This is a genomic window from Anoxybacillus sp. J5B_2022, from assembly GCF_026847645.1.
In the GTDB taxonomy this organism is placed as follows: Bacteria; Bacillota; Bacilli; order Bacillales; family Anoxybacillaceae; genus Anoxybacteroides.
Map to the genome: position 1 here is coordinate 1 of NZ_JAPSMC010000020.1, position 51,917 is coordinate 51,917.

The window sequence follows — 51,917 nt, forward strand, 5'->3', positions numbered from 1 at the left end:
AATCAAACAAGTTATTTTACGGCATTTGCAGATGGAATTAAAGTCTCCGTTTGCTACAAGTTTTGGGGCGTTTACGACAAAAGAATTTATTTTAGTGGAAGCGATTGATGAAGACGGCGTGTCAGGTTGGGGCGAGTCGGTGGCGTTTCATTCTCCGTGGTACAACGAAGAAACAGTCAAAACGAACTGGCATATGTTAGAAGATTTTTTATTACCGCTTGTATTTCAAACGCCGATCGAACATCCTGATGAGCTGCGCCAACGTTTTTCATCGATTCGAAAAAACAATATGGCGAAATCAGCGATTGAAGGAGCGATATGGGACCTTTTTGCGAAGAAAAAGAATATGCCGTTAAGCGAAGCGCTCGATGGAACAAAGAAAGAAATCGAAGTCGGGATTAGCATCGGCATTCAAAAAAGCGTGGATGATTTATTGCGCGTTGTGGAGCGATATGTAAGCGAAGGATATCGTCGGATCAAACTGAAAATTAAACCGGGCTGGGACGTTGATGTCGTTCGCGAAGTTCGCCGCCGTTTTCCGGATGTGCCGTTAATGGCGGACGCGAACTCGGCTTATTCGTTACAAGATGTAGAGCGTCTAAAGGCGCTTGATGAATTTCAGCTCATGATGATTGAGCAACCGCTCGCCGCCGATGATATCGTTGATCATGCAGCATTGCAGTCGCAGCTAAGCACGCCGATTTGCTTAGATGAAAGCATCCATTCGTATGAAGATGCAAGGAAGGCGATCGAGCTCGGAAGCTGCCGCATCATCAACATTAAAATTGGCCGTGTTGGCGGCTTGACGGAAGCAAAGCGCATCCATGACTTCTGCCAAGCGCATCGTATTCCCGTTTGGTGTGGCGGCATGCTCGAATCAGGAGTGGGGCGAGCGCACAACATTGCTATCACCACATTAGAAAATTTCGTCATGCCAGGTGATACCGCTGCTTCCTCGTATTATTGGGAACGAGATATTATTGATCCGGAAGTCACGGTGCATAATGGAACGATCGCGGTGCCTGAGAAACCGGGGATCGGTTATGAAGTCAATCGTCGGCAAGTAGAGCACTATACAACGTTTGCGAAAACTTATCGCCCGTAATTCGAAAACAGACCCGCTTTAACAGGTCGGTTTTGCGTTTTTATGTCGAAGGTGAGGGAGTATTTTTTGCGGAAAAAGCAACAATATAAATAAACAGTTGTTTTTTTCGATTAGAAAAAAGAAAAAAATCATTGAATTTATCTGTTTTATGCGTTAAAGTATAAAACGGCAAAAGTGTTTTTATCATAAAAATTTTTGCAATTTTCAACAAGAAAGAACAAGGAGAGACAGCACATGAATTTGTTGAGAAAGAAATCGGTGGAGGCCTTGCTGCAAGAGGCCGGAAAAAAAGGGGCATCGCTAAAAAAAGAATTAGGTGCCTTTGATTTAACGATGCTCGGAATCGGAGCGATTATCGGGACCGGAATTTTCGTGTTAACAGGGGTGGCAGCTGCGGAACATGCTGGCCCTGCACTCGTACTTTCGTTTATTCTTTCTGGTCTTGCCTGCGTGTTTGCTGCACTTTGTTATGCGGAATTTGCTTCGACCGTTCCGGTATCGGGAAGTGCGTATACGTACAGCTATGCGACATTTGGTGAGTTAATCGCTTGGATTTTAGGTTGGGATTTAATTTTAGAGTACGGGGTCGCTTCCTCAGCGGTTGCGGCGGGCTGGTCCGGTTATTTCCAAGGGTTGTTAGCTGGGTTTGGCATTGAGCTTCCGAAAGCATTAACGAGTGCATATGATCCAGCGAAAGGAACATATATTGACGTGCCTGCTATTTTGATTGTGCTTGTGATTGCGTTTTTATTAACAGGTGGAGTAAGAAAATCAGCCCGGTTTAATTCGATCATGGTCATTATTAAAGTAGCGGTTGTTTTATTGTTCCTCGCTGTTGGCGTATGGTACGTGAAGCCAGATAACTGGACACCGTTTATGCCGTTTGGGTTCTCAGGCGTAGCGACAGGGGCAGCGACAGTATTCTTTGCGTATATCGGTTTCGATGCGGTGTCAACGGCCGCGGAAGAAGTGAAAAACCCACAACGTAACATGCCGATCGGTATTATTGCTTCGTTATTAATTTGTACGATTTTGTATATTGCCGTTTCACTCGTATTAACAGGCATCGTTCCATACGATCAATTGAATGTGAAAAACCCTGTGGCGTTTGCGTTAAACTACATCCACCAAGATTGGGTCGCAGGCTTTATTTCGTTAGGGGCGATTGCGGGGATTACGACCGTATTGCTCGTTATGTTATATGGTCAAACACGTTTATTCTATGCGATCAGCCGTGACGGCTTATTACCGAAAGTATTCTCACGCGTTAGCCCTGTAAGACAAGTTCCATTTGTGAATACATGGTTAACAGGTGTGTTAGTGGCGTTCTTTGCAGGAGTTGTACCGTTAAACAAATTGGCGGAATTAACAAACATCGGAACGTTATTTGCGTTCATCGTTGTTTCTGCCGGTGTGCTTGTTTTACGAAAAACACAGCCAGATTTAAAACGTGCGTTTAAAACGCCGTTAGTTCCGCTTGTTCCATTGTTGGCTGTCGTGTTCTGCGGCTATTTAGTACTTCAATTGCCAGCGATGACATGGATCGGTTTCGTATCGTGGCTATTGATTGGTCTTGTCATCTATTTCGTCTACGGACGTCGGCATAGTACATTAAATGGACAAGCTCGTGTGAATGAAAAGGTCAGCTAACAAACAGCCTCGCCCCATTAGTGGGCGAGGCTTGATTTTAGTTCGTTAGCTCTTTAATGCCTGTATTCGCTTTCACGAGAATTTCATCAAATTTCTTCTCATCTGCTTTTTTCGATGAGAGGAGTGTACCGACAATAGCGGCGATAAAACCTAACGGAATGGACACGATTCCTGGGTTAGCGAGTTTAAAAATCGGTTCGCCAACGAGGATGGCAACACCAGGTTGCGGTGCCCAAACGTTCGGGCTAAGCGCCACAAGCAAGAGTGAGCTAAATAATCCGACAAGCATGCCAGTAATCGCCCCAGTTGTATTAAAGCGCTTCCAAAAGATCGTTAGTAAAATGATTGGCAAATTCGCGCTCGCTGCAACCGCAAAAGCTAGTGCAACAAGGAATGCAACGTTCATTTTTTGCGCGAACAATGCTAATAGGATGGATAAAACCGCGACGCCGATCGATGCCCAGCGCGCTGCTAGCATTTGTTCTTTTTCTGTTGCTTGGCCATGGCGAATAATATGGCTGTAAAAATCATGGGCAAACGCGGATGCCGCAGACAGTACAAGCCCAGCTACAACTGCTAAAATCGTGGCGAAAGCAACGGCAGAAACGAACGCGAATAAGAACTCGCCACCTAATGCTTCCGCTAATAACGGAGCAGCCATATTTCCAGCCGGATTTGCTGCAACAATTTTATCATAGCCGACGAACGCTGCAGCACCGAAACCTAAGAAAATCGTCATCACATAGAACAAACCGATGATCCACGTAGCGTATACAACAGATTTTCGAGCAGTTGGTGCGTCTTTTACTGTGAAAAAGCGAATAAGAATGTGTGGAAGTCCAGCTGTACCTAAGATGAGAGCTAAGTTGAGCGAAATAGTGTCAAGTGGGTTTTTGAATTTGTTTCCAGGATTTAAAAATGCTTCACCTAATGGAGTTGCTGTTTTAACTTCATTAAACATTTTCACAAAATTGAAGTCAAACTTTGCAAATACCATAATGGAAATAATAAACGTCCCAGCCATAAGTAAAACCGCTTTGACAATTTGGACCCAGCTCGTTGCGGTCATACCGCCAAATACAACGTAAATCGTCATCAACGTGCCGACGATTAAAACAGAATAGACATAATCAATGCCTAATAAAAGTTTAATAAGTCCGCCTGCACCGACAAGCTGTGCAATCATATAAAAGATAGAAATGGAAATCGTATTTAATGCAGCGACGCCGCGAACCTTTTTATCATCGAATCTTGCCGCGATCATGTCTGCCATCGTATATTTTCCTAAGTTGCGAAGCGGCTCAGCGACGATGTAAAGAACGACGAGGTAAGCGACAAGGAAGCCGATGCTGTAGAAAAATCCGTCAAATCCAACTAAAGCAATCATGCCGGCAATCCCTAAAAACGAGGCAGCAGACATATAATCCCCGGCGATTGCGAGTCCGTTTTGCCAGCCGGTTAACGTGCTATCTGCTGTGTAAAAATCGCTCGTTGTTTTTGTTCGTTTCGAAGCAAAGTAGGTGATGACGAGTGTTAGTGCGACAATAGCTAAAAATAGAGAAAACGCCAATCCGTTCATTATACATTGCCTCCTTTTACTTCCTGCCTAATTTTTTCAACCATCTTATCAAATCGTGCCGCGCGTTTAGAATATAGCATGCAAAGTGTCCACGTCATAATAAATTGAGCGAAAGCAAACACCCAAGCCCAGCTGATGGAACCAAACGCCGGAGTGTTCAACACGGTTGAATAGGACGTTAAAATTGGCAGAGTGAAATAAAACGCTAAAAAGAATACCGAAAATGGTAAAATAAATCCACGTTTTTCCCGCATTAATTGTTGAAAAGAAGCGGATTGAACTACTTGGCTATAATCAATCGTTGTATGTTGTTGCTGTTGTGAAGAGAATTCTTTAACAGCCATCACTTAACCCCTCCTCAAATTTTTATTTTTTTATTTCGGAAAGAAAACGAATGAAACAATGGCCCTCCTTTCTTTATTAGATGTTCATCAATTTGTCACAAATTCATTATACATTTATCAGAAAACTTTGTAAATTACGAATTTAAAAAAAGTAATTATTATTCAGTTATATTTTTATTAGAAAAATGAAATGAAATATTTTAAAATAACGATAATAAGATATATTGTTCTGAAAAATAAATAAAATTTTAATATTTAAAAAACTAATCACCTGAAAGAGAAAAGTAATTTCTAGTTTTCTTTATTTTTCAACTTTACAAAAATTATCGAATAGTATACAATCTTAACGGTATAAACTTCTGCAATATTCTAGAGAAAACGACAAGGGGAGACAGCGGATGAATTTATTTAGAAAAAAACCGATTGATGTCCTTTTGAAAGAAGCAGGGGGGAAAGGTGCATCGTTAAAAAAAGAATTAGGTGCCTTTGATTTAACGATGCTTGGAATCGGTGCGATCATCGGTACGGGGATTTTCGTATTGACTGGAGTGGCAGCTGCGGAACATGCAGGCCCTGCACTCGTACTTTCGTTTATTCTTTCCGGTCTTGCTTGCGTGTTTGCTGCGCTTTGTTATGCGGAATTCGCCTCGACCGTTCCGGTATCGGGAAGTGCGTATACGTATAGCTATGCGGCTTTTGGGGAATTAATCGCATGGATTTTAGGTTGGGACTTAATCCTTGAATATGGTGTGGCCTCTTCAGCCGTCGCTGTAGGATGGTCCGGCTATTTTCAAGGATTGCTAGCGGGGTTTGGGATCGAGCTTCCGAAAGCGCTCACCAACGCTTATGATCCAGCAAAAGGAACGATTATTGACTTACCAGCCATTGCGATTGTTTTACTCATTACGTTCTTATTAACACGCGGAGTGAAGAAATCTGCTCGTTTTAATGCAATCATGGTCATTATTAAAGTAGCGGTTGTTTTATTGTTCCTCGCTGTTGGCGTATGGTACGTGAAGCCAGATAACTGGACACCGTTTATGCCGTTTGGGTTTTCAGGCGTAGCAACAGGGGCAGCGACAGTATTCTTTGCGTATATCGGTTTCGATGCGGTGTCAACGGCCGCGGAAGAAGTGAAAAACCCACAACGTAACATGCCGATCGGTATTATTGCTTCGTTATTAATTTGTACGATTTTGTATATTGCCGTTTCACTCGTATTAACAGGCATCGTTCCATACGATCAATTGAATGTGAAAAACCCTGTGGCGTTTGCGTTAAACTACATCCACCAAGATTGGGTCGCAGGCTTTATTTCGTTAGGGGCGATTGCGGGGATTACGACCGTATTGCTCGTTATGTTATATGGTCAAACACGTTTATTCTATGCGATCAGCCGTGACGGCTTATTACCGAAAGTATTCTCACGCGTTAGCCCTGTAAGACAAGTTCCATTTGTGAATACATGGTTAACAGGTGTGTTAGTGGCGTTCTTTGCAGGAGTTGTACCGTTAAACAAATTGGCGGAATTAACAAACATCGGAACGTTATTTGCGTTCATCGTTGTTTCTGCCGGTGTGCTTGTTTTACGAAAAACACAGCCAGATTTAAAACGTGCGTTTAAAACGCCGTTAGTTCCGCTTGTTCCATTGTTGGCTGTCGCGTTCTGTGGCTATTTAGTGCTTCAATTGCCAGCGATGACATGGATCGGTTTCGTATCGTGGCTATTGATTGGTCTTGTCATCTACTTCGTCTATGGACGCAGACATAGTACACTTAATGAACAAGCTCAAGTAAATGAAAAAGTAAGTTAATGAAGAAAGGTCTTTGCCGTCACGAGCAAAGACCTTTTTGGCTAATTCGTCTTTTTTGGTATAATAGGCATGTGATTAGTATACAGAGGTGAGGATAGTGATTAGTGAAAAGTTGTTGCAAGGCTTGAACGAACAAATGAACTTTGAATTTTTTTCCGCCCATGCGTATATGGCGATGGCTGCGTATTGTTCAGCGGAAAGTTTGGATGGATTTGCAAACTTTTTTTTAGTGCAGGCGGAAGAAGAACGGTTTCATGCGATGAAGTTTTACAATTTTATTAATGCGTTAGGGGAGCGGGCGATCATTACTGGGTTTGATTCGCCGAACAATGACTTTACGTCTGTATTGGACTGTTTTGAAAAAGCGCTCGTTCAAGAAAAGGAAGTGACGAAGCGGATTTACCAGTTATCGGATATTGCGTGGGACGAGCGGGAACATGCGACGATCAACTTTTTAAAATGGTTTATTGATGAGCAAGTTGAAGAAGAAGCGATGTTTGATAGCATTATTCAAAAATTACGGCGCATTCAAAATGATAATAATGCTCTCTTTATGCTCGATAGCGAGTTTGCGAAACGGACATTTACGCCGGAAGCGCAAGCATAAGGGGAGGCTGTTCCGAACAAGGACAGCCTCTCGATCCATGTTATTCAGTTGGTTGGAACGAGCCGGCAAGCTGGCTTTGCGCTTGTGCAATCAACCGTTTTGTAATTTCACCGCCGACAGAACCGTTGGCGCGCGAAGCCGTATCAGAGCCTAACTGTACGCCAAATTCTTGAGCAATTTCGTATTTTATTTGGTCAAGGGCTTGTTCAATTCCCGGTACAAGTAATTTGTTGCTGTTTCTTGCCATGTTGTTCTCCTCCTGTTTTTTTATTGCCTTGCAATGTTAGTATGCGGCAGGGCAGAGGATTTATAATGGCAAGTTTTTGACAGTTAGTGTTTAAAGCACAAACCGAGTAACGGATTGCTTTAGCTGGTTCGCGGTGCTAGACAATTCGTGTGAGGATGCGAGTAATTCTTGCATCGTGGCGTTTTGTTCTTCCGTGGTAGCTACGACTTGCTCAATGTTGGTCGCTGTCATTGTTGAAACACGAATAATTCCTTCCGCTGAATATGCCATTTCTTCCATTTTTGCGTTCATTGCTAAAATAGCGTTGCGCACCATTTGAAATTCGGTTTTTACGTGCCAGATCGAATCGGATATATGATTAAAAATGGCTTCAAGCTGTATAATCATGTCTCCACCGTGTTTGACGGCATCGTCACTTTCGCCCTTTCTTTAAACCGTTTCGTTTGTTGATCGTACTGTTGTAAGGTTTCAGAGCGAGGATTTGTCATGTAGTCGGTAATCAAAATGTATTTTTGCCTGAATAGCGACGCAATTTCTGTAATTAAAATCGCTTGGTCGCTCTTCTCTTCTGTTTGTTGAACCACATTTGTCATGTGATAGACGAGAAAAGCGGTAAAAATGAAAACGCTAACAAAAAGAAGTGTGGAAAAACTGAAAACGATTCCATATTTTTTGCCAATGGTCATGACGAGTTGCTCCTCCTTTGCCTTTTAGTAAATTATAGCACTGGTGCTGTGAAGTGGCGATAGTCAATTTTTTTAAAAATTTTTTCTCTCTTGGTTGAGAGGGAAACGAGGTACGAAAAAATTTGTCACAAATTTTTTGTTGCAATCGGTTTCAAATTGCTTTAAAATTCAAATCAAAAAGGGATCCGAAACGTTTTGGAGGAAAAAAGTAGTGACGACGATTAAAGATATTGCTAAAGCTGCTGGTGTTTCAATTACGACCGTTTCCCGCGCTTTGAACGGTTACTCGGACGTAAATGAAAAGACAAGGCAGAAAATTATCGAGATTGCCAAACAGTTAAATTATAGCCCGAATACGTTAGCGCGCGGTCTTGTGATGAACAAATCCAAAGCGATCGGCTTACTTGTTTCGGGATTGACGCGAGAAAGTACGAAAGATAACTTTACGTTTGAAGTGCTTGCGGGCGTGAATCAGTATGTCAGTGAAGTAGATTACGATATGGTACTATTTAGTACCACTTCAACGAAACAGCGAGAAAAGACGTACACACAGCTTTGCCGTGAACGTCGTGTAGATGGCGCTATTTTACAAGGAATTCGCGTCGATGACCCGTATTTGCAGGAAGTAGTGGAAAGCGATATTCCGTGCGTATTGATCGACATTCCAATTGAATCAGAAACGGTCGGATATGTGACAACAGATAATGTATTGGGGGCAAAAAAAGCAGTACAACATCTCATTTCGCTCGGTCACCGACAGATTGCAATGATGAACGGCTACGAGTTTGCGTTCGTCAGCGAACAACGGTTGAAAGGATTTCAAGAGGCGTTATTTGAAGCGGGCTTGCCTTTTCATGAGCATTTGGTGGCCAATGGCGCGTTTAAAGAAGAACGGGCTGAGCAAGAAGCAGTAAGGCTGTTGACGCAGCACCCAGAAATTACCGCGTTTTTTTGTGCGAGCGACTTAATGGCGCTCGGGGTGATGAAAGCAGCGAAAACGTTAGGAAAGCGAATCCCAGAAGAAATTGCGATCATCGGCTATGATGACATTATTTTAGCCTCGTACACCACTCCGCCGTTATCTACCATTGCTCAAAATAAGTTCGCGATGGGGTACGAAGCGGCTAAATTATTGATCGAAATGTTGGAAGGAAAGGCGCAGTCTCGCGTGCGAGTGCTTGAAACTGAATTGAAAATACGTGAATCGACGGTAAAAAACCACGGATAGTGGTTTTTTACTAACTACCGGATTCAAAACGTTTTGGAACTATTTTTTAAACAAAATCCGAAACGTTTTGGATTTCATATCATCATCATCCGAAACGTTTTGGAATGCACAGGAGGTATCCTTGAATGGAGTATCGAGTCATTAAAGAAAACGATCTATTTTTTCTGACAGATGAAAAAGGAAATATTCCTAAAAACCATCCATACGGGCTTGGACTATACACGAAAGATACCCGTTTTTTAAGCAAGTTACATTTGCGCATTAATGGGCAAGAGCCTGTCTTATTATCTTCGGATGCCGGAGAAAATTATGTGGCAACGATCTTATTAACAAATCCTCATATGGAAAAGGATGGGGAAATATTATTGTGGCGCGAATCGGTTGAAATCGAAAGAAAGCGTTTTATATACGAAGGTGTGCTTTATGAAAGAATCAACCTAAAAAATTACTATCCAAAGCCGGTGCAATTCGAACTGAGTATACAGGTGGATGTTGATTTTGCGGATATGTTTATCGTCCGTGGCTTTCAAACAGGGAAAGTTGGCAAACGTACGGGTCAAACGATTGGCAATCGTTCGCTCACTTTTCATTACGAAGGAGCCGATCAACTGAAACGCGCAACAACAATCACATGGGATCGGCAAGAGAAAGCGGTGGAGGAACATGGAGAAATTGTTTTTGATTTTGCGTTGAACCATGCCGAGGAGCAAACCGTTACATTGATCATCCAACCACAAATCGGCGAAGAAGCACAGAGAAATATCGTTTCTCCGATAGAGGCACTAGACCGTTTGAAAGCGTCTTACCGTCAATGGGAGAGCAACATTACGAAAATGACAACCGATTATGAGCCGCTTACCCGTTTAGTCAGCCGCGGGATTGGCGATTTGCGAGTATTGTTAACCGATTTAGGGTACGGTCCATTTCCAGTCGCAGGGTTACCATGGTTTGGGGTGCCGTTTGGTCGAGATAGCTTAATTGCTGCGCTGCAAACGCTTCCTTTTCAACCGGAAATCGCAAAAGGGACGCTCCTTACAATGGCAAAATATCAAGGAAAACGTCTTGACCCTTGGCGCGACGAACAACCTGGAAAAGTGATGCACGAAATACGTTTTGGTGAATTGGCAAATACAAATCAAATCCCGTTTACGCCATATTACGGGACGATTGATGCGACCCCGTTGTTCCTTGTCCTGTTGACAGAGTATGTGAAATGGACAGGTGATCTCGAGCTTGTTCGTCAACTAAAAAACAATATTGATGACGCACTTATGTGGATTGATCAATACGGGGATCGCGATGGCGATTTGTTTGTTGAATATCACCAAGAATCAGCGAAGGGGATTGCCAATCAAGGCTGGAAAGATTCCGGCGATTCTATCGTCCATCGCAACGGTAAATATGCTGAGTCTCCGATTGCGCTTGTGGAAGTGCAAGGCTATGTGTATCAAGCAAAAATGGGATTGGCGGATATTTTTGAACAGCTAAAGGAGTCGGAACGCGCGGCGCGGCTTCGTCAGCAGGCAAAAGCGTTAAAAGCAAAATTCGATGCGCATTTTTGGATGGAAGACGTACAGTTTTATGCGATTGCATTAGACGGAAATAAACGGCAAGTTGGGACGATCACATCCAATCCAGGGCATGTGCTGTTTGCAGAGATGCTTGATTCGGAACGAGCCGAGGCTACGATTCGTACGCTGTTGTCGCCAAAAATGTTTTCAGGTTATGGGATTCGCACGATGGGAGAAGGGGAAGCAGGATACAATCCAATGAGCTACCATGATGGCAGCGTCTGGCCTCATGATAATAGCATCATTTTGCTTGGATTAAGCAAATTAGGAAAGCGTGAGGAAGCAAACACGATCATAAGGGGTCTTATTGAAGCGGCTGCACATTTTGAATACGACCGTCTGCCGGAATTATTTTGTGGATACAGCAAACAATTCGGCAAGCCTGTGAAGTACCCAGTCGCTTGCTCACCGCAAGCGTGGGCGGCAGGAACCCCTCTCGTTTTTATTCAAGCACTGCTTGGATTGTTCCCGAATAGCCTAAAAAAAGAAATTCGCTTGTCGCCAACATTGCTCGAGCCGATGAATGTCTTAAAAGTCGAGAATATCGCGATCGGCAACGGCCGATTATCGGTTACCGTTACACGTAAAAATGGTGAAACAAACGTTCATATTGATCAAAACACAACAGGGTATGAGGTTACGATCGTTTCTTAACAAGGAAGATTTTTTCTTCCTTGTTATATATAAATTATTCCATTAAAGGGGAGATAGGAAGATGAAAAAATGGTTGGCAATTGGTATGTCGACAATGCTGTTTGGAAGCGCTTTAGCAGGCTGCAGTAGCGGCAATGAAAAAACAGCAGGAAAAGAAACAGGGGGGACAAAAGACGAAAAAGTGGAAGTAACGCTTGCTGGCTGGGGCGGAAACCCGACAGAACAAAAGTTGTTACAGCAAACATTAGACGAGTTTCAAAAGAAGTACCCAAATATTAAAGTAAAATATGAAGTCATTTCTGATCAGTATATGGATGTCATTAAAACGCGATTGGTTGGCGGCGAAGGGCCAGATGTTTTTTATCTTGATGCATTTGAAGCCCCAGCGTTAATTAAAACAGGAGCATTGGAGTCGCTTGATCAATATGTAACCGATGATTTTGACATCAATGATTTTGAAAAGCCATTGCTTGATGCCTTTAAGGGAGAAGACGGGAAAATTTACGGATTCCCGAAAGACTATTCGACACTCGCGCTCTTTTATAACAAAAAAATGTTTCAAGAAGCAGGGGTAGAAGTACCGAAAACGTGGGATGAATTGCGAGAAGTAGCGAAAAAATTAACGAAAGGCACACAAGTGTACGGTTTCGGAGTGGCGCCAGAATTGGCACGCTTATACTACATTGCGGAATCAAAAGGTGGAAAAGTAGTCACGGACAATAAAGCAAGTTTTGCTGATCCGAAAGTGGTTGAAGCGCTTCAACCGATCGTTGATATGCATTTGAAAGATAAATCAGCTGCCCAACCGAACGAAGTAGGCGCAAACTGGGGCGGTGAAATGTTTGGCCAAGGAAAAGCAGCGATGGTCATTGAAGGAAACTGGGCGATTCCGTTCTTAAAAGATACGTTCCCGAACTTAGAGTACGGAACAGCAGAAGTTCCAACAATCAATGGCAAGAAAGCAACAATGGCGTATACTGTTGCGTATGTCATGAATAAAAACTCGAAGAAGAAAGAAGCTGCTTGGAAATTGCTTTCGTTCTTAACTGGTAAAGAAGGAATGAAAATTTGGACGAGCAAAGGATTGGCGTTACCGACACGCAAATCGGTAGCAGCTGAATTAGGATTTGACAAAGATCCGTTGCGTGCTCCGATCGTCGCTGGCGCTTCCTATGCGACTGTATGGCAAAATGGAACGAACTTGCCAATTATTACGAATAACTTCAACAACCAATTTGTCAGCGCCTTTTTAGGACAGCGCCCATTAGCAGATGCGTTAAAAGAAGCACAAGAAACAGCGAACAAAGAAATTGAAGGGAATAAATAATGACAGCGCTGATAGAAGGGTTCTCCTTCTATCAGCCATTTTTCGCATTGAGCGGTTCCCTCCTTTCTAGTAGACGGGACGCTAGCAAGAGGGGAACAGCTTAATGGAATCTCTTATGAGGAGAGGAATGATTATGAGAAAAAAAGCATGGTGCGAAGCAGGAACAGGGTACTTATTATTATCTCCAACGTTATTTGTATTACTTTTGTTTATTATTGGTCCAATCTTATTTGCCATTTTTTTAGCTTTCCATAAAGTACAACTGCTTGGCACGACTACGTTTGAATTTGTTGGATTCGATAATTTTAAGCGGATGACAGGAGATTTGCGAGCGAAAATTGCCTTATGGAATACGGTAAAATATGTCGTCATCGTTGTTCCGTGCCAAACGATGCTGGCGCTTGTGTTAGCGGCGACGCTAAATGCGGGATTGAAAGGGCAAAAATTTTTCCGAATCGTCTATTTTTTGCCAACGCTTACGTCTTCAGCTGTACTAACGTTAATTTTTATGTGGATGTATAACCAAAATGGGCTCATTAACGATTTGCTGCAAGCCGTTGGATTACCGACGTATAACTGGCTTGGCGATCCAAAAGTAGCTCTGAACGCGATTATGGTGATGAACATTTGGTCGACCGCGCCGTTTTTCATGGTCATTTATTTAGCGGCATTGCAAGATATTCCTGATTCGCTTTATGAAGCAGCTGAGTTAGATGGAGCAAACGCCATTCAAAAATTTTGGTATGTCACTGTTCCTTATTTGCGACCGGTGACATCGTTTGTTGTCATTATGGGATTGATTGGGACGTTTCAGCTATTTGACCAGTCTTATATCTTCTCTGCCGGCTCTGGAGGTCCGAATAACTCGACATTAACAGTTGTTCTCCTCATTTATCAATATGCGTTTAAAACGCTAGGGACGATGGGATATGCCGCGGCATTAGCGTTTGCATTAGCGATTATTATTTTAATCGCGACATTAGTGCAACGGAGATTTTCGAAAGAAGAGTCTCTTTATTAAGGAGATGAAAATGGATGAAGAAAAAACTAGGTATTGGCAAGGCGTTTTTGTATGTTATTCTCGTTCTTTATGCGATCGTAACGATGATTCCATTTTTATGGGCGTTGTCTTCTTCTTTTAAAACGCTTGAAGAAATTGTGAGTGGCACGATTTCGTTTATTCCAAAGCATTTTACGTTCGATAATTATAAACAAATTTTCATCGAGCAGCAGCTGTTTCCACGCTGGTTGTTCAATAGTGTCATTATCGCAGTAACCGTAACGTTGCTTAACTTATTGTTTAATTCGATGGCTGGCTATGCGCTTGCACGCTTGCAGTTTCCAGGAAAAAAACCGTTATTTATTATTATTTTGGCCGTGCTCATGATACCGGCACAAGTGACGATGATTCCGAACTATTTAATTTTAAAGCAGCTAGGGTGGCTCAATTCGTATCAAGGGATGATTGTCCCGACAATGATTAATGCAACATTTATTTTTATGATGCGACAATTTTTTATCAACTTTCCAAAAGAATTGGAAGAAGCCGCCGCATTGGACGGGTTGAGCCGTATCGGCACGTTTTTTCGGATTGTATTGCCGCTGGCTCGTCCGGCATTAGCAGCACAAGCGATTTTTGTTTTCATGGGTTCGTGGAACGACTTTATGCGGCCACTTATTATTCTTTCTGATCCAGAGTTATTTACATTACCGCTTGGCTTAAATAGTTTTAAAGGGCAATATATTAGCTACTGGAACTATATTATGGCGGCGTCGATGGTATTTACGTTGCCGGTGCTTGTCATTTATATCTTTTTCAACCGCTATTTCATTAAAGGAATTTCGTTCACAGGGGGAAAATAGTTAAAATCCCCCTGTTCGTTTGATTTCTTGCCACTCGCTATATTCCCCGATAAACAAGGTGATATACCCAATGATAATAATTCCAATCCCGAACACTTTGATTGCTTGAATCCACTCGTTATTCACTACCGACGCCCCATGGAAAAGATTCTCTTCCTCAACGTATGATAGTTGGCCTGTTTTTGTTAATCTTGCCCGTAGCTGACATCTTTGTCTGGATGCATAAACGGGGCGGCGTTCGGCCGTTTTTTCGCTTCTAATAGCTCGCGGTTTTCCGCCGTATTCCAGCCGATATCGTTTGTCGGATGCACCCATTCTTCTCCGGCCATCACGCTTGGGTTCGTGTCTTCGCTCCATTGATTAAGCGGAGAATTTGGAGAATTGTATTTGCTGTCGCCAATGACGACACCATGTTTGTTCACAAACGGCGGTTGCATGCGCATCCCTGTTCCTTTAAACGACGGAGCATGAATTTGGTGCGGTTGTGTTTCGTCGAAAATCGGCGACTGTATGTTTTGTTCTTTTTTCATCTGTCTCACCTCACCAATAGTTTGAGCGGAAAAATCAATGAATAAACTACCTAATTTTTTCGGAAAATAAGAAAAACGATTTAGGGGGGATTACCTTGACAACTAACGCATTTCCAGTGGCAACCCTTCGCGAGCAATCGCTAAAAAAACTACAACAGCTTGAAAAAACGTTGCGGGAAGAAACGGGAGAAGAAATCGTATTGATTGCCTATCATCGCAAGGAGGAAACGAAATGAAGCGAAAAGTGAAATACAATGCAGCAGAAAATAACAATAAAACCCCGACCGAAAGCTTGCCGGAATCCGAAGCGATTGCGCAATACGCTAGCGACGAAGAAATGATTCGTGGCGCAAACCGCAATTCGAAAAAAGGGCGGCAAGGGGAATGAAGAAAAAACAACCGCGAACAGCCCGAGAAGAGTTTTCGGTGGAAACAGGAGATTTAAACGCCTATCAGCTCCTTATGTTAAAAGAGGAAATAAAACGAAAAAAGAAAAAGTAGGGATTTCCCTACTTTTTCGCTGGATGCGCAAATAAAGAGAACGGAGCGGAAAAGATCGCCGTTTTTCGCTGCATCGGATCGAAATAGGCGACCATGACGGTTTTTGTGTTTCGTACCTCTTTTGTTTTTACGTAATGGTCAATATCGATCGGAATGATTTCCATTACGGTATGTTTAAACAACTCTTTTTCCTCTAGCTCTAATGCCGCAAATGGTTCTCCTAGCAACAGCGGATTTTCTAGAAGCTGGCGATAAACAATCGTTCGTTCTTCTTTCGCGATTTTTTCTTCCCACCATGGCTTGCGCGGTTTATGTTTTTGGTTTTTTAAATAGTCATATTTCATCAATGCTTCGATAATCGGTACTTGTTCGATTTGCGTTGCTTGTAAAAATGCATATAAGCGGCGGAATAAATCTTCGAGCTGATGGCCGATGCGTGCCCAACCTTGTTCGTCCCAATACGTGCCAAACGCTTGGAAAAAGTCAAACGGCGTTGGAAAAACGTGCGTCACTAAATAGTCGATCGTTTCGTCCATGCGATGGTCATTCCAATATTTCTCTAATACGTCTTCAACTTGTTTAATACGTATAATGTCATCAAACGAAAGCACGTTATTTTTTAACACTTCATACGGAGCGTGGTCCATAAACACATAGCCGTATTCTGGAGCACGGAGACGGAGACCTGTGCCGCGCAACATTTTCAAAAAGCCAAGCTGCAATTCTTCAGGACGAAGCGCAAACACATCGTTGAACGTTTTCCGGAATGAAGTGTAATCTTCTTCCGGCAAACCGGCAATTAAATCAAGGTGTTGCGCAATTTTTCCTCCTTGTTTCACGAGCGTGACCGTGCGGGTTAGTTTAGCAAAATTTTGTTTGCGCATGACAAGCCGATTCACTTCATCGTTCGTCGATTGAACGCCAATTTCAAAGCGAAACAGTCCCGGCGGCGCTTCTTTATTTAAAAACTCAATGACTTCTGGACGCATAATATCGGCGGTAATTTCAAATTGGAACACCGTTCCAGGGACGTGCTCATCAATTAAAAATTGAAACATCTCCATCGCATAGCTGCGGCTAATGTTAAAGGTGCGATCGACGAACTTAATCGTTCTCGCGCCATGCTTCATTAAATAACGAATATCTTCTTTTATTTTCTCACGGTCAAAATAACGGACGCCAACTTCAATAGAAGATAAGCAAAATTGGCAGCTGAACGGACAGCCGCGGCTCGTTTCGATATACGTCACCCGCTTCGCTAAATGAGGAACATCTTCTTGAAAGCGATATGGCGACGGCATATCCGCAAGATTTATTTTGTTTCGCTGCGGATTGATGATGATTTTACCGTCTTCGCGGAACGCCAATCCGTGTACGGAGCGGAAGTCGCGTGCCCCTTCTAGCTGCCAAAGCAGCTGCTTAAACGTTTCTTCTCCTTCGCCGATGACGATAAAATCGAATTCCGGGACGGTTTCCAACCATTGACGCACATCGTACGAAACTTCTGGACCGCCGGCGACGATCGTGATGTGTGGGTCAATTTTCTTCAGCATTTTCATCACTTTAATGGTTTCGTCAATATTCCAAATGTAACAGCTAAATCCGATAACGTCCGGCTTTTTTTGATAAAGGTCGGTCACGATGCTCATCGCTTGGTCTTTAATTGTATATTCGGCAATTTCTACAGCAAATTGCGGCTGGACGTACGCTTTTAAATAACGAATGGCTAAGTTTGTATGAATATATTTCGCGTTTAACGTTGCGCAAACAATTTTCATCGTCCAAAACCCCTTTAGTATCAACGTCAATATTTTAGTGTAGCACAATCGAGAAAAAAATAAAATGAAATGCAGGAATGGGATGTTTTCAGAAAATTTTAAAATTATATAGCAGGAGTACTTTTTTTTATGACGAATATATATTGATTATGGATATTACCTGTTTGGAGGAGGATTTACGATGAATAACAGCCTTTCTTCTAGTGAAAAGCAAGAATTGATGATCAACGTGAAATCATTAGAAGAAGAAAACCGGCGGTTGAAAGAGCAATTGAGTGGCTATGCGATCATTTTTGAGCGGTCGTTAGATGCCATTATTATTTTTGATAAGAACGGTGAATTTATCGAAGTGAACGAAGCAGCTTGCCATCTATTTGAAATGGAAAAGGAAGAATTAATCGGAAAACGTTTTCAATTATTTCTTGATTTAGTCCCTCCAGATATTTTAATGTTTCAGCAGTCGATGCTACAAAAATTCGGATCGTTTAGCGACGAACTGCTCATTAAATTAAGAGACGGAAAGATTAAGCATATTGAATTTTCGATGAAAAAGGATGCTTTCAATTGTTTTGACTTAGCGATTATGCGCGACATTTCAGCGCGAAAGGCACTTGAACGGGAGAGGATTATTAACGAATTTTTATTTAAAGATGTATTTAATCGTGCGGTGGACAGCATCGTTATTTTTGATGAGTTTGGTCGGTTCATTGACGTCAACCCGGCGTTTTGTATGAGTTTAAATTTAGAGAAAGAAAAGCTTCTTCACTTATCGTTTCAGCAATTTGTGGCAAGGCAATGCAAAGACGACTTTGTTCAGCTGCTCGTTGAGTTGAAAGAAAAAGGAACCGCTAAAGGCGAGTTGTCGTTTATCCGTTTTGACGGCACGGTTAAAATGTTTGAGTTGACGATGACATCGAACGTATACAGCGGTTTTTATATGGCAATTATGCGCGATGTGACCGAAAAGAAAAACATGGAAATTAAGCTCCAAAAAAGCGAAGAGCGGTTTCGCGCTATTTTTGAGCAAGCGCATGAGGCAATTTTAATTTGGAACGATAATGGACATATTGTCAACGCGAACCCGGCGGCGAGTCGGACGTTTGAGCTACCGCTCAATTTGCTTGTACGTAGAAATTTGCTTGATTTTATCGATTATGATGAAAAAGTGCGCCATGTATTAGAGCAATTTCGGAAAATGGGCGAGATTCGTGATGAATTGACGTTTCATATGCCGAACGGTGAAGACAAGCAGTTGGAATTCACGATGAAGCAGGGGGTCATTGATGGATACCATTTAGCGATTTTTCGCAATGTGACAGAAAGAGGAAAGATGGAAAAAGAGCTGCAAGAAAGTGAACAAAAATTTCGCAGCATTTTTGACCATTCGATGAACGGTATTCTTTTATGGGGAGAGGGGTATCGAATTTTGGATGTAAACCCGATCGCTTGTGACATTTTCCAAACGACAAAGCAACAGTTGCTTGCGGAGTCGTTTATTAAATGCATTCCGGAAAAAGAACGGAAAGTATTTTATAAATTAATTAGGCAATCCGAGCAATCTGGTGAAGCGTATGGCGAAATGACGGTTTTAACAAAAGAAGGCGTGCAGCGGATGATTGAAATTTCGTTGAAAAAAGAGATTATAGCGGGTGTAGGGATGATGATGCTTCGCGATGTGACCGAAAAGAAGGAACTAGAATGGCAGCTCCGTAAATCGGATACGCTGAACGTCGTTGGGGAGTTGGCGGCGGGCATCGCCCACGAAATTCGCAATCCGATGACGGCTTTAAAAGGGTTTATCCAATTGTTGCAAGGCAGTATTAAAGAAGATTATTCGATGTACTTTAATGTGATTATGTCCGAGTTGAAGCGGATTGAGTCGATTATTACCGAGTTTCTCGTGTTGGCAAAGCCGCAAGCGGTTCAATATAAACAAAACGATATATGCAAAATTATGAAAGATACGATTGATCTCATCAGTGCGCAAGCGATGATGCATAGCGTACAAATTATCGCGGATTTTGAGGAACAGCTGCCGCCTCTTTACTGTGAACCGAATCAACTGAAACAAGTATTTATTAACATTTTAAAAAATGCGATTGAAGTCATGCCAAAAGGCGGCGACGTACACGTGCGTATTCGTAAACTTGACTCGGACTACATCCGCATTTCCGTCACCGACCAGGGCTGTGGCATCCCGCAAGATAAAATTAAAAAGCTTGGAGAGCCGTTTTATACGACGAAAGAGCGAGGGACTGGACTTGGGTTGATGGTTAGTTATAAAATTATTGAGGAACATCAAGGAAAAATTGACGTAGAAAGCGAAGTTGGTGCCGGAACAACGTTTCATATTACATTGCCAATTAAGCGGGTGGAAACAGAGTATGAAGAAGAGAGAGTACACAGTTTATAAATCGAAAGAGCTTGGGGATATTTACATCATCTCCGATGGCGAAGCGATTGTAAACGTCGAGCTGTTTGAAGACGGTTGGGAGAAGGCAAGCGATCAATACGAGATGGTGAAAAGTGATGCGCCATTGTTGCAAGAAGCGGTAAAGCAATTCGATGAGTATTTTCAAGGGAAGCGAACAACGTTTCAATTGCCGTTGAAATGGAAAGGAACACCGTTTCAACAAAAAGTATGGCAAGCGCTTTGCGATATTCCGTACGGCATGACCGCAAGCTATAGTGATATTGCTGGAAAAATTGGCCATCCGAAAGCGGTTCGGGCGGTCGGACAGGCGAATCGCGCCAACGAATTAGCGATTATCGTCCCATGCCACCGCGTGATCGGCAAAAACCGCGCGTTGATTGGCTACGCCGGAAACCGTACAGACGTGAAAGAAAAACTTTTACATTTAGAAGAGCGTTATAGGAACGGATAAAAAAACTAGAAGCTACGCCTGCTTCTAGTTTTTTGCATTAATTAAGAAAGGAATTTCTGAACCCGTTGTCTAGCTCCAAGCGCCATCGGTGTGATGCGCTCCGCCCCTTCTTTCGGCGGCGACACATTGATTGGCTTCACTGAACTTACCTACGCAGAACCAAGCCATGCTTGGTTCGAGCTCTCCTCGGTGGGGCCTGTGCGATCTTCGCCGATAGGCAGGTGTTTTGCGCTCTTCTTATTTACTACTCGTGTACAGTTACAATGACACTTAGCGTTCCTTTTTCTTCAATGTTGATCGGAACGAGAATCGCTTTTTGAAATCCTTTCATGCTCGTTTCGCCAACGAGCAACGTCGGAGGAGTAATATCCATCGTTAGTTGCTGGTTGGACGCATGCGTCACAAGTTGGCCGGCGATCATATTCCCAAGCTCGCACGTAAACGATTCAAGCATCTCACCTTCGAGCATCATTCCATACATCATTTGGCTAATTTGCGAAAATAAAGATGCAGTGCCCCCGATCACTAATTGTCCGTGAACTTGTCCCGTCATTCCGATTAAGACAGACAAAGAAGAACGGATCGAATTTGCCGTGTATAATGTCGGCTTCTCGATTTGAATGCCTGCCGGAATGACCATCTTAATAGAATGGATCGTGCTATTTAATAGCTGTGTGAGCACTGTTGTCATCATCGTCATCTATTTGTTCCCCCGTTCATAAACAATGCGCTAATAGTTGTATCGTACCTTATCATATCATAAACAGTTTGATAAGCCGATGGGGAAACATTCCTATTTCGTAAATGCAGATTAGTTTCTAAACAACGCCGGCAATGCTGTTTCGTAATTGCCGCGAATAATGCCTTTTTCCGTAATAATCGCTGTAATTAGCTCATTTGGGGTGACATCAAACGCTGGATTGTAGACGGTTACCCCTTCAGGAGCGATGCGCGTTCCGGCCAGATGGGTCACTTCTTCCGAATTTCGTTCTTCAATCGGAATGTCATCGCCAGTTTTCGTTGCTAAATCGATCGTTGACAGCGGCGCAGCGACATAAAACGGAATGCCGAACGCTTTGGCGAGCAACGCAAGACCGAACGTCCCGATTTTATTGGCTGTATCGCCATTGGCAGCGATTCGATCGGCGCCGACGATCACAGCGGTAATGCGCTTTGTTTTCATCGTTTGCGCGGCCATGTTATCTGTAATGAGCGTCACATCGATTCCGGCCTGCATTAACTCCCACGTCGTTAGCCGCGCTCCTTGTAAAACAGGGCGCGTTTCTGAAGCATACACGTGAAGGTGGATGCCTCTTTCTTTTGCTAAATAAAACGGCGCAAGAGCGGTTCCATAGCGGGCCGTTGCGATCGAACCAGCGTTGCAAATTGTCAAAATGCGGTCGCCGTCTCGAAATAAGGAAAGTGCATATTCGCCGATCGAACGGCATGTGTCTTCGTCTTCGGCTTGTATGCGAATCGCTTCGTGAACAAGCGTCGTTTTCGCTTCGTTAACGGACGTAGCCGCGGTGGCGCTCACGACAAGGCGATCGAGCGCCCAAAACAAATTGACAGCGGTCGGGCGTGCACTCGCTAAATAATCGCGGTCTTTTTGCAATTGCTCCTGAAATTCAGCCATTGAGCTTACATCGTATCGCTGTGCGGCTAGCGCAAGTCCATAGGCGGCGGTGATCCCGATCGCCGGTGCGCCGCGAACTTTTAGCGTGGCAATTGCTTCCCAGACGTCCTCAAGTTCTTTTAATTCTAAATATTCAGTCTGAAAAGGGAGCTTTTGTTGGTTTAAAATCGTAATATATGTTTCATTCCATTCAACCGAGCGGGGAATGGAAAGCAATTCAGCCATATCGTTCTTCCTTTCGTTCAATAAGTGGTTGCTAACGTTTGTGTGAAAAGCAAGCGAATGTCTTGCACTCTACGAAGCGAATGGCGCTGTAAAATAAGCGCTCTGCCAAGCTGAAGCGCACGTCGTTTTGCCTCGATGCGCGTTTGTTTGTCGGCAATTCCGTCAAGATCAGCGACATGTGCTAAGCCGATTGTGCGGCGAATCACTTCGCAGCCAGCGAACCCGACAGCATCGATGAAAATAACGTGCAACAACTCTTGCAGCCAACCTTTCGTCTTTGCATACGGTTCTACATTATGCTGTTCCCAAAGATCAGAAAAGACGGTAGTAAAGACGTCCCACGTTTTTTCGACGTGTTGCAATAACGGCTCTTGTTCTTGTTCAGGGCGGGACAACGCATTTAACAATAAATTGGCAAAAAACTGACCAATGTCAAATCCGAACGGGCCGTAAAACGCAAATTCCGGGTCAATCACTTTCGTTTCCGTATCGCTAGCAAAAATGCTGCCGGTATGTAGATCGCCGTGAATGAGCGCATCGCCCTCGGTTAAAAATTTTCGCTTCAATTTTGCCACTTCAAGATGGAGTGCTTCGTCGTTCCAAAGCGCTTCCACGTCATGGCGAAGTTCCGCTTCAAAATTATTCGTTTCGTGATCAAAAAACGGGTCGGTAAACACGAGATCTTCCGTAATTTTGCACAATTCTGGATTGACGAACTGCTGAGCAAGCTGTTTTTTCTGTTGTTGATTCATCCCAAAATCAGATGTATAGAACAACGTTTTGGCGATAAATTCGCCGATATGCTCAGAAAGAAGCGGATATGTTTTGCCTTCTATTAGTCCTTTGCGAGCGATTTGTAAATGCGACAAATCTTCCATCACTGTAATGGCTAACAATTCGTCTGAGTAGTAAACGTTCGGAACATACTCCGGAACGTAGCTTGCGAACGTGCGCAAGGCGTTGCTTTCGATCACGGCCCGCTTTAGCGTAAGCGGCCAGCTTTCACCAACGACTTTCGCGTACGGTAGCGCTTGTTTAATAATGATTCCTTTTCCGGTCCGTTGGTCGACGACATGAAACACAAGGTTTAAATTGCCATCACCAATCTCGCGGCATGTTAACGGAGTGCCTTCAGGAAAGAGCCCTAACCGGACGGCCAACGCAACGGCACCACTTTCCGTTAGCGGTTCATATACAGATTGTTTAGACATCGCCATTCCTCCCTATCGTAAGTAAAATAAAAAACCTCTTTCGCTTTCGAAAGAGGTTTGAAGTTCGCTTCGCACCTCTTATCTCTCAGCGTATTGCTGCAAGAATTAGCACCGTGCTTTACTTAAGCCGGTTGCCGGGCTTCATTGGGCTCGTCCCTCCGCCTGCTCTTGATAAGAGTGTTATCGTTATTCGAGTGTTTAAAAAATTGGGTTAGTTCACTTGATTGGAATCATACATGGCATTGGTTTGTCTTGTCAATACATTTTTTAAAAAATTTTTTCCGTTTTTGTGTAATACTCTGGGCGACGGTCTTGGAAAATCGGGATTTGGTTTCGGACCTTACTTACTTTCGATAAATCGATTTCGCCAATGAGGGAGCACGGCTTCTCATCAGCCTCAGCGATGATGTTTCCCCACGGGTCGATGATAAGGGAATGACCGGCAAATACGTTGCTCGGATCTTTTCCCGCTCGGTTGCAGGCAATCACATAGCATTGGTTTTCAATCGCTCGCGCCTGCAAAAGCGTTCGCCAATGATGGAGGCGTGGAAGTGGCCATTCTGCGACAACAAACAGCACCTCTGCTCCTTGAATCGCATGAGCACGGATCCATTCTGGAAAGCGAATATCATAGCAAATAACGCCAGCGCATAACGTTCCATCTAGAGTAAAAAATCCCGTTTCTTCGCCAGGCTGTAAATACAAATGTTCGTCCATTAGGCGGAAAAGATGAAGTTTACTATACTCTCCAACGATATCACCGTTTCGATTGGCGACATACATCGTGTTTGTGATGCCGTTTTCCGCTTTTTTGGCCACGGAACCGGCAACGATGTTTACATTGTATAACTGCGCCAGTTCGGAAATGAATGTTTTCGCGTCTGTGCCATCTTCATCTGCAATTTTCTCAAGGCGTGGTAAATCGTATCCGGTCGTCCATAACTCTGGAAGAACGACGATGTCTGGTTGGTGCTGATATACTTGTTCCAATTCGCGTTGCACTCGCCGTTTATTTTCGGCTGGGTCGCCGAAGGCAACATCTAACTGAAGGCACGCCACTTTTATTGTCATATTCGTTCACCTCGAAAAAATGTACTTTACAATTTACTCTTTACGATATATGATTTTTGACTAGAATTTCAAGAATTTTTTGAGTAGGTGGAGCAATTGAAATCATTTACCGAATCGGATTTGTTAAAAAGCCTTCCGAAGCAGTTTTTTGCGTCGCTTGTGGACAAAGTTGGCAAAGTGATGGCAGATGGGCATGATGTCATCAATCTGGGACAAGGAAATCCGGATCAACCGACGCCGCCTCATATTGTCGAGGCACTACAAAAAGCGGCAGCCAATCCGAAGTATCATAAGTATTCGCCGTTTCGCGGCTATTCGTTTTTGAAAGAAGCAGTCGCTACTTTTTATGAGCGGGAATACGGAGTAACGCTTGACCCGGAAAAAGAAGTTGCTATTTTATTTGGTGGCAAAGCAGGGCTTGTCGAAATTCCGCAATGTTTATTAAATCCAGGTGATGTTGTGTTGGTACCTGATCCGGGCTATCCCGACTATTGGTCAGGAGTGGCGCTTGCTAGGGCGGAAATGGCGATGATGCCGCTCTTAGCAGAGAACGGCTTTTTGCCGGACTATGAAGGATTAAAAGAAGAAGTTGTTCGGAAAGCGAAATTAATGTTTTTAAACTATCCAAACAACCCGACCGGTGCGACGGCGACGGAAGCATTTTTTGCAGATACGGTTTCGTTTGCCGCAAAGCATAACATTTGCGTTGTACACGATTTTGCGTATGGTGCGATCGGCTTTGACGGACAAAAACCAATCAGCTTTTTGCAAGTGGAAGGAGCGAAAGAGGTCGGCATTGAAATTTATACGTTTTCGAAAACGTATAATATGGCTGGTTGGCGTATCGGTTTTGCTGTCGGGAATGAAAGCGTGATTGCGGCGATCAATTTGCTGCAAGACCATTTATATGTCAGTTTGTTTGGTGCTATTCAAGAAGCAGCTGCGGTCGCACTGCTTGAATCGCAACAATGTGTCCATGAACTTGTGGCTTTGTACGAATCGCGGCGCAATACGTTCATTCACGCGCTACGCGAGATTGGCTGGAACGTCACGGCACCTGCGGGTTCGTTTTTTGCGTGGCTTCCGGTGCCAACTGGCTGGACATCTGAACAGTTTGCTGACGTGCTTTTAGAGCGGGCGCACGTCGTTGTTGCCCCAGGCATCGGTTTTGGTGCACACGGGGAAGGATACGTTCGCGTCGGGTTGCTGACGAGCGAAGAACGCTTGCAAGAAGCGGCAGCTCGCATTGCGGCACTCCACATTTTTTAATCCGCAGTAAAAAATGATTGACATCGCGGTATATTCCTGGCATAATTTGAATTAAATTTGCAAACAATAAATTTTCGAAAAAAATAAAATAAATGCAGGCATTCTTATCGAGAGCAGGTGGAGGGACGAGCCCAATGAAGCCCGGCAACCGACTTAGTTTTAAGCACGGTGCTAATTCTTGCAGCAATATGCTGAGAGATAAGAAGAGTGGGAAGCGAAACCTCTTCTTATGAAGAGGTTTTTTTCATGATTGGAGGAACAAAAAATGAGCCAAGTGGTTGCGACATATTTGCTTCATGATGAAAAAGATTTAGCGAAAAAAGCGGAAGGAATTGCCCTCGGGTTGACGGTTGGTTCGTGGACCGATTTGCCGCAGCTTGAACAAGAGCAACTAAAAAAGCATAAAGGAATTGTTGAACGGATTGATGAGCTTGACGAAGATGAACGGGTCAATGCGTATTTCGGAAAACGGCTGAAGCGGGCGCTCGTTAGCATTTCGTATCCGAGCATCAATTTCAGTTCTGATTTTCCTGCCATTTTAACGACAACGTTCGGCAAATTGTCGCTCGATGGGACAATTAAGCTTATCGATCTCACCTTTTCAGACGAATTAAAGCGACAATTTCCAGGACCGCGCTTTGGCATTGACGGCATTCGCGAAAAGCTTGGTGTTTTTGACCGTCCGCTTGTCATGAGTATTTTTAAAGCGGTCATCGGTCGCGATCTTCACTATATGACGGAGCAACTAAAACAACAAGCGCTCGGCGGCGTCGATCTCGTCAAAGACGATGAAATTTTGTTTGACAACGACTTAACGCCGTTTGAAAAACGCATTGTCGCTGGAAAAAAAGTGCTACAAGACGTGTACGAGCAAACGGGGCAGCGCACGCTATATGCGGTTAATTTAACAGGGAAAACATTGGAGCTAAAAGAAAAAGCGAAACGGGCAGCCGAGCTTGGGGCAGACGTGTTATTGTTTAACGTCTTTACATACGGGCTTGATGTATTGCAGGCGCTTCGGGAAGACGATGACATTCGTTTGCCGATTATGGCGCATCCGTCGTTTAGCGGAGCGATCGCTTCCTCACACGTGTATGGCGTAAGCTACGCACTATTGCTTGGGAAACTGTTGCGCATGGCGGGGGCGGACTTTTCGCTTTTCCCATCGCCATATGGAAGTGTAGCGCTTGAAAAAGAGCAGACGCTTGCGATCGCCTATGAATTAACGAAAGAAGAGCCGTTTGCGCGCACGTTCCCCGTTCCGTCTGCAGGCATTCATCCAGGGCTTGTGCCGCTTTTAATGCACGATTTTGGCGTTGATTGCATCATTAACGCCGGCGGTGGCGTACACGGGCATCCAGACGGAGCGATCGGAGGCGGGCAAGCGTTTCGCGCCGCTGTCGCTGCCGTATTAGCAGGTCGTTCGCTTCATGAAGCAGCAGAAGAAAACGAACCGCTCAAAAAAGCGATCGCGTTATGGGGCGCGCATGAGGTGAAAAAATGAAGCCCGTGATTTTTTGTGATTTTGACGGAACGATTACGTTAAACGATAACATTATTGCGATTATGAAACAGTTTGCCCCACCCGAGTGGGAAGCGATCAAAGACGATATATTAGCACAAAAATGCTCGGTGCAACAAGGCGTCGGCAAGATGTTTTCGCTTTTGCCAGCGACGCTGAAAGAGAACATCGTCCAATTTTTGATTGAAACCGCCCGCATTCGCGACGGATTTTCCGAGTTTGTCGCTTTTACGAAAGAACAACAAATCCCTCTTTATATCGTCAGCGGCGGCATCGATTTTTTCGTTTATCCGTTATTAGATGGACTCATCGAAAAAGAGCGCATTTTTTGTAACGGCGCAGACTTTCGCGCAGAAATGATTCAAATTACGTGGCCGTATGCGTGCGATGAACATTGCCAAAACGGCTGCGGCTGTTGTAAGCCGTCGTTGCTTCGCAAACTAGCGCCCAAAGGGGAAAAAACGATCGTCATCGGCGATTCGATTACTGATTTAGCAGCGGCAAAACTTGCCGATCACGTCATCGCTCGCGATTTTTTGCTTGAAAAATGCCGCGAACTAAACTTGCCGCATACGCCGTTTACGACGTTTTATGATGTGATCAACGTGTTAAAAGAAAGCGAGGTGGCGATATGAGCATGAGGCAAACGAAATGGGAAGAGCTTGCAGAAGTGAAGCGCGAGCTAGCCGCGCGCGACTGGTTTATGGCGACAAGCGGCAACTTATCGATCAAAGTAAGCGATGAGCCGCTTACGTTTCTTGTCACCGCAAGCGGAAAAGATAAACGAAAAGAGACAGCAGAAGACTTTTTGCTTGTCAGCGCGGACGGACAGCCAGCGGAAGCGACGCATTTAAAGCCGTCAGCAGAAACGTTATTACACGTCGAAATTTATAAAAAAACAAAGGCGGGTTGCGTCCTTCACGTTCATACGATTGACAACAATGTGATCTCAGAACTATACGGCGATGACGGGGAAGTTGTGTTCACCGGACAAGAGATTATAAAGGCGTTTGGGCTTTGGGAAGAAGATGCGGTATTTCGTATCCCGATTATTCGGAATGATGCACATATTCCAACGCTTGCCGCGGAGTTTTCTAAACACGTGCACGAGGATGCGGGGGCGGTGCTTATTCGCAATCACGGTATTACCGTGTGGGGACGAGATGCGTTCGAAGCGAAAAAATTTTTAGAGGCGTGCGAATTTTTGTTTAGCTATCATGTGAAGCTATTGCAGCTAAAAGGAACGAAAATATTTGCCTAAACTTGTTTACAAACGAAAGGAGAGGATTAAAAATGGCGGTCATTAAAATTAGAAAAACGGGTGAAGTGATCGAAGGACAAGAGAATGTGTTTCATTTTTTACAACAACAAGGCGTTCTTTATGAACATTGGGATATCACTAAATTGCCGGAGCATTTGCAAAATAAATTTGTTTTAAATGATGAAGAAAAGAATGAGATTTTGATGGCTTTTAAAGAAGAAATTGAAGATTTGGCGGCAAGAAGAGGGTATAAAACGTGGGACGTTGTCGCTCTCTCGGAGGCGACGCCGAATTTAGAAGAGTTGTTAAAAAAGTTTGAGCAAGTACACATCCATACAGAAGATGAAGTTCGCGCCATCGTCGCGGGCCATGGTATTTTCATCATTAAAGGAGATGAACAAACAGGCTACTTTAACGTGGAGCTAGAAGCGGGGGACGTCATTTCGGTACCGGAAGGCAATCCGCATTTCTTTACGTTAATGGAAGATCGCCAAGTTGTAGCTGTTCGGTTGTTTATTGACCCGTCTGGTTGGGTAGCACACCCGTACGAAGAAAAAGAAGAAATCGTGAAGTAAGCAGTATATGCAAAAGCTGACGCCCGATCTCTACGTTTTTTCGTTCCAATCCCTCGTTGACAAAGATAGGATTTTTCGCTACAATGGCTTCGAATTCGACGGGTAAAGGATTGGATGACAAGTGGCGGGAAAAGAAGAGATTGCGCAATCATTAAAATTGTTTATTGTACTATCAAGAGCATATCGGGCGGTAAACAATCAAGTGAATAAGTCGATTCATTCATTTGGCGTGAATCCGACCGAATTTGGTGTGCTTGAGTTGCTGTACCATAAAGGTGACCAGCCGCTGCAACAAATCGGTGAAAAAATTTTGCTTGCCAGCGGCAGCATTACGTATGTCATTGACAAATTGGAGAAAAAAGGATTGATCGTCCGTAAGGCGTGCGAAAAAGACCGCCGCGTGACGTATGCGTCGATCACTGACAAAGGAACGGCGTTTATTGAAGATGTATTTCCTAAACATGAACAGATGATACACGAAACGCTTGCCGGCTTAACGGCCGAAGAAAAAGAACAGGCGATTACGCTGTTGAAAAAATTAGGATATGGAGCAAAACAATAAAGCGGCTGATTGAGCCGCTTTATTGTTTATGCGCACGAGTGTTGATTATCCATTATTTTACTAAAAAACACAGAATCATATGGCTGAACACAAGCTTTTCTGCCTCTTCCCTCGAACAAGAACGCCGGCGTGCAAATGTAATTTGCCCGCAAAGCGTTCATTGTTCGAGGAGGGCATGCTAATACTCCCAGTCGGCAAGCGAACCGCTTGCCGACTACGGCAGAAAAGCTGGGAATAGAGCGATGTCAACTGGTTTTTAATGGTTAATCAACACGCCTAGTTTATGCGGATAGTTTTTGTTTTTTCTCTGTTTTTTGCGCTGCTTTTTTTACTTGTGGGTAGAAGAAAATTCCGCTTGCAAGTAAGGCGACGCCAAGCATGAACGTTTTTATGTCCGCTGTTCCGGTAATAATGACCCAAACGGAATAAACGGTTGCCAATAACGCGATGATACCGTCGACGATGCGACTTTTCCCCGCCTTTTCGTACGTTTCCCCTGTCAACGTTAGCTTCAGCTGGAATACGGAAGCGATAAAGTACGGCACGAGATAAGCGAGCGTCGCGATGTAAATGACGAAATCAAACGCTGCGGACATCGAATTCGAAATCGTGGAGAAAATGAAAATTTGCGCCAATCCATTGGAAAGAATTAATGAAAAACTTGGCATTCCTTTTTTATTTTCTTTTAAAAATGACCGCATAAACAACCCTTGTTTTGCCGCCTGATATGGAACTTCTGCGCTCAACAATACCCAACCAAGCGTCGAGCCAAGCAAGCTCACTAATCCAAGTCCAGCAAGAATATATCCGCCGCTTGGGCCTAAAATCGTTTGAATCGCATCGACGAGCGGTTTTTCTGATTGAATCAATTGTTTTTGCGGCAATAATCCCATGACAAGCACGCTAATGCCGATGTAAATCGCAAGGGCGATCAGCAATCCGAGAATTGTGGCCCGTTTCACATCGGATTGCTTACGTGCACGGGAAGCGAACACGATTGCTGATTCGACCCCGACAAACGCCCATAGCGTTGCGACGGCCGCGTTATTAATTTGCCCTAATAAGCTAATTGTATGGCCCGCCTCGTCATAGCGTGGAGCGACGAATGAACCGATGTTGCTTTTTTCAAACGCAAATAAGCTAATGACGATAAATAAGAAAAAGCCTAATACTTTAGCGGCAGTGGCGATGAAATTTAATTTTCCGGCCCCTTCAATGCCGCGCAAAATAATGAAATGCATTCCCCATAATAGCACGGTACAAACGAGAAACGTCAACAAGTTTCCAAGCTTAATATCGGTCGAACCGATCGTAAATAACGATTGTTTGCTCGTTAAAACAGGGAAAAACGTAGATAAATAGCTGGAAAACGTTGTAATGATGGCAACGTTACCGGCAAAGTTTCCGATCCAATATCCCCATGACGACATAAATCCGGATAAAATAGAAGCACTTGATTCTTTCGGAAATAATTCTTTCGCATAAATTTGCGGCCCGCCGTTTAAATCAGGCTTACGAATCGCTAAATTTCCAAAGACGAGCGCGGTCATAAGCACACCGCCTCCCGTTAACAACCATGCGAAAATAACGCCGAGCGGGCTAGCTGCTTCGGCTAACGAACGAGGAAGCATAAAAATTCCGGATCCAACCATATTTCCGACGACAAGCGCCGTCAACATCCAAAGACCTAGTTTATTTTGCTGCAATGTAGGAAACTCCCTTCTAATGATGTTAGACAAAAAAAATACACCCTTAAGTTTTCAACGGGCGCATACGACATCCGCATCAAACTTAAGATCGATAGCTCTCCATCGCCGAAAGCGATGACAGTCCTGCACCTATTCGGCTACAGGCCCAGCTTATAGCGCCAGAGCACGCTACAAACTTCGGCAACGAATCCTTTCATTTGAAGTCATCGGGTTCTCTGCCCCTCCTTCAAACTACTCTTATTCATTGCAACCTCTATCTCATCTTAGTTGACGAGAACTTATTCGATTGACGTGATAATGATACATGATCCAATAATGTTCGTCAATCATCATTTTTGTGACGAAAATGTATTTTGTTAATCACCGTTATAAAGAAGAGTTTAAAAATGAGTGAGTACTCACTTAAAAAAACGTAACGGCACAATATAAAATGAGAGTAAGTAATCACTCATTTTTGAAAAAGGGGGCTTTCGGATGAGCACCATTGTTGCGAAGCAAGTGAGCAAATCGTTTGGAAAAAAAGAAGTGTTGAGCAACATCGATTTGACGGTAAACAAAGGGGAGATATACGGGCTAATTGGTCCTTCCGGCTCAGGAAAAACGACGTTAGTCAAAATTCTTGTCGGAATGGACAGCGATTTTTCCGGAGAAGTGAGCGTGTTGAATCGAGCGATGCCGAACATGGCTGCTCTATCTGACATCGGCTATATGGCACAATCCGATGCGTTATATCCGGAATTGACGGGAGAAGAAAATTTGCAGTTTTTTGCTTCTCTTTATCAACTGAAAAAAGGAGAACGGAAAGAGCGCATCATGTACGCTGCCGACCTCGTCCAATTGACACCGCATTTATCGAAAAAAGTAATGGCGTATTCAGGCGGAATGAAGCGGCGGTTGTCGCTAGCAATCGCGCTTATTCACAATCCGGAAATTCTCGTATTAGACGAACCGACCATCGGCATTGACCCAGAATTGCGGTTATCGATTTGGGAGGAATTATTCCGGTTGAAAAACGAAGGAAAAACGATTGTTGTCACGACGCATGTGATGGACGAAGCGGAAAAATGCGACCGTTTGGCAATGGTAAGGGAAGGGAAAATTATTACGAGCGGATCACCAGCACAATTGAAACAGCAATATGAAGCGAGCGATTTAGAAGACGTATTCGTGAAAGCGGGAGGGAAGCGCGGATGAGAACGATGGCGGTGGTGAAACGAATTTTTCAGCAAATGTTGCGCGACAAGCGAACGCTCGGATTAATGTTTGTCGCACCGCTCTTGATTTTAACGTTGTTCCATTTTTTATTTACAGAGAATACAGCAGAAAATCCGAAACTAGGCGTGGCACATGTTGATTCTGTCATTATTAAGCAATTAAAAAAGCAAGAGATTGATATTATTGAGTATCGCGAAGCGGGCGATGTAAAAAAACGAATCGTTGACGACAAATTAGATGCATTTATGCAAATGAACGATAACGACATTCACTTAACGTTTGAAAATGCAGATCCATCGAAAGCGAAAGCGCTACAAGTGAAAATTCAACAGACGATCGCGAAAGAAGCGGCGAAACAACAAGCAGCGGCAATGCAAAAGGCGCTGCAAACCATTCAACAAAAGCTACCTATACCGATAAAAATAGAACAGCCGCAGCCGCCGACCGTCCATACATCGTACGTATACGGCAATAAAGATACTTCCTTTTTTGATACGTTAAGCCCAATATTAGTAGGGTATTTCGTCTTTTTCTTCGTCTTTCTCATTGCGGGAATTGCGCTATTGCGAGAACGGACGACCGGTACGCTCGAGCGTTTGTTGGCAACGCCGGTTCGCCGCCACGAAATCGTCTTCGGCTATTTGCTAGGATACGGAACGTTTGCGGTTATTCAGACGCTAATCGTTGTCTTTTTTGCGGTGAAAGTGTTAGACATTACGCTCGTCGGTTCGCTATGGCATGTCATTCTCATTAACTTATTGTTGGCACTCGTGGCGCTTTCGTTAGGAATTTTATTGTCCGCGTTTGCCCATTCGGAATTTCAAATGATGCAGTTTATTCCGGTCGTCATCATTCCACAAATCTTTTTTTCCGGTATTCTTCCGGTCGATGAAATGGCAGGATGGTTGCAGGCGATTGCGAAAGTGATGCCGATGTATTATGGCGGCGATGCGTTAAAAAACGTGATGTATAAAGGGATGGGACTTAGCGACATCCGCACAGATTTACTTGCGTTATTTGGATTTGTAGTTATTTTTGTTACATTAAATATATTCGCCTTGAAAAAATATCGAAAACTTTAGCAGCAAGGAGTTGGCGTCGAATGAACGAAGAACAATGGCTCGAGGAGTTGTTGAAATTTAACGGAGAAGATGGGAAATTAAGCGAAAAGCAAATGAAAATTTTAGAAGCGGCGATTGAAATGTTTGCTGAAAAAGGGTATGCGGCAACATCGACAAGTGAAATTGCGAAGCGGGCCGGCGTGGCCGAAGGAACGATTTTCCGGCATTATAAAACGAAAAAAGAACTGCTATTGGCGATCGTTACGCCGACTTTGCTTCAATCTGTTGCACCGTTTTTAGCGAAAGAATTTGCGAAAGAAGTGTTTGAACATCAATATGAGCATTATGAAGATTTTGTTCGCACCGTTTGGAAAAACCGCTACGAATTTGTTAAAAAATATTTGCCGGCGATTCGCGTGTTCTGGCAAGAAGTTGCGTTTCATGCAGAAATCAAAAAACAGTTGGAAACGGTGTTTACGGCGCACGTCTATGAAAAATTTAAAAAAATTGTGCTGTATTTTCAAGAGAAAGGGGAAATCGCGGATTTTCCTGTCGAATCGGTCATTCGCTTGACGATTACAACAATTGCTGGCTTTTTCGCGACACGCTTTATCATTATGCCGGATTACGACTGGGACGACGAAGCAGAAATGGAACGAACGATTCAGTTTTTAATGAACGGATTGCGAAAAAAAGAGGCCTAATCCTTTAAGGGATTAGGCGTTTTTTGTTGATTTTACGACGATGCGGTCGTTTTCGAGACCGACATGAATCGTACTTACGTTCGCTTCATCCATCAATACATCGGCGATTTGGTCTTCGACGTGTTCTTGAATGACGCGGCGGAGCGGACGAGCGCCAAATGCTGGATGATAGCCGAGTTCGGCTAATTTTTCTTTCGCTTCCTGCGCAATCTCTACCTCGATTTGTTGTTCTTTTAACATTGCTTTCAATTCATCGAGCATGAGATCAACGATTTGCAACATATGTTCTTTGTCCAACGGTTTAAATTCAATAATGGCGTCAAAGCGGTTTAAAAATTCTGGTTTGAAATAGTGGCGTAACGTATCGAGAATGTTTGTTTGCGCCGGTGTCTCATCTTTCTCAAAACCGACTGTGATTTTTTTATCGGATGTTCCTGCGTTGCTTGTCGCAATAATGACCGTATCTTTAAAGCTTACGGTGCGGCCTTGGCTGTCTGTGAGACGACCGTCTTCTAAAATTTGCAGGAACATATGTTGTACGTCCGGATGCGCCTTCTCAATTTCGTCAAGCAAGATAATGCTGTACGGGTTGCGGCGTACTTTTTCCGTTAATTGTCCCGCTTCCTCGTGACCGACATAGCCAGGAGGAGAACCGATTAATTTTGATACGGAATGTTTTTCCATATATTCGCTCATATCGAGGCGAATCATCGCGTCTTTTGAGCCAAATAGTTCTTCAGCCAATGTTTTCGACAACTCTGTTTTTCCGACACCTGTCGGTCCGACGAATAAGAACGAACCGATCGGACGGTTTTTTGCCTTTAATCCAGCCCGGCTGCGGCGGATTGCTTTCGCTACTTTTCTTACCGCCTCTTCTTGACCGATGACTTTTTTCGCTAAGTTTTCTTCTAAGTGTTTCATTTTTTCTTTTTCGTCGGTTTGCAGTTTGCCGACCGGAATGCCCGTTTTTTCTTCGATTAATTGTTGAATGTCGGTGACATCAACAACTGGTGTCTCTTGTGCTTTTGTGTGTTGCAATTGCTTTTCCAACTTGATCTCTTCATCGCGCAATTTTGCGGCGAGTTCGTAGTTTTCTTCTTTCGCTGCTTTTTCTTTTTCTTTTGCTAATTGCGCAAGGCGTTCCTGAATTTGCTTTTCGTCGGTTGGACCGATGCGCAAGTTCGCTTTCGATCCGGCTTCGTCTAACAAGTCAATCGCTTTGTCTGGCAAGAAGCGGTCTTGAATATAACGATGTGATAAAGTAACGCACGCTTTGATCGCTTCATCCGTATATTTGACATGGTGGAATTGCTCGTATTTTGCTTGAATGCCTTTTAAAATGTCAATCGCTTGTTCGACCGTCGGTTCATGGACGATGACAGGCTGGAAGCGGCGTTCAAGCGCAGCATCTTTTTCGATTTGCCGGTATTCTTTTAATGTCGTTGCCCCGACGACTTGTAATTCCCCGCGGGCAAGTGCTGGTTTTAAAATGTTGCCTGCATCCATCGAGCCTTCTGCCGAACCAGCTCCGACGAGCAAATGAATTTCGTCGATGAATAAAATCACATTTTTCCGGCGCTGCAATTCCGCAATTAACGTTTTCATCCGCTCTTCAAATTGGCCGCGAATGCCGGTATTGGCGACGAGGGAAGCGACATCGAGCAAATATACTTCTTTATTTAACAATTTTTCTGGAACGTTCCCTTCCGCAATTTTAAGGGCTAATCCTTCGACAATCGCTGTTTTTCCCACACCTGGTTCACCGATTAACACCGGATTGTTTTTATTGCGGCGGTTTAAAATTTCGATGACGCGCTCGATTTCTTTATCGCGGCCGATGACTGGGTCAATAAGCCCTGCTTTGGCGAGCTGTGTTAAGTTGCGGCCGAATTGATCTAAAAAGCCGCCGCCGTTTTGTTGCCGTTTTACTGGCTGAGCGCCATACGTTGGTATTTTTTCATTTTCCGAAACCGGAGCAAATCCGCTTGTAAACAACTCATCAAACGGAAACGATGGAAAACTTCCGAAACCGAAATTCATCGGGATCGTTAATTGTTGTTTTTGTTTTTCATAGCAGTCATGGCAAAGGTGCAATTGTTTTTTCTCATGATTAAATTGCAAGTTCACAAATACTGTTGCTTTGTTTTGTTGGCATGCTTGGCACATCATGAGGCATAACCTCCTTTTTTCTTTTAATTTGACTTTGACTATCTTTGACCTTTCTGACTTTATTATACTTTGACCTTTTTTGACTTTCAAGTCCCTTTTTAAAAATTTTTGTGTGAACGATGAAATGTTTTTGAAAAAAGTGTGAATAATGGCGTGTAGCGGGAGAGGATGTGGTATAGTGAACGTGGAAAACGGAAAAAAGGGGAGAAGAGAATAATGAAACGGAACGCGCTTTTTTTCATGCTTGCTTTCGTGTTTGTGATGCTGGCAGCTTGCAGTCAAAAAGAGGAAAAACCAGCCATTTTGAACGTAAAAATCGAAACGAAATCGCCAATTGATGTAAATAAAGCAACGGAAATTGCTTGTTTTGTTACATATGGTAATGAAAAAGTAGACGATGCGGATGAAGTGAAGTTTGAAATTTGGAAACAAGGCAGTGAGCAACATGAGATGCTGAAGGCAAAGCATCAAGGCAACGGAAAGTACGCAATTACGAAAACATTTACAGAAATTGGAGCGTATTCGATTGTTGCTCATGTGACAGCGCGCAATATGCACAATATGCCAAAAGTAGATGTTGTGGTTGGCCAGTCGACAAACCAATGATTTGCACGAGCACGAAGTCGAACAAGTGACCGTTCCAGAGGGATGTCTAAACGACATTCTTTTCTTTTTTGTTTACGTCTTTCTTTGTTCATTTCTTCATATATTTAAGCACATGGAGGACAAGAAGGACGAGGTGGAAAAGGTGAGCAAAACGTGGTCAGGTGCTTGGCAAATTGCTGCTGTCTATGTTGGAACAGTTGTTGGCGCCGGATTTGCCACTGGAAAAGAAATTGTTGAGTTTTTTACGCAATACGGAACGTTCGGGACGATGGGGGTGATCGTTAGCGGCGGATTGTTTACGTGGGGAGGGATGCGCATGATGGTGATGGCGCGAGCGTTGCGCTCCTCTTCTTATAAACAGTTGAACGATTATTTATTCGGCAAATCAGCGAGTATAGTTATTACGATAGTCATGACGATGATGGTGATTGGGGTTACCGCCGTGATGTTGTCGGGGGCGGGGGCGTTGTTTGAAGAGCAACTCGGTCTATCGAAGCGGGTGGGGATGTTTGTCACACTATTTCTTTTGTTTGCGGTGATGCTTTATGATCGAAAAGGATTGTTTACTGTGAATGTTTTAGTCGTACCACTGATGTTGCTGTTTAGCTTTGTTTTATTAGGAAAAATCGCTATAGCGGAGAAATGGTGCGTGATTTCGAGTGTCCCGAATCATTCGTGGCGGGCGCTGTTTTCCCCGTTTTCGTATGCGGCATTTAATTTGGCGATGGCGCAAACGGTGCTCGTTCCGCTCGCAACCGAAGCGGCCGACGAACGGACGGTGAAAAGGGGGGCGCTTATTGGTGGTGTGATATTGACGCTCATTTTGTTAAGCAGCCATTTTGTCTTGCTTTCGTTTCCATATGTGCTGCATTACGACATTCCAATGGCAGAAATTGTTCATACATCTTTCGTTTCGTTGCATTGGCTTTATTTGCTAATTATTTATGGAGAAATTTTCACATCTCTTATTGGAGGCGTGTTCGGCCTGCGTCGACAATTTCATTTCGTTTCGTCTTCCTTGTTTTTCGTTGTCGTCGTTGTTTTGTTATACGCCGTCAGTTCGTTTCGATATAGCGCTTTGTTATCGTTTTTATATCCGCTGTTTGGCTATATAAGCCTTCTATTTCTTTTCTTGTTGGCGTTGCGTAAAATTCCTCAGTCATAAGGCATTTGTCGCCCAACGACAAATGCCTTCGCTAATTAGTGAAAGCGGTTTGTAATTTGTTGCAATTTCTGAATGGATTGGGAAAGTAATGTTGCTTCGTTCGCCAATTCATGGATAGCCGCTGTTTGCTGTTCTAGTCCTGCCGTTGTTTCATGCACCATGCTTGTAAAATCTTTCGCAATCGCGTGCACTTCTTCAATCGCTTGCTTGAGCTCGTTTCCGTTGTTAGTAATTCGGGTTACATGTGTTCGGCTGCGGCGCAAAAGCTCAGTCATCTCTATGAACATACGTTGGAAGGACGTCATCGTTTCGTTCGTTTGCAATAATGACGCCATCGTTTCATTCGCTGTTCGTCCGTTTTGTTCGACGGCTTGGACGACATTATGCAGCATGTTGCGCATCGTTTGTAGCGACGATAAAATGTGTGCCGCAAACGCATTCGTATTTTCCGCTAACACTCTTACTTCTTGAGCGACAATCGCAAAGCCTTTTCCTGACTCGCCTGCCCGTGACGCTTCAATTGATGCGTTTAATGCCAATAAGTTTGTTTGTTTCGCAATGGCGGTAATTGCCGAGACCATTTCCACTGTTCGGTTCGCTTCTTCGGAAACGGTGTGGATTAGTTTAGCGGTTTCGTTCAAGTCATGCTGCATATGTTGCATATGTTGTTTCGTCATATCGATCAAACGAGCCCCTTCATTCGCCGATTTCATGGCCCCTTGCGCTTGGCTAACGACGCTTTCAAAATCCGCTTGCATGTCTTGTACCTCGGTCATCATTCCGGCTACAAACTCATTTGCTTCTGCGACGGAAGCTGTCTGCTGTTTAGCACCTTCTCGAAACGTTTCCATCGCGGCGGCAATTTCGGTGAATGCTTCCGACAATCGCTTCGTTTCTAACTGTTGGTTTTCACTCACTTGCTTCACGGTTGCTGTTGCTTTGGAAAGTTCATCCAAAATGGTGCGTACCCCAACAATCATTTTGTTTAGTTCGTAACCGATTTGGTGAAACTCCGTCCGCTTTTTGGCGGTGTGCACTTCTGCGCGCAAATTTCCAGACGATACAGTCCGTGTGACGCTGTACCAATGGCGCACTTCGCTAACGATCGTTTTGTAAAAAAAGGCGCTCATGCCTAAACTGATCACGATAGTTAACGCAAAGGCAAAAAAGAGCGGCAAAGAAAAGGTAGTTGCCAGTCCAAAACTAATTGCGGAAGGTACGAGCGATAAACAGAAGAAATGAAGCTGCAAATAAGGTCGATGAATCAACCTTCCCATGCGCAAATTGAAGCGCTTTCCTGTTTGGTCAGTATAAAGCGGACAGCTTGCGTCGATTAATAGCTCCCCTGTATCGCGCATATACGCTTGCAGGAGCGGCTCAGTTGTCTTTGCCGCTTTTTGACCGGTCTCATCAGAAAACGTCCGCCCTTCTCGTAGTCTATTTGTATGAACAACGGCGTATCCTGTCTCATCGACAATGACAAAATATTCATCCCGCTCTAGCTGCTTGTCTAAAAAAGCACGAACCGGTTCCATTTGTTCGGCAAACGGCTTTGTTCGATCGAGCTGCTTTTGTAACTTTGCTGCGACATCGACGACTTTTTTGAGTGCTTGTTGGGCGCGTCGTTTTTTAAGCAACCGATCCACCACACATCCCCCCTATTCTTTCTTTCAATATATACTGAAAATTCATATTCATCAACGTAAAAAATGCATCTTATGCATAAAACAAACAGCAGGCGGAATACTAGGAGAAAAGATAGGACGGTTGAGGGGATTGTTACATGTCTATTTTCTCGTTTTTTTTAAAGAGAAGGAAACCGAACAAACCGAAAACGATCGCGCAGCTATTGCAGGAGTTGAAGCGGTCGAGCGATTTTGTCACGCTTGAACTTCAAGGGAGCGGACATCGTTTTTTGCTCTCTTATTTTGACTCGTTGATCGATCCGAAACTATTACAGCAACAAGTGCTTTGTCACTTGCAGCGGGATGTATCAAACTATCCTTCCCTTTCGGTGCGCGATCTTCAACGAATTATCCCGGTTCAGCGCATCGAAATCACTTCGGATGTCCAAACAGTAGAAATGAAACTATTAAGAGGGTTTGCGCTCATTCAGTTAAAACATGATGATAGCTGTTGTGCCTTAATTAATTTGGCAAGTGATCATTTAGGGCTTCGTCAAAATAACGATTCAGAAAATGAATTTAGCGTCGTTGGCCCAAAAGTGGGCTTCGTCGAAAACATCGGAACGAATTTGCATTTATTGCGCCGGCAAGTGGCCACCCCGAATTTAGTTTTTCGAGAGTTAACGATCGGTACAATGTCTAAAACGAAAGTCGTCATCGCGTATATTGACGGAATCGTTCATGAACAAACGTTAGAAACGGTCATGCAACGGGTCAATGACATCGAGTTTGATATTGTGTTTGATACATCTTTGCTTGATCAACTTTTGTCTGACAATTCTTCTTCGCCGTTTCCTTCGTTTGTGTCAACGGAACGGGTAGATCGAGTCGTCTATGCTTTAGTGGGAGGGCAAGTGGCGATTTTGGCTGACGGTTCGCCGTATGTCATTACCGGTCCGTCGACGCTTTTTGATTTTTTTACATCGCCGGAGGATTATTATTTACCGTGGGTGCTCGGTTCATTTTTTCGCTTGATTCGCATGTTTGGCGTGATGTTTTCGATTTTAGCCTCTCCTATTTATGTAGCAGTTTTAACGTACCATTACGAGATGATTCCGAAAGATTTGCTTGGTCCAATTATTTTTTCGCGTTCCAACGTGCCATTTTCGCCAACGCTCGAAGTGTTGTTTTTAGAGATTACGATTGAACTGCTACGCGAGGCTGGGGCGCGTCTTCCGACAAAGGTAGCGCAAACGCTCGGGATCGTCGGGGGGATTGTCATTGGCCAAGCCTCCGTAGAAGCAGCGCTGACGAGTAATATTTTGCTTATTATCGTATCGCTCGCTGCGCTCGCCTCCTTTACTACCCCGATTTTCAAAATGTCCAATACGATTCGGTTCATCCGGTTTCCGATTATTTTCTTTGCTTCCTTTTGGGGAGGGGTCGGCATCGCCTTTGCTATTTGTTTATTGCTTATTCATTTAGGAAGGTTACAATCGTTCGGGAATCCGTATTTAGTACCGTTATATCCGCTTCGTATTAAAGACTTTGCTGATAGTTTTATTCGTTCTTCGTATCGTTTGACAGCGAAGCGTCCAAGTTATTTACGGCCTCGAACGTTTTGGCGGTATGATCCAAACAAAGCAAAGCAAAAAAAAGATATTGATGAGTAAGAAGGGGAATGCCATGAAACGACTTCTCTATCTCATGTTCATCTGGACATTCCTATTAGCCGGTTGCAAAAGTTCTCGCATCGTCGACCAAGTCCAAATTATTCATGCGATGGGATATGACTGGAGAAACGGAATGTACACTGGTACGGCCATTTATCCGACATTCAAACAAGGTCCGATGACGAAGCCGGACGTTTTAACAACGGAGTCGTCGACGACGTACGATTTAATTCCGCGCCTGTCATCGAAATCGGCGCTGCCGATTGAAGAAGGGAAAATGCGGCTTGTCTTGTTTGGTAAATCGTTTGCGAAAAAAGGAATTAGCGAAATTGTGCACAGTTTGGCACGAAACAATAAAGTCGGTAGCCATTTGCAGCTGGCGGTGGCAAAAGGCGATGCAGAAGAATTGTTGCGCATTACGGCGAAAATGACATTGAGCGATATGCTTTATTTATCAAACCTTGTCGAACAAAACATTCGCGAAATGAACTTGCCGAATACGAATTTACATATTTTTTTATACAATTATTTTGGCAAAGGACGTGATCCGTTTTTGCCGTATTTCGAAAAAAAGGGGAATTTCGTGAAATTAGAAGGGCTCGCCCTGTTTAAAGACGACCATTACGTCGGTCGCATTGATTTGCGGCAATCGTTTTTGGTGAAAATGTTGTTGGATGAAACAAAAAACGGCGTCTATCAAATGCCGATTGCGAAACAGAAACAAAAAGGGAGGGTATTATTGGAGAATTTATACGCAACGTCTAAGTATTCGCTGAAAAAAGGGAAAGAGCCAGTTGTCGATATTCGCATTCATATTCGGGCGGTCATTCGCGATTATCCGATATGGCTTGATTTGCCAAATCAACAAGCGTTCGCGCTTGTGCGAAAACAAATGGAGAAACATTTAAAAAAAGACATTTCAAGTTTGCTCCTTTATTTTCAGAAAAAAGAAATTGACCCGCTCGGCATCGGTGATTTTGTTCGCAGCCATACAAGACATTGGAACGAGAAAGTATTTTACGAACAATACCGGCAGCTAACAATCCGTCCGCATGTCAAAATCGACATTGTTCAAACAGGCATCGGGGAATAAACGAGCCGGATGTGGAGGGAAACTATGAACCAACCGGAACGTGAACGGTTTTTCGTTTCACCATTTTTTGTCTTTTTTACGATTCATTGCGCGCAAGTCGGCATCGGAGTGCTGAGTTTTCAGCGCCAGTTAAACGAAAAAGTTGGGCACGATGGCTGGATGAGCGTGATCGTTGCCGGCGTTGCTTCCCATTTATTGATATGGATGATTTATAAAATTTTTCATTTATCAGGAAACAGCGAAGATGTCATTCAGCTAAATGTGCAATATTTTGGAAAATGGATTGGGAATGTGTTCAATATCGGGCTTGTTATTTATTTTTTCTTACTTGCGTTGATTGTGCTGCGATTATATATTGAAGTCATTCAAGTATGGATGTTTCCGCTCATGGGAACGTGGCAATTTAGCTTGATTTTGTTATTGTTAACGTATTATACCGTGTCTGGTGGCTTTCGCACCGTCGTCGGGTTATGCCTATGGGGAGTAGTGATCCCGTTGCTTACCATTTTTCCGATGTTATTTTTCCCGCTGGAGTATGCCCATTATCGCAATTTCTTGCCGATTTTCGATCATTCCGCGATCGATATTTTGAAAGGAGCAAAAGAAATAACGGTCGAATACCTCGGATTTGAAATGTTGTTCATGTACTATTCATTTATAAAAAACGGGCAACAATCGCAAAAATGGGCACAATGGGCGAACGGGTTTACGATGTTTATTTATTTAGTAGTTATTTTTATTTCGACCGTTTTTTATAACGAGGAACAAGTGAAACATATTATATGGCCGACGTTGACGCTTGGAAAAATTCCTGAAATTCCGTTTATTGAGCGGATGGAGTACATTATTATTTCCATTTATGTGCTCGTTGTTTTTCCGATTATTTGTTTAGCCGTTTGGTCGGTGACGCGCGGATTAAAACGGATCATTTCGTTACAGCAACGCTTATCACTGCCGTTTGTTTTAATTACTATTTTTGTGGCTTCGCTCCTTTTTAATACAAGGGAAGAGATCGATAAGTTAGGAAAAATCGTTTCAATGATCGGTTTTTATCTTGTCGTTGGCTATATTCCTGCTTTTTATGTGTATGCATCGTTCATGAAACGTTTTAAATGGAAGGCTAGTATGAAATGAAGAAGTGTGATATAGTATGGAAGGAAAAAAACTTCATAGAAGAAATCCGTAGGAACATTTTGTTCGTACGGGAGAGGTTCTAGAACAACCCTCTATAAAAAACTAGGGAAAGCTATATCCTTAGGAGGGTATAGCTTTTTGTTTTAGAACGCTCTTTCTTCTTGATAAAAAGAAAGGAGAGCGAAAGGGATGAAACAAGAAAAAGCAGTCGTTGTCTTTAGCGGTGGCCAAGACAGCACGACGTGTTTATTTTGGGCGTTGAAGCAGTTTGCGGAAGTGGAAGCAGTGACATTTGATTACAATCAACGTCACCGGCTGGAGATCGACGTCGCTGCGTCCATAGCGAAAGAGCTCGGCGTTCCGCATACCGTGCTCGATATGTCACTGTTGAATCAGTTGGCGCCGAATGCGTTGACGCGCAGCGAGATCGCGATTGAGCAGAAAGAAGGACAGTTGCCGTCTACGTTTGTCGATGGCCGGAACTTGCTGTTTTTATCGTTTGCGGCAGTGCTTGCGAAACAAAAAGGGGCGCGTCACCTTGTCACAGGTGTATGTGAAACGGATTTTAGCGGCTATCCGGATTGTCGCGATATTTTCATTAAGTCGTTGAATGTCACATTGAATTTGGCCATGGATTATCAATTCGTCATTCATACACCGCTCATGTGGCTGAATAAAGCAGAAACATGGAAGTTGGCAGACGAGTTGGGTGCACTCGATTTCGTTCGAACGAAGACGCTTACGTGCTATAACGGGATCATTGCGGACGGATGCGGCGAATGTCCGGCGTGCAACTTACGTAAGCGAGGGCTTGAACAATATTTAGAGAAAAAGAAAGGAGTGGAGAACTGATGCTTCAGCAAATTTACCCACAAGTATTTCACAACTTCCGTTATGAGTTAAATAAAGATATGCAAATTGCTGCAGCTCATTTTATTCCGCACGAAGCGGCTGGAAAATGTGCGAACACGCACGGACATACGTATTTTGTCAATATTACCGTTGCTGGTGACGAGTTAGACGAGTCAGGCTTTTTAATCAATTTCCAACAGCTGAAGAAAATTGTCCACGGGAAATTGGATCATACATTAATCAATGACCATACGGATTTGTTCAGCAATACGCGTGCCGAAGATTTTCCGACGACAGAAGTAGTTGCTCGCAAAATTGCGGAAATTGTGCAAGAACATCTTGATACGATGCCGAACCGGCCGACATGCGTACAAGTCTTTGTGCGGGAATCCCCAACAAGTTATGTCGTCTATCGGCCGAAAGCAGGGAATCGCTAATGGCAAGAACGATTCCGGTGCTTGAAATTTTCGGGCCAACGATTCAAGGGGAAGGAATGGTCATCGGGCAAAAGACGATGTTTGTCCGCACGGCTGGTTGCGATTACCGCTGCCGTTGGTGCGATTCTGCATTTACGTGGGACGGATCGGCGAAAGAGGAAATTCAGCAAATGACAGCAGAAGCCATTTGGAACGAACTCGTTGCGTTAGGCGGAAATCGTTTTAGTCATGTGACGATTTCCGGCGGCAATCCGGCGCTATTGAAAGGGCTCGAGGAATTGATTGAGCTGTTAAAAGAAAAAGAAATTCGCGTGGCGCTAGAAACGCAAGGAAGCTGTTGGCAAGATTGGTTTTATGCGATTGACGATTTAACGATTTCACCGAAGCCGCCAAGTTCAGGGATGGAGACGGACTTTGCGGTACTTGATGACATCATTGAGAAGCTAGTGAAAGCAGAAAGAAAAACGAACGTTAGTTTAAAAGTCGTTGTGTTTGATGATGCCGATTTTGCTTATGCAACATATGTTCATGAGCGGTACCGCTCCATTCCGTTTTATTTGCAAGTCGGTAATGAGAATGTCACAGAAATGGACGACACGTCGCTGCGCACGAGATTGCTTCATAAGCTCGAATGGCTAGTGGAAAAAGTGGTGCAATCGTCAAAAATGAATGACGTTCGCGTCTTGCCGCAGCTGCACGCTCTTTTATGGGGCAATAAGCGCGGCGTATAAAGCGGAGGCATGAATGCCTCCGCCATAACGAAAAAAAGAAAGGGGAAAGAACAATGGTAGGAAGAAAAGAAGAAGAATTGCAAGGCGTTACGCTCCTCGGCAACCAAGGAACAAAATATTTATTCGAATACAGCCCAGAAGTGCTAGAAGTATTCGACAACAAACATCCCGACCGAGATTATTTTGTGAAATTTAATTGCCCGGAGTTTACGAGCTTGTGTCAATAAGGGCACACTTCAGTGGTGACACTGTCGGCTAAACCTTGTGAATTCAGGGAAAGAGAATAGGGTAGAAAATATTCATTATTTTGTGTACAATACAAACATAGGAATGTATGTTCGTATTGAGGTGTTTGTATTGTTGCAAACTTCTTTATCTATTAGAACCCTATTTCTCCAACCCTGAGCCAAGCCCTAAAAAATGAGTTGATGCATTTTTTAGGGAAGGTGCAGAGACTATCGAAATCACTTCATCATGAAGCGAGTTAGAGTAGTGATGGAGGAAGAGAGTAGAGTACACTATGAGGTTTAAATCCCATAGTGGAAGCGCAAGGGTTCTTGCTCAATATCGCAGTTGAGCAAGAATAAGATATAGTCCACCTACTTTCTAAAGTAGATGCCAAAAACCGGGCAACCAGATTTCGCTACAATTTACATTAGTTACATTCCTGACAAAAAGTGCGTAGAGAGTAAATCGTTAAAGCTCTATTTATTTAGCTTCCGCAATCACGGCGATTTTCACGAAGATTGCGTAAACATCATTATGAACGACTTAATTAACGTGATGGAGCCACGCTATATTGAAGTGTGGGGGAAATTTACACCGCGCGGCGGCATCTCGATTGACCCGTATTGTAACTGGGGTCGGCCGGGAACAAAATATGAAAAAATGGCGGAATACCGGCTAATGAACCACGACTTATACCCAGAAAAAGTAGATAATCGGTAAAAACCTCCCCGCTTTGGCGGGGAGGTTTTATTTTCGCGAAAAAGTTCAAAAAAAAGTAGTAGTTTTTTTCAGGAAACTTATATATAATGACAATTGATTTTTTTATTTGGGGGTATTAGTCTTGGAAGACAGGACGGCTCTATTAATCGGAGCAAGCGGACTCATCGGACGTGAACTGCTCACATTGTTGCTGCAATCGGACGTGTACGAACAAGTCACCGTTTTAGTGCGGCGGAGATTGCCAATGGAGCACGAGAAGCTTCAACAAGTCGTCATCGATTTTAACAAATTGGAATCATACGAACGCTATTTTTACGTCGATGACGTATTCAGCTGCCTTGGCACAACGATGAAAAAAGCGAAAACAAAACAGAGATTTATTCAAGTTGATTATGAATATACGATGCGCGCGGCGACGCTGGCGGAAAAGTGCCATGTGCAAAGCTTTTTGACCGTTTCTGCCATCGGGGCCGATCCGCATTCTCCTTTTTTCTATAACCGCGTCAAAGGGGAAACAGAAGAAGCGTTGCAGCGGCTTTCGATTCCTTCGCTACACATTTTCCGGCCATCTTTGTTGATCGGCAAACGGGAAGAATTTCGTCTTGTCGAAAAAACAGCGGAATGGGTATTTGGACGCTTGCCGTTTTTATTTGTCGGCAAATGGAGAAAATATAAGCCAATCGAGGCGAAACAAGTCGCGTTGGCGATGTTTCATGCGGCGACCGCTTGTCGAAAAGGCATTTATATTTACGAGTCGGACGAAGTTGCAGCATTTGTATAAAAACCGACCGCATCTGCGGCCGGTTTTTTATTTAATAATTTTATAATTTTTATGGTTAACGACAGTTCGTTCTTGTAAATCGAGCTCTTTATAATTTTCCATGTATGTTAAATCAACGATGACGGAGTTTTCGTTCACTTTCTCTACAATGCCGCGCAATCCGTTTTTAAATTCAATAATGTTGCCTACTTCCGCTTTTTCCATTACTATTCTCCTTTACACCGTATTTGTTATAGTTTGCCTCATTTTCTCGCATAAGTAAAGCCCTTTTTTTCCTAATTTTTATCAAAAAGCAGCAAATATATGCCTGTAGAAAAAAATCGGAAATCGCCAATTCTCGGGAGAACGTCGCTGAAAATAAGTTGTTTTTATCATTCGTATTGCTTATTTCTCAGCGATGGAGTTCTGTTTTTCCTTATTCGTACATTCGACGAAAAGCGAAAGATTTTTTATTGTAATAATACCGCGGAATACACGAAAGCGCGCTTTCAGAAAGGGTTTAGACGTGATGACGTTTGAACAGTTAGTGGAAGCGTACCGTCCGATGATTGTAAGCGTGATGAAAAAGCTACATGTAACGAACGAATGGGATGAGTATTATCAAGTTGGGTTAATTGCCTTATGGGAAGCTTCGCAACAGTTTCAACCGGAAAAAGGGAGTTTCTCCTCATTTGCGTATAAAAAAGTGTATTGGTCCATGCTTTCGCATTTGCGCAAACAATATACACGAACAACAAACGAATGTTCGTTGACGGATGAAGTTACGAACGTCCTTTCCGTCACGCCTTCTAATGACGATCGGATCGTTTTGGAAGATGTGTTACAAGGGCTGACCGAGCGGCAACAGAAATGGGTAATCGGCTATATTGTGGAAAATAAACCGCTAAAAACAATTGCTGAAGAAGAAGGAGTTCCTGTGGGGGCAGTGAAGCAGTGGCGCATCACTGCGTTAAAAAAATTACGGAGCCGGCCGTGGCTATAAAACAGTCCCTCCGAATTTACGCGGAGGGAGCTAGCTGCGCGGCTCTTTCAAATAATGATAAATGACGTGCCCACCACGTTGGGCGATGCCGCGAAAATGTTTAAAATCACTGCGTTTGACAAGCACCGAGCGAAACACGAGGAAATCGTCTTTTTGGACGAACAGCTCGGCAATTTTTCCGTCGCGCAAATCGTCTAAAAGCTTTGCTGCTACTGTTTCATCCATCTTGCTCACCTCGAAGATGCACGAATTCAATGTTATTTTAGCGTAATTGTTGCGTCTTTTGTAGGATAAACACCCATTTTCGTTGCGGGCAAACACCCTTTGCTTGTTTATTCATACAATATGGTGGGTATGTATCATAAACATACTTAACGACTAAAAGAAAGGGAGAGAAAGATGAACGAGTGGAATCCATATATGAACGATGCTCCGTTTTATGACGAGGGGTACGATGTCGATGACATGATGCGCCATCATGACAACAATGCGCCGGCATTACCGATGATGCCAACCACACAAACGATGCCGACGATGTATACACCAGCTTCTCCTTGCGGCTGCCAGCCAACGTCAATGTGGCACGGAGCGGCCCCAACGACGATGGGAGGAGCATATCCGATGGCAGAGATGGAGGCGCCGGGAATGGGAATGATGCCTTCTAGTCCAGCGCCAATGTCGGGCATGCCGATGATGCCAGGTGCTTATCCTTATCCAATGCCAAGTACGCCGACGCAAATGCCGACGGGACCGATGCCGTACCCGTACGGACCAGGCTATTACGGAATGCCACCATTTCCATACGGCTACTATCCACATCGCTAAAAGCAAAAAACTGCGGCTAAAGTAGCCGCAGTTTATTTTGCTGGATTCATTGACTCAATAATTCCTTGGATGAGGCTAATGTCGTTTGTCACAAGAAAGGCAGGAAGCAACACGAGAACTACCACTACCGTTACATAAGATGCAATTGCATTTTTCAAAATTTTCCCAATTCTCATTTTCATCACTTCCTTTGCTTTTTTTATTGTCACATTTTTGTCACAATTCGTCAATATTTTTTGAAAATTCTTTATATTTTCAGCAGGTTGAAATTTCCATTTGAACATTTTGTAAAATTTTGATAAAATAAAAGCACAATTTTGTAGTAACTGAAGAGGTGGCAGTGTGAAAATAAGGAAGGCAAACGTACTAGACGAGCGAACAACGACGAATGTATACATTTACGAAAATAGAAAAGAAGAATATATTGTGATTGCCGTTCCTGATCTTGAATGGTCGTATTTAGTGCGCTACGAAGAAGAAATAGAAACATTGCGGACAAAGTTGTTAGTATCGCTTAGGAAAACAGTGGTGAACGAGCAGGCAGAGCCATTCGTGGACAAGCTTTTATATTGGACTCGCGAAATGTAAAATATATTCATGCCGCGGAACGAGGCGGTGGAGCTCAAAAGCTTCGCCGCTTTTGAATTATCGAGTTAACGTTAGGGGTTCGATGGAAAGGTGATCAAAAAACAGAAGGCAGTGGTTGTTTATTTCCTATTTAGCATATGCTGGATTGTGGTAACGGATTTCATGTTACAAATGTTTCGGTTAGATTATCCCGTGCAAATAATGATTAGCATTGGGAAGGGCGGGCTTTTTGTACTGCTATCGGCTTTTTTCCTTTATCGATTGATGGAAAAAAGCAAACAGCTAAAGAAAACAGCGGAAGATGAACAACAGTTATCTACGCTCATTAACTCGATGCCCGATTTCGTTTGTTTTAAAGATAGCGAAGGCCGCTGGTTGAGTGTGAATGATTTCGGACGGAAATTGTATCATCTTGAAGATGTGGATTATTACGGAAAAACAGATCTTGATCTCGGGGAAATTGTGCCGTTTTTTAAAGAGGCATTTGAATATTGTGTAAAAACCGATGAGGAAGCATGGCGAAAAGCAACGATGACACGGGCAGAAGAGTCATTTATGGTGCCGAGCGGTGAAATAAAGACGTTTGATGTCATTAAAGTCCCACTGTTTGATGAAAATGGCGAGAGAAAAGGGTTATTAACGATCGGCCGTGATATTACGCAACAAAAAGTCGCAGAAACGCTCCTATTGAAAAAAGAAAAGCTGTCGGTGCTCGGAGAACTCGCTGCTGGCATTGCCCATGAAATTCGTAACCCGCTCACATCGATTAAAGGGTTTATGCAAATGGTCAAAGAAACGCGAGAAGTAAAAGAAGCATATATTGACATTATATTAGATGAATTGGAAAGAATAAATCAGATTGTCAGTGAACTGCTCGTGCTTGCTAAGCCGCAAAGTCATTGCTACAAACCGTTTCTTCTCGGTGATGCGATTGACTATGTCGTTCATTTAATCAGCCATGAAGCGTTGTTAAATGGTGTGAATATTTCTATTGATAACAATGCTTCTAGTGTCGTTGTTCACGGGGAAAAAAACCAGCTCATTCAAGTGTTCATTAATATTATGAAAAATGCGATTGAGGCGATGCCGAAGGGCGGAAGTCTAGATTTGCGAGTATGGCGAGAAGAAAATGAGGTGCATGTGACGATCGCTGATACCGGTATCGGCATATCAAAAGAGCGCCTCGAAAAAATTGGCGAACCGTTCTTTACTCTAAAGGAAAAAGGAATGGGGCTTGGATTAACGACAAGTACGAAAATTATTCACGAACATAAAGGAACGATTAAAATTGATAGCGAAGTCGGAAAAGGGACGATCGTACACGTATCGTTACCTATATATGAAGAGGCTGGCCTAAAGTAAAGGCCGCCTCTTTTTCTTTATTCGACCCATGTAGTAGTCGCTTCCACTGGTAGGCGTGTCGAACGGTGAGCAGGAGCGCTGCTTTTTCCGATCGTAATGAGCATGACCGGGATGTAGCGGCTCGGTACTTGGAATTCCGCAGAGAATTTTTCCGCATCAAAGCCGCCAATTGGGCACGTCCCCCATCCTTTGGCCGTAGCGGCAAGCATCAACTGCATCGCAGCGAGCGAAGCGTTGCTAAATGCCGCGTCGCGTGCGTACTGTTTGTTTTCATAAGCCATTGTGATTTGCTGTGCTAACGTTTCTTTAATTTCTTTTGTCATGGCGCCTGCTTGAACAAGCGGGTCGTACACCGTATCGGTATTCTGATTGGCTTCCAAATCGCCTAAAACGGCAATGACGGCGGAAGCGTCAACAATTTGTTGTTGATTGTACGCGATTGGAAGTAAGCGGCGTTGCGCTTCTTTTCCGTGGATCACGAAAAAGTGCCAATGTTGCAAATTCCAAGCGGAAGGTGCTTTTCCGGCGAGTTCCACAATTTCGGTTAGCTCTTCTT

54 protein-coding genes, 2 pseudogenes and 4 riboswitches are annotated in these 51,917 nt (G+C 43.6%); of the genes and pseudogenes, 37 read left to right on the forward strand and 19 right to left on the reverse strand.

Annotated features, from left to right (window positions below):
• The first annotated feature begins 1 nt into the window (after position 1).
• Together menC and M4I42_RS07580 are read left to right on the forward strand one after the other, a co-directional pair.
• Entirely contained in the window at positions 2–1,105 is a 1,104-nt protein-coding gene (menC, locus tag M4I42_RS07575; RefSeq protein ID WP_268851603.1) for an o-succinylbenzoate synthase, read from the forward strand.
• A gap of 234 nt (positions 1,106–1,339) precedes the next feature.
• Positions 1,340–2,755 carry an amino acid permease gene (locus tag M4I42_RS07580; protein ID WP_268851604.1) on the forward strand — a complete coding sequence of 472 codons (1,416 nt, stop codon included), beginning with the start codon at positions 1,340–1,342 and terminating at the stop codon, positions 2,753–2,755.
• A gap of 37 nt (positions 2,756–2,792) precedes the next feature.
• On the opposite strand, the gene M4I42_RS07585 is transcribed toward M4I42_RS07580, so the two are convergent.
• Together M4I42_RS07585 and M4I42_RS07590 are read right to left on the reverse strand one after the other, a co-directional pair.
• On the reverse strand, positions 2,793–4,334 hold the full coding sequence (locus M4I42_RS07585) for a solute symporter family protein (RefSeq protein ID WP_268851605.1): 1,542 nt from the start codon (positions 4,332–4,334) through the stop codon (positions 2,793–2,795).
• The gene (locus M4I42_RS07590) at positions 4,334–4,678 is read right to left on the reverse strand and encodes a DUF485 domain-containing protein (RefSeq protein WP_268851606.1); all 345 of its coding nucleotides are present in this window, start codon (positions 4,676–4,678) and stop codon (positions 4,334–4,336) included. The genes M4I42_RS07585 and M4I42_RS07590 overlap by 1 nt, the downstream gene beginning before the upstream one ends.
• A gap of 398 nt (positions 4,679–5,076) precedes the next feature.
• Here M4I42_RS07590 and M4I42_RS07595 point away from each other — a divergent pair, with 398 nt between their 5' ends.
• Both M4I42_RS07595 and M4I42_RS07600 read left to right on the forward strand, forming a co-directional pair.
• A complete protein-coding gene (locus M4I42_RS07595; RefSeq protein ID WP_268851607.1) occupies positions 5,077–6,492 on the forward strand; it encodes an amino acid permease in 1,416 nt (471 codons plus the stop codon).
• 97 nt (positions 6,493–6,589) lie between these two features.
• Positions 6,590–7,099 (forward strand): ferritin, encoded by a 510-nt coding sequence (locus M4I42_RS07600; protein WP_268851608.1) that lies wholly within the window; start codon positions 6,590–6,592, stop codon positions 7,097–7,099.
• A 40-nt stretch (positions 7,100–7,139) separates the two neighbouring features.
• On the opposite strand, the gene M4I42_RS07605 is transcribed toward M4I42_RS07600, so the two are convergent.
• The 3 genes from M4I42_RS07605 to M4I42_RS07615 form a co-directional block, all read right to left on the reverse strand.
• Positions 7,140–7,346 (reverse strand): alpha/beta-type small acid-soluble spore protein, encoded by a 207-nt coding sequence (locus M4I42_RS07605; RefSeq protein ID WP_080862831.1) that lies wholly within the window; start codon positions 7,344–7,346, stop codon positions 7,140–7,142.
• Positions 7,347–7,436: 90 nt separating this feature from the next.
• Entirely contained in the window at positions 7,437–7,733 is a 297-nt protein-coding gene (locus tag M4I42_RS07610) for a hypothetical protein (RefSeq protein ID WP_268851609.1), read from the reverse strand.
• Positions 7,730–8,032, reverse strand: coding sequence for a hypothetical protein (locus tag M4I42_RS07615; RefSeq protein WP_268851610.1), 303 nt, complete (start codon positions 8,030–8,032; stop codon positions 7,730–7,732). Before M4I42_RS07615 ends, M4I42_RS07610 begins: the two co-directional genes overlap by 4 nt.
• A gap of 211 nt (positions 8,033–8,243) precedes the next feature.
• Between M4I42_RS07615 and M4I42_RS07620 the strand changes: the two genes are divergently transcribed.
• The 5 genes from M4I42_RS07620 to M4I42_RS07640 all read left to right on the forward strand — a co-directional run bounded on the left by M4I42_RS07620 (position 8,244) and on the right by M4I42_RS07640 (position 14,675).
• Complete coding sequence (locus M4I42_RS07620; RefSeq protein ID WP_268851611.1) at positions 8,244–9,260, forward strand: LacI family DNA-binding transcriptional regulator; 1,017 nt, start codon at positions 8,244–8,246, stop codon at positions 9,258–9,260.
• Between the two features lie 125 nt (positions 9,261–9,385).
• Positions 9,386–11,485 (forward strand): amylo-alpha-1,6-glucosidase, encoded by a 2,100-nt coding sequence (locus tag M4I42_RS07625; protein WP_268851612.1) that lies wholly within the window; start codon positions 9,386–9,388, stop codon positions 11,483–11,485.
• A 61-nt stretch (positions 11,486–11,546) separates the two neighbouring features.
• A complete protein-coding gene (locus M4I42_RS07630; protein ID WP_268851613.1) occupies positions 11,547–12,812 on the forward strand; it encodes an ABC transporter substrate-binding protein in 1,266 nt (421 codons plus the stop codon).
• A 133-nt stretch (positions 12,813–12,945) separates the two neighbouring features.
• The gene (locus M4I42_RS07635) at positions 12,946–13,833 is read left to right on the forward strand and encodes a carbohydrate ABC transporter permease (RefSeq protein WP_442864086.1); all 888 of its coding nucleotides are present in this window, start codon (positions 12,946–12,948) and stop codon (positions 13,831–13,833) included.
• 14 nt (positions 13,834–13,847) lie between these two features.
• A complete protein-coding gene (locus M4I42_RS07640; RefSeq protein ID WP_268851615.1) occupies positions 13,848–14,675 on the forward strand; it encodes a carbohydrate ABC transporter permease in 828 nt (275 codons plus the stop codon).
• Here the strand turns inward: M4I42_RS07640 and M4I42_RS07645 are convergent, their stop codons facing one another.
• Both M4I42_RS07645 and M4I42_RS07650 read right to left on the reverse strand, forming a co-directional pair.
• Positions 14,676–14,801: a hypothetical protein gene (locus M4I42_RS07645; RefSeq protein ID WP_260175054.1), complete on the reverse strand. Its 126-nt coding sequence runs from the start codon at positions 14,799–14,801 to the stop codon at positions 14,676–14,678.
• A 59-nt stretch (positions 14,802–14,860) separates the two neighbouring features.
• The gene (locus M4I42_RS07650) at positions 14,861–15,205 is read right to left on the reverse strand and encodes a DUF3905 domain-containing protein (protein WP_268851616.1); all 345 of its coding nucleotides are present in this window, start codon (positions 15,203–15,205) and stop codon (positions 14,861–14,863) included.
• Between the two features lie 95 nt (positions 15,206–15,300).
• On the opposite strand from M4I42_RS07650, the gene M4I42_RS07655 reads away from it, so the two are divergent.
• Together M4I42_RS07655 and M4I42_RS07660 are read left to right on the forward strand one after the other, a co-directional pair.
• A complete protein-coding gene (locus M4I42_RS07655) occupies positions 15,301–15,441 on the forward strand; it encodes a hypothetical protein (RefSeq protein ID WP_268851617.1) in 141 nt (46 codons plus the stop codon).
• The gene (locus M4I42_RS07660; RefSeq protein WP_183184528.1) at positions 15,438–15,593 is read left to right on the forward strand and encodes a hypothetical protein; all 156 of its coding nucleotides are present in this window, start codon (positions 15,438–15,440) and stop codon (positions 15,591–15,593) included. The genes M4I42_RS07655 and M4I42_RS07660 overlap by 4 nt, the downstream gene beginning before the upstream one ends.
• A gap of 121 nt (positions 15,594–15,714) precedes the next feature.
• Here M4I42_RS07660 and M4I42_RS07665 read toward each other — a convergent pair whose 3' ends face one another.
• Entirely contained in the window at positions 15,715–17,484 is a 1,770-nt protein-coding gene (locus M4I42_RS07665) for a B12-binding domain-containing radical SAM protein (protein WP_268851618.1), read from the reverse strand.
• 181 nt (positions 17,485–17,665) lie between these two features.
• On the opposite strand from M4I42_RS07665, the gene M4I42_RS07670 reads away from it, so the two are divergent.
• Positions 17,666–19,897, forward strand: a complete 2,232-nt coding sequence (locus tag M4I42_RS07670; protein ID WP_268851619.1) for a PAS domain-containing sensor histidine kinase — start codon at positions 17,666–17,668, stop codon at positions 19,895–19,897.
• A complete protein-coding gene (locus tag M4I42_RS07675) occupies positions 19,869–20,369 on the forward strand; it encodes a methylated-DNA--[protein]-cysteine S-methyltransferase (RefSeq protein WP_268851620.1) in 501 nt (166 codons plus the stop codon). The genes M4I42_RS07670 and M4I42_RS07675 overlap by 29 nt, the downstream gene beginning before the upstream one ends.
• Positions 20,370–20,613: 244 nt before the next feature.
• Here the strand turns inward: M4I42_RS07675 and M4I42_RS07680 are convergent, their stop codons facing one another.
• The 4 genes from M4I42_RS07680 to M4I42_RS07695 all read right to left on the reverse strand — a co-directional run bounded on the left by M4I42_RS07680 (position 20,614) and on the right by M4I42_RS07695 (position 24,512).
• On the reverse strand, positions 20,614–21,069 hold the full coding sequence (locus tag M4I42_RS07680) for a chemotaxis protein CheX (RefSeq protein WP_268851621.1): 456 nt from the start codon (positions 21,067–21,069) through the stop codon (positions 20,614–20,616).
• Positions 21,070–21,180: 111 nt separating this feature from the next.
• The gene (gene mtnA, locus M4I42_RS07685; RefSeq protein ID WP_268851622.1) at positions 21,181–22,230 is read right to left on the reverse strand and encodes an S-methyl-5-thioribose-1-phosphate isomerase; all 1,050 of its coding nucleotides are present in this window, start codon (positions 22,228–22,230) and stop codon (positions 21,181–21,183) included.
• A gap of 17 nt (positions 22,231–22,247) precedes the next feature.
• The gene (gene mtnK / locus M4I42_RS07690) at positions 22,248–23,447 is read right to left on the reverse strand and encodes an S-methyl-5-thioribose kinase (RefSeq protein WP_268851623.1); all 1,200 of its coding nucleotides are present in this window, start codon (positions 23,445–23,447) and stop codon (positions 22,248–22,250) included.
• 69 nt (positions 23,448–23,516) lie between these two features.
• Positions 23,517–23,619: riboswitch (SAM riboswitch) on the reverse strand.
• Positions 23,620–23,708: 89 nt separating this feature from the next.
• Positions 23,709–24,512 carry a carbon-nitrogen family hydrolase gene (locus M4I42_RS07695; protein ID WP_268851624.1) on the reverse strand — a complete coding sequence of 268 codons (804 nt, stop codon included), beginning with the start codon at positions 24,510–24,512 and terminating at the stop codon, positions 23,709–23,711.
• Positions 24,513–24,608: 96 nt separating this feature from the next.
• On the opposite strand from M4I42_RS07695, the gene M4I42_RS07700 reads away from it, so the two are divergent.
• From M4I42_RS07700 to M4I42_RS07725, 6 genes are all read left to right on the forward strand, one after another.
• The gene (locus M4I42_RS07700; RefSeq protein ID WP_268851625.1) at positions 24,609–25,781 is read left to right on the forward strand and encodes a pyridoxal phosphate-dependent aminotransferase; all 1,173 of its coding nucleotides are present in this window, start codon (positions 24,609–24,611) and stop codon (positions 25,779–25,781) included.
• Positions 25,782–25,882: 101 nt separating this feature from the next.
• Positions 25,883–25,986, forward strand: a riboswitch (SAM riboswitch).
• 60 nt (positions 25,987–26,046) lie between these two features.
• Positions 26,047–27,285 carry a 2,3-diketo-5-methylthiopentyl-1-phosphate enolase gene (gene mtnW / locus M4I42_RS07705; RefSeq protein WP_268851626.1) on the forward strand — a complete coding sequence of 413 codons (1,239 nt, stop codon included), beginning with the start codon at positions 26,047–26,049 and terminating at the stop codon, positions 27,283–27,285.
• The gene (locus M4I42_RS07710; protein WP_268851627.1) at positions 27,282–27,938 is read left to right on the forward strand and encodes a 2-hydroxy-3-keto-5-methylthiopentenyl-1-phosphate phosphatase; all 657 of its coding nucleotides are present in this window, start codon (positions 27,282–27,284) and stop codon (positions 27,936–27,938) included. The genes mtnW and M4I42_RS07710 overlap by 4 nt, the downstream gene beginning before the upstream one ends.
• Before the next feature lie 2 nt (positions 27,939–27,940).
• Positions 27,941–28,564, forward strand: coding sequence for a methylthioribulose 1-phosphate dehydratase (locus M4I42_RS07715; protein ID WP_442864087.1), 624 nt, complete (start codon positions 27,941–27,943; stop codon positions 28,562–28,564).
• A 32-nt stretch (positions 28,565–28,596) separates the two neighbouring features.
• The gene (locus M4I42_RS07720) at positions 28,597–29,139 is read left to right on the forward strand and encodes a 1,2-dihydroxy-3-keto-5-methylthiopentene dioxygenase (RefSeq protein WP_268851629.1); all 543 of its coding nucleotides are present in this window, start codon (positions 28,597–28,599) and stop codon (positions 29,137–29,139) included.
• A gap of 121 nt (positions 29,140–29,260) precedes the next feature.
• A complete protein-coding gene (locus tag M4I42_RS07725; protein ID WP_268851630.1) occupies positions 29,261–29,701 on the forward strand; it encodes a MarR family winged helix-turn-helix transcriptional regulator in 441 nt (146 codons plus the stop codon).
• A gap of 281 nt (positions 29,702–29,982) precedes the next feature.
• Here the strand turns inward: M4I42_RS07725 and M4I42_RS07730 are convergent, their stop codons facing one another.
• Positions 29,983–31,407 (reverse strand): amino acid permease, encoded by a 1,425-nt coding sequence (locus M4I42_RS07730; RefSeq protein WP_268851650.1) that lies wholly within the window; start codon positions 31,405–31,407, stop codon positions 29,983–29,985.
• A gap of 87 nt (positions 31,408–31,494) precedes the next feature.
• A riboswitch (Lysine riboswitch) is annotated at positions 31,495–31,674 on the reverse strand.
• Between the two features lie 210 nt (positions 31,675–31,884).
• Between M4I42_RS07730 and M4I42_RS07735 the strand changes: the two genes are divergently transcribed.
• From M4I42_RS07735 to M4I42_RS07745, 3 genes are read left to right on the forward strand one after another with little or no spacing between them, the layout of a single operon-like run.
• Entirely contained in the window at positions 31,885–32,604 is a 720-nt protein-coding gene (locus M4I42_RS07735) for an ABC transporter ATP-binding protein (protein WP_268851631.1), read from the forward strand.
• The gene (locus tag M4I42_RS07740) at positions 32,601–33,707 is read left to right on the forward strand and encodes an ABC transporter permease (protein WP_268851632.1); all 1,107 of its coding nucleotides are present in this window, start codon (positions 32,601–32,603) and stop codon (positions 33,705–33,707) included. Before M4I42_RS07735 ends, M4I42_RS07740 begins: the two co-directional genes overlap by 4 nt.
• 20 nt (positions 33,708–33,727) lie before the next feature.
• The gene (locus M4I42_RS07745; RefSeq protein ID WP_268851633.1) at positions 33,728–34,390 is read left to right on the forward strand and encodes a TetR/AcrR family transcriptional regulator; all 663 of its coding nucleotides are present in this window, start codon (positions 33,728–33,730) and stop codon (positions 34,388–34,390) included.
• Positions 34,391–34,402: 12 nt separating this feature from the next.
• Here M4I42_RS07745 and M4I42_RS07750 read toward each other — a convergent pair whose 3' ends face one another.
• A complete protein-coding gene (locus M4I42_RS07750) occupies positions 34,403–36,559 on the reverse strand; it encodes an ATP-dependent Clp protease ATP-binding subunit (RefSeq protein ID WP_268851634.1) in 2,157 nt (718 codons plus the stop codon).
• A 216-nt stretch (positions 36,560–36,775) separates the two neighbouring features.
• Here M4I42_RS07750 and M4I42_RS07755 point away from each other — a divergent pair.
• Together M4I42_RS07755 and M4I42_RS07760 are read left to right on the forward strand one after the other, a co-directional pair.
• Positions 36,776–37,147, forward strand: a pseudogene (locus M4I42_RS07755) (FixH family protein); the annotation flags it as partial.
• Positions 37,148–37,277: 130 nt separating this feature from the next.
• Positions 37,278–38,330: a YkvI family membrane protein gene (locus tag M4I42_RS07760; RefSeq protein WP_268851651.1), complete on the forward strand. Its 1,053-nt coding sequence runs from the start codon at positions 37,278–37,280 to the stop codon at positions 38,328–38,330.
• A 35-nt stretch (positions 38,331–38,365) separates the two neighbouring features.
• Here the strand turns inward: M4I42_RS07760 and M4I42_RS07765 are convergent, their stop codons facing one another.
• Complete coding sequence (locus M4I42_RS07765; RefSeq protein WP_268851635.1) at positions 38,366–39,976, reverse strand: methyl-accepting chemotaxis protein; 1,611 nt, start codon at positions 39,974–39,976, stop codon at positions 38,366–38,368.
• Between the two features lie 137 nt (positions 39,977–40,113).
• Between M4I42_RS07765 and M4I42_RS07770 the strand changes: the two genes are divergently transcribed.
• The 9 genes and pseudogenes from M4I42_RS07770 (at position 40,114) to M4I42_RS07810 (ending at position 47,604) form a co-directional block, all read left to right on the forward strand.
• Positions 40,114–41,628, forward strand: a complete 1,515-nt coding sequence (locus M4I42_RS07770; protein WP_268851636.1) for a spore germination protein — start codon at positions 40,114–40,116, stop codon at positions 41,626–41,628.
• Positions 41,629–41,641: 13 nt separating this feature from the next.
• Positions 41,642–42,721: a Ger(x)C family spore germination protein gene (locus tag M4I42_RS07775; protein ID WP_268851637.1), complete on the forward strand. Its 1,080-nt coding sequence runs from the start codon at positions 41,642–41,644 to the stop codon at positions 42,719–42,721.
• A 24-nt stretch (positions 42,722–42,745) separates the two neighbouring features.
• Positions 42,746–43,855 carry a GerAB/ArcD/ProY family transporter gene (locus M4I42_RS07780; protein ID WP_268851638.1) on the forward strand — a complete coding sequence of 370 codons (1,110 nt, stop codon included), beginning with the start codon at positions 42,746–42,748 and terminating at the stop codon, positions 43,853–43,855.
• Positions 43,856–43,922: 67 nt separating this feature from the next.
• Positions 43,923–43,967: riboswitch (PreQ1 riboswitch) on the forward strand.
• Between the two features lie 77 nt (positions 43,968–44,044).
• Positions 44,045–44,707 carry a 7-cyano-7-deazaguanine synthase QueC gene (gene queC, locus M4I42_RS07785; protein ID WP_268851639.1) on the forward strand — a complete coding sequence of 221 codons (663 nt, stop codon included), beginning with the start codon at positions 44,045–44,047 and terminating at the stop codon, positions 44,705–44,707.
• Positions 44,707–45,144: a 6-carboxytetrahydropterin synthase QueD gene (queD, locus tag M4I42_RS07790; RefSeq protein WP_268851640.1), complete on the forward strand. Its 438-nt coding sequence runs from the start codon at positions 44,707–44,709 to the stop codon at positions 45,142–45,144. The genes queC and queD overlap by 1 nt, the downstream gene beginning before the upstream one ends.
• Complete coding sequence (gene queE / locus M4I42_RS07795) at positions 45,144–45,875, forward strand: 7-carboxy-7-deazaguanine synthase QueE (protein WP_268851641.1); 732 nt, start codon at positions 45,144–45,146, stop codon at positions 45,873–45,875. Before queD ends, queE begins: the two co-directional genes overlap by 1 nt.
• A gap of 53 nt (positions 45,876–45,928) precedes the next feature.
• On the forward strand, positions 45,929–46,102 hold the full coding sequence (locus tag M4I42_RS07800) for a hypothetical protein (RefSeq protein WP_442864088.1): 174 nt from the start codon (positions 45,929–45,931) through the stop codon (positions 46,100–46,102).
• 391 nt (positions 46,103–46,493) lie between these two features.
• Positions 46,494–46,823: pseudogene (gene queF / locus M4I42_RS07805) on the forward strand (preQ(1) synthase); the annotation flags it as partial.
• A 121-nt stretch (positions 46,824–46,944) separates the two neighbouring features.
• Positions 46,945–47,604, forward strand: a complete 660-nt coding sequence (locus M4I42_RS07810) for an oxidoreductase (protein ID WP_268851642.1) — start codon at positions 46,945–46,947, stop codon at positions 47,602–47,604.
• Between the two features lie 27 nt (positions 47,605–47,631).
• Here M4I42_RS07810 and M4I42_RS07815 read toward each other — a convergent pair whose 3' ends face one another.
• On the reverse strand, positions 47,632–47,808 hold the full coding sequence (locus tag M4I42_RS07815; RefSeq protein WP_268851643.1) for a YkvS family protein: 177 nt from the start codon (positions 47,806–47,808) through the stop codon (positions 47,632–47,634).
• Between the two features lie 304 nt (positions 47,809–48,112).
• Between M4I42_RS07815 and M4I42_RS07820 the strand changes: the two genes are divergently transcribed.
• Positions 48,113–48,586: a sigma-70 family RNA polymerase sigma factor gene (locus M4I42_RS07820; RefSeq protein WP_268851652.1), complete on the forward strand. Its 474-nt coding sequence runs from the start codon at positions 48,113–48,115 to the stop codon at positions 48,584–48,586.
• Between the two features lie 30 nt (positions 48,587–48,616).
• On the opposite strand, the gene M4I42_RS07825 is transcribed toward M4I42_RS07820, so the two are convergent.
• Positions 48,617–48,811: a hypothetical protein gene (locus M4I42_RS07825; RefSeq protein WP_268851644.1), complete on the reverse strand. Its 195-nt coding sequence runs from the start codon at positions 48,809–48,811 to the stop codon at positions 48,617–48,619.
• Positions 48,812–48,985: 174 nt separating this feature from the next.
• Here M4I42_RS07825 and M4I42_RS07830 point away from each other — a divergent pair, with 174 nt between their 5' ends.
• Complete coding sequence (locus M4I42_RS07830; protein ID WP_268851645.1) at positions 48,986–49,411, forward strand: hypothetical protein; 426 nt, start codon at positions 48,986–48,988, stop codon at positions 49,409–49,411.
• Positions 49,412–49,443: 32 nt separating this feature from the next.
• Here M4I42_RS07830 and M4I42_RS07835 read toward each other — a convergent pair whose 3' ends face one another.
• Entirely contained in the window at positions 49,444–49,587 is a 144-nt protein-coding gene (locus tag M4I42_RS07835; RefSeq protein WP_268851646.1) for a hypothetical protein, read from the reverse strand.
• Positions 49,588–49,753: 166 nt separating this feature from the next.
• Here M4I42_RS07835 and M4I42_RS07840 point away from each other — a divergent pair, with 166 nt between their 5' ends.
• Both M4I42_RS07840 and M4I42_RS07845 read left to right on the forward strand, forming a co-directional pair.
• Positions 49,754–49,999, forward strand: coding sequence for a YueH family protein (locus M4I42_RS07840; RefSeq protein WP_268851647.1), 246 nt, complete (start codon positions 49,754–49,756; stop codon positions 49,997–49,999).
• Between the two features lie 90 nt (positions 50,000–50,089).
• The gene (locus tag M4I42_RS07845) at positions 50,090–51,361 is read left to right on the forward strand and encodes an ATP-binding protein (protein ID WP_268851648.1); all 1,272 of its coding nucleotides are present in this window, start codon (positions 50,090–50,092) and stop codon (positions 51,359–51,361) included.
• 17 nt (positions 51,362–51,378) lie between these two features.
• Here the strand turns inward: M4I42_RS07845 and M4I42_RS07850 are convergent.
• Positions 51,379–51,917 (reverse strand): nitroreductase family protein (locus M4I42_RS07850; protein WP_268851649.1); only part of this gene is annotated, 539 nt, incomplete at its 5' end.

Excerpts from the sequence above, each read along its gene's own strand:
- M4I42_RS07815 (WP_268851643.1), bottom strand. The coding sequence starts at position 47,808 with ATGGAAAAAGCGGAAGTAGGCAACATTATTGAATTTAAAAACGGATTG.
- M4I42_RS07610 (WP_268851609.1), bottom strand. The coding sequence starts at position 7,733 with ATGATTATACAGCTTGAAGCCATTTTTAATCATATATCCGATTCGATC.
- M4I42_RS07650 (WP_268851616.1), bottom strand. The coding sequence starts at position 15,205 with ATGAAAAAAGAACAAAACATACAGTCGCCGATTTTCGACGAAACACAA.
- M4I42_RS07750 (WP_268851634.1), bottom strand. The coding sequence starts at position 36,559 with ATGATGTGCCAAGCATGCCAACAAAACAAAGCAACAGTATTTGTGAAC.
- M4I42_RS07680 (WP_268851621.1), bottom strand. The coding sequence starts at position 21,069 with ATGACGATGATGACAACAGTGCTCACACAGCTATTAAATAGCACGATC.
- M4I42_RS07595 (WP_268851607.1), top strand. The coding sequence starts at position 5,077 with ATGAATTTATTTAGAAAAAAACCGATTGATGTCCTTTTGAAAGAAGCA.
- M4I42_RS07740 (WP_268851632.1), top strand. The coding sequence starts at position 32,601 with ATGAGAACGATGGCGGTGGTGAAACGAATTTTTCAGCAAATGTTGCGC.
- M4I42_RS07615 (WP_268851610.1), bottom strand. The coding sequence starts at position 8,032 with ATGACCATTGGCAAAAAATATGGAATCGTTTTCAGTTTTTCCACACTT.
- M4I42_RS07580 (WP_268851604.1), top strand. The coding sequence starts at position 1,340 with ATGAATTTGTTGAGAAAGAAATCGGTGGAGGCCTTGCTGCAAGAGGCC.
- M4I42_RS07635 (WP_442864086.1), top strand. The coding sequence starts at position 12,946 with ATGAGAAAAAAAGCATGGTGCGAAGCAGGAACAGGGTACTTATTATTA.
- M4I42_RS07695 (WP_268851624.1), bottom strand. The coding sequence starts at position 24,512 with ATGACAATAAAAGTGGCGTGCCTTCAGTTAGATGTTGCCTTCGGCGAC.
- queC (WP_268851639.1), top strand. The coding sequence starts at position 44,045 with ATGAAACAAGAAAAAGCAGTCGTTGTCTTTAGCGGTGGCCAAGACAGC.
- M4I42_RS07835 (WP_268851646.1), bottom strand. The coding sequence starts at position 49,587 with ATGAGAATTGGGAAAATTTTGAAAAATGCAATTGCATCTTATGTAACG.
- M4I42_RS07605 (WP_080862831.1), bottom strand. The coding sequence starts at position 7,346 with ATGGCAAGAAACAGCAACAAATTACTTGTACCGGGAATTGAACAAGCC.
- M4I42_RS07770 (WP_268851636.1), top strand. The coding sequence starts at position 40,114 with ATGTCTATTTTCTCGTTTTTTTTAAAGAGAAGGAAACCGAACAAACCG.
- M4I42_RS07675 (WP_268851620.1), top strand. The coding sequence starts at position 19,869 with ATGAAGAAGAGAGAGTACACAGTTTATAAATCGAAAGAGCTTGGGGAT.
- M4I42_RS07665 (WP_268851618.1), bottom strand. The coding sequence starts at position 17,484 with ATGAAAATTGTTTGCGCAACGTTAAACGCGAAATATATTCATACAAAC.
- M4I42_RS07590 (WP_268851606.1), bottom strand. The coding sequence starts at position 4,678 with ATGGCTGTTAAAGAATTCTCTTCACAACAGCAACAACATACAACGATT.
- M4I42_RS07715 (WP_442864087.1), top strand. The coding sequence starts at position 27,941 with ATGAGGCAAACGAAATGGGAAGAGCTTGCAGAAGTGAAGCGCGAGCTA.
- mtnK (WP_268851623.1), bottom strand. The coding sequence starts at position 23,447 with ATGGCGATGTCTAAACAATCTGTATATGAACCGCTAACGGAAAGTGGT.
- M4I42_RS07780 (WP_268851638.1), top strand. The coding sequence starts at position 42,746 with ATGAACCAACCGGAACGTGAACGGTTTTTCGTTTCACCATTTTTTGTC.
- M4I42_RS07720 (WP_268851629.1), top strand. The coding sequence starts at position 28,597 with ATGGCGGTCATTAAAATTAGAAAAACGGGTGAAGTGATCGAAGGACAA.
- mtnW (WP_268851626.1), top strand. The coding sequence starts at position 26,047 with ATGAGCCAAGTGGTTGCGACATATTTGCTTCATGATGAAAAAGATTTA.
- M4I42_RS07800 (WP_442864088.1), top strand. The coding sequence starts at position 45,929 with ATGGTAGGAAGAAAAGAAGAAGAATTGCAAGGCGTTACGCTCCTCGGC.
- mtnA (WP_268851622.1), bottom strand. The coding sequence starts at position 22,230 with ATGGCTGAATTGCTTTCCATTCCCCGCTCGGTTGAATGGAATGAAACA.
- M4I42_RS07660 (WP_183184528.1), top strand. The coding sequence starts at position 15,438 with ATGAAGCGAAAAGTGAAATACAATGCAGCAGAAAATAACAATAAAACC.
- M4I42_RS07830 (WP_268851645.1), top strand. The coding sequence starts at position 48,986 with ATGAACGAGTGGAATCCATATATGAACGATGCTCCGTTTTATGACGAG.
- M4I42_RS07825 (WP_268851644.1), bottom strand. The coding sequence starts at position 48,811 with ATGGATGAAACAGTAGCAGCAAAGCTTTTAGACGATTTGCGCGACGGA.
- M4I42_RS07775 (WP_268851637.1), top strand. The coding sequence starts at position 41,642 with ATGAAACGACTTCTCTATCTCATGTTCATCTGGACATTCCTATTAGCC.
- M4I42_RS07745 (WP_268851633.1), top strand. The coding sequence starts at position 33,728 with ATGAACGAAGAACAATGGCTCGAGGAGTTGTTGAAATTTAACGGAGAA.
- queE (WP_268851641.1), top strand. The coding sequence starts at position 45,144 with ATGGCAAGAACGATTCCGGTGCTTGAAATTTTCGGGCCAACGATTCAA.
- M4I42_RS07630 (WP_268851613.1), top strand. The coding sequence starts at position 11,547 with ATGAAAAAATGGTTGGCAATTGGTATGTCGACAATGCTGTTTGGAAGC.
- M4I42_RS07640 (WP_268851615.1), top strand. The coding sequence starts at position 13,848 with ATGAAGAAAAAACTAGGTATTGGCAAGGCGTTTTTGTATGTTATTCTC.
- M4I42_RS07735 (WP_268851631.1), top strand. The coding sequence starts at position 31,885 with ATGAGCACCATTGTTGCGAAGCAAGTGAGCAAATCGTTTGGAAAAAAA.
- M4I42_RS07625 (WP_268851612.1), top strand. The coding sequence starts at position 9,386 with ATGGAGTATCGAGTCATTAAAGAAAACGATCTATTTTTTCTGACAGAT.
- M4I42_RS07760 (WP_268851651.1), top strand. The coding sequence starts at position 37,278 with ATGGAGGACAAGAAGGACGAGGTGGAAAAGGTGAGCAAAACGTGGTCA.
- M4I42_RS07670 (WP_268851619.1), top strand. The coding sequence starts at position 17,666 with ATGAATAACAGCCTTTCTTCTAGTGAAAAGCAAGAATTGATGATCAAC.
- M4I42_RS07585 (WP_268851605.1), bottom strand. The coding sequence starts at position 4,334 with ATGAACGGATTGGCGTTTTCTCTATTTTTAGCTATTGTCGCACTAACA.
- queD (WP_268851640.1), top strand. The coding sequence starts at position 44,707 with ATGCTTCAGCAAATTTACCCACAAGTATTTCACAACTTCCGTTATGAG.
- M4I42_RS07820 (WP_268851652.1), top strand. The coding sequence starts at position 48,113 with ATGACGTTTGAACAGTTAGTGGAAGCGTACCGTCCGATGATTGTAAGC.
- M4I42_RS07710 (WP_268851627.1), top strand. The coding sequence starts at position 27,282 with ATGAAGCCCGTGATTTTTTGTGATTTTGACGGAACGATTACGTTAAAC.